The organism is Nonomuraea aurantiaca (assembly GCF_020215705.1).
Taxonomy (GTDB): domain Bacteria; phylum Actinomycetota; class Actinomycetes; order Streptosporangiales; family Streptosporangiaceae; genus Nonomuraea; species Nonomuraea aurantiaca.
The window spans coordinates 1-54920 of the sequence record NZ_JAIWNB010000032.1 but is presented as its reverse complement, the minus strand read 5'-3'; the positions used below and the strand labels follow the sequence as shown (position 1 = coordinate 54920).

Genomic DNA, 54920 nt, shown 5'->3' with positions numbered 1-54920 from the left:
AGCCGTTCGGCGTTGGCGCTCACGTAGGGACCGTATGACCCCATGCGAGAACTGGTCAACTCGCATTTGTCGATTGACTAACTTTCAAATTACGTCATAAAGTCAACTCGACACAGCGGCAACACCCGCGACTGGAGCGAGTCATGAACAGCACCACCGACCCCCGCGACAAGACCGTCCTGGTCACCGGCGCCACCGGCAACCAGGGCGGCGCCACCGCCCGCCACCTGCTCGCCGACGGCTGGCGGGTCCGCGCCCTCGTCCGGGACGAGAGCGCCCCCGCGGCTGCCGCGCTCGCCGCCGCCGGCGCCGAGCTTGTCCGGGGCGACCTGGACGACCGCGCCTCCATCGAGGCGGCGGCCCGCGGCGTGTACGGCATCTACAGCGTCCAGTCCGCCAACGACAACGAGATCGCCCAAGGCAAGAACGTCGCGGACGCCGCCAAGGCCGCGGACGTGCGGCACCTGGTGTACTCGTCGGTCGGCGGCGTCGAGAGCCAGAACAGCTTCTACGTGGAGCACGGCTGGGGCGCCATCGACAAGTGGCAGATCGAGCAGCGCATCCGCGAGCTGGGTGTGCCGGCGACGATCCTGCGCCCGGCCGGGTTCATGGAGGACTTCACCAGCCCCGCGCGGTTCTTCCAGAACGGCTCGCTCAACGTGCCCTGGCACGACGACCTGGTCATGCAGCTCATCGCCATCGACGACACCGGTGCCTTCGCCGCGCTGGCCTTCGCGGACCCGGACACCTACCTGGGGCAGGCGATGGAGATCATCGGCGACCGGCTGACCGCCCCGCAGATCGCCGACGCGCTCAGCACGGCGGCCGGTCGCCGGATTCCGCACACCCGGATTCCCCTGGACGTCCTCTGGGAGCACGACCCCGAGGTGGCGAAGGTCTTCACCTGGGCGAACGAGACCTACTACGACACCGACCTCGAGCCCCTGCGCAAGGCCAACGCCGCCCTCACGGACTTCAGCAGTTGGCTGGACCGCTCGGGCAAGGCACGGCTCCTGGCACAACTGGACTCCCTGCCGTCCTGAATTGCCCCACCCGTCGTCCCCGGCCCGTTGTCACCGGTCCTGGCAGGCCGCCTGCCGGACCCTTTCGCCAGGTGAGCGGCCAGCCTCGGGAAACCGCGCGCCGGGGTCCCTCGCCAGGTGAGGCGAGGGCCCTTCGGCGACGGCGGGCTGGTGAGCTCGGGCCTGAGCGTTCCGGCGAGTGTGCTGGAATTTGCGGGTGACTTCGGAGACGCGGCGCGGAAAGGCGCCAGGCCGGCTCGCCCAGTCGGCCACGGCGGCGATCGGCGCCTCGGTCCTGCTGACGATCGTCATCGGCCTCCTCGGCCCGTCCGTCATGGTCCCTGCCTTGAGCGGCCCCACCTGGCAGCCGCCCTACTCCCTGAACGCGCACCCCGCTCCCCACCTCGTGGTGGGGCTCGGCGCGGCGGCGATCGTGCTCGGCGCGCTCGGCTCGCTGGGTCTGCTGCTCGCCCTCTCCCGCGCGTCCACCCTGCCCACCACCCCGCTGGCCGCCACCTCCCCGCCCGCCACCGGCGGGTACACGTTGTTCGGCGGCAGTCAATGGTTGTTCGGCGGCGGTCAGTGGTTGCCGGACCCTCGGTTGCTGGTACGCCTCGGCTGCCTGGCCGCCGCGCTGCTGGCGTTCCTGCCTCCGTCCGGCTCCGGTGACCACCTCAACTACGCCGCTTACGGACGCATGGTGACGTTGGGCGTCAACCCGTACACCCACGGAGCCGTCGACCTGCCCACCGACCCCATCGCCCGCGCGGTGGAAGCTCCCTGGCGTGAGGAGCCGAGCGTCTACGGCCCGGTGGCGACGGCCGTGCAGGCCCTGGCGAGCTGGATCGGCGGCGACTCGCTCCGGCTGACCATCTTCGTCCTGGCCCTGGTCAACGCGGCCGCATTCATCGCGACGGGCCTGCTGATCGACCGTTTCACCCGGGACGATCCCGCCAGACGGCTGCGGGCGGCCCTGCTCTGGACCGCCAACCCGCTCCTGCTCTACCAGTTGGTCGCCGGCATGCACATCGACACCCTGGCCATCGCCTGCATGGTCGCCGCCCTCCTGGCGCGGAGCCGCCCGGTCGGCTCCGGGCTCCTGCTCGGCCTCGGCGTGGCGGTGAAGATCAACGCGGGCCTTGTGGCGCTCGGCCCGGCCTGGGAGCTGCGCCGGCGCCCCGCCCGCCTGGCCCTGATGGCGGGCACCGCTCTGGCCGTGGTGGTCGTCGGCTACGTGATCGTCGGTTCCGCGGCGATCGGCCCGATGACCCGCACCAGCAAGTCGATCTCGCTGGCCTCGTTCTGGAAACTCGTCCAGGGCTGGCTGCAGTCGATCGTCGGGGCGGGCAGCGCCTACCGAGGGGAGATCCAGATCGGCTCGCTGCTGGTGCTCGCGCTGGTGGCGTGGTCGCTGTTCCGCCTGAGGTCCAGGCTCGACGGCTACCCGGGCTCAGTGCCCGTCCAGGGGGCGGCAGGGTTGAGTGCTCCCGTCGTCGCCGCCGTGATCGTCATCGCCTATCTGTTCGCAACTCCGTACATCCTGCCCTGGTACGACGGCCTGGCCTTCGGGATGCTCGCCCTGATCGGCGCGTCGGCGCTCGACGGGCTGCTGCTCACGCACCTGCTCGTGCTGTCCCTGGCCTACCTGCCCGCCCGCGTCCTCGACAACGACGTCATGCCGCCGGACCTCGACTGGCTCCGTACGGTGGTCAGGTCGCGGATCGCTCCGTGGGCCCTGTTCGCGCTGACGGCGGCTCTGATGTGGTGGTCGTGGCGAGCTGCAGCGCGCGTACGGACGCCGCGAGCGTCAACGGCACCGCCACCGTGAGCGCCATGGCCGGGATGGCGATGCCCGAGTCGTTGATGAGAAACCCGATGAACGCGCACGTGAGCGCCCCGAACAGGCCCGCCCGGAGCGTCGGCGCGAGCGCGTACGCCTGACCGAGCGCCGGAGCACCCCAGCGGGACGGCCGGTTGAGCACCCAGAAGAGGAACGCGAGGGCGACCAGCGTGAGCAGCGTGAGAGACCAGTTCCCGACGGTGACGCCGATCATCGCGCTGAACTTGCGCCCGACCACCGTCCACGCCTGACCGTCGATGATCTGCTGCACGAAGTTGCCCAGATGGGTGCGCTGCGCCGCCGGCCGCAGCCAGTCGAAGAGCGAGATGGCCCCGATGAGCACCCCGCCGGCCACCCCGACCAGCAGCAGCTTCACGATCGAGACCCGCCGCCCGGCGAGCAGGATGAGGAAGACGGCCAGCCCGATCACGAACGCCGGGACCCCGCCGAAGTCCGCCCCCCAAGACGGCCACCCATCGGCGAACACCGCCAAAGCCCCATACGCCCCGCACACCAGCACCGTCACGAACCTCGACACCCCCCTCCTGAGCAGCCACTGAGCCACGCCGGCCAGGGCGAGCACGGTCCCCGTCGCGTACACGGCGAAGGCGATGTTGGAGAACCCGTAGAACCGGCCCCCGGTAACAGGCTCGTAGCCGGTCACCGCGTTGACCTGCAGCTTCGAGCCGGTCATCACGTCTATCAGCAGCGCGACGGAGGTGATGCCCGCGACCACGGTCAGGGGCCCGAGCACGTGCGCCCGCCACGGCCCGGCGAAGGCCAGCCCCGTGATCAGCGCGGCGAAGGCGAGGATGGTCACGATGACGCCGAGCATCGGCAGGGGGAGGGCCCACCACGGCACCAGCTGCGCGAGGAACGTCGAGACGGCGATGGACCCACTGACCACGGCCACCACCTGCACGACGGCCAGCAGCCGAGAAGCACTCGCCGCCTCGTACCCCGGCAGAGCCCCCGCCGGCTCCACCGACGGCCCTCCGGCGTCACCGTGAGTCCCCGCGGAGGTGGGTTCCGCGCCCCTGGCCTCAGCGGACGCGGTTACACCGGAACCGCTCTCAGCGGACCGGGCCACATCGGACTCGCTCTCAGCGGACCCGGCCTCAGCGGGCGACGCCTCACCGGACGCGACTCCCGCGGACGTGGCGTCGGTGGTCGTTTCCCCGGCGGAGACGGAGGCGGAGCGGCGACGGCGACGGCGGCGGAGGGCCAGGGCGGCGAAGGCGTAGAAGAGCAACTGCACCGTCACGAACACCGCGAAGAACGGCCCGCGGACCTCCCGAAGCACCTGGCTGGCCAGATCGCCGTCCGACAGCCCGTTCACCGTGTCGAGGGGTGTGGCCGCGGCCGTCGTACCGTCGGTCTGCCAGGCGCGCCCGACCACCTCGCGCGGCGCCTCCAGGTCCAGCAGCTGGATCGCGGTGGCGGTCAGGTCGGTGATCGTGACCAGGGCGTCCTGCCGGGTGGAGGTCGCCGTCAGATAGCCGTGCTGGAACGGCCGGCCGCTCGGGGAGGGGCCGGTGGCGATGGCGACGTGGAGGTGGGGGTTCGTGGTGATGTCGGAGATGCCCGCCACCAGGACGGTCGTGTCGCCGGGCAGCCTGCCGAGCAGGTCGCCGATGCGGCGGTCCGCCTGCGCGGCGGCGGCCTGCCGTGTCGCGGTGGGGAGAGGAGTCGGCACGCCGTACTCGTCGAGCGGCTGGCGGGCCCAGGCGTCGGCCAGGTCGGCGGCGTCCATGACGATCAGGTTGTAGGGAGTCGGGTCGCCGAGAGCCTCCGGCGTGTCGACATATGTGGCGACTTTTCCGGTCGCATCTGCGGCGGCCACGGCGGCGCCCGGCCCGATGGCGGCGACATGGCCGCCCGAGGACGTCACCAGCTGGCCCAGGGTGCCGAGCCGCGCGTCGTACCCGGTCTCGGACTGGTACGCGGCCAGCGCCGACCAGTCCGGGACCGTGGCACCCTCGGCGCTGACCTGGGGTTTCGGGACAGCGGCGCACCCGCGCCCGGCCGTCCCGGCCCGCTGGCCCGCCGACACGGTCAGCCATCCGGCCATCGGGCAGGTGATGCCGCGATCGGGCGGTGGGACGGCACGCGTGGACAGGGACGCGGAGCCGCCGTGGGCGACCAGCTTCCACAAGTTGGGGGTACGGGTTTCGTCGAGGTCGCTCCACTGGAGCCCAGGCACCCCGATGAGCGCCACACGACCACGCGCGGACGATGCCCAAGCGGGGTCCGAAACGGGAGCGGAGTCCGCGGCCGACGTTGCCGCGGTGGCTGGGCCCGCGCCGAAGAGGGGCGCCAGAACGGCGGCGAGAAGCATCGCGACGAAGACCAGGACGGCCGGGCGGTGGCCGCGCCGGGCGGCGGACTGTTCAGGCGGCCGTCCGGGGGATTCTTGCGGCGGCAGTCCGGGGGATTCTTGCGGCATGGGAGGGCGGTCCGAGGTGGGGGAGGCCGCGCTGAAGGTGGCGTGCGGCATGTGCGGGACCCCCAGTATCGACGCGCTCGATCAACAACAGCCACGGTAACGTGCCACACCGTGACAGGTGGCAGGGCGACGACGATCCGGCGGCAGTGGTGGGCGTGGGCGATTGCCGCCCTGGTCATCGCGGTGGCCGTCGCACCGCTGGTGCAGCAGTGGCTGACCAATCCCGACGATCAGCGGCTGGTCGATCTGGACGTGTACCGGACCGGCGGGCAGATGATCCTCGACGGTCGGGCCGTCTACGAGTTCGCGACGCCCGCGCCTCAGTTGCTGCCCTTCACCTACCCGCCGGTCGCGGCGATGCTGGCCGTCCTGCTGGCCAAGATGTCCTGGGATACCGCCCAGTGGGTGTGGACCGCCGGGGTCTTCGTGTCGCTGGCCGTCGTGGTGGCGTACTCCTTCAGAGGGGTGCTGGGGTGGGCGCGGCACGCCCCGTGGCTCTTCGCCTTCCTCATGGTGGCCTGCACGTATTTGATGCCGATCCGCGACCAGGTCCGGTTCGGACAGGTGGACATCCTGCTGGTCGCGCTGTGCCTGGCCGACTGTGTGGCCAGGAGGCCGTGGTGGCCGCGGGGGTTCCTGATCGGGCTGGCCACGGCCGTGAAGCTCACGCCGGGCGTCTTCCTGATCTATCTGCTGGTGACGCGGCAGTGGCGGACGTTCTTCATGGCGGCGTTCGCCGCGGCGCTGCTCACTTTGCTGCCGTTCGTGGTGATTCCGCAGGACGCTGCCGACTTCTGGTTCTCGGCGCTGTTCGATCCCAACCGGCTCGGCGCGAACGCCGCCACCACCAACCAGTCGATCCGCGGCATGCTGATCCGCCTGTACCTGCCCGACACGGTGACGTCCGTGATCTGGATCGCCCTGGTGGCGGTCGTGGGCTGGTACGGCTTCCGCGGGGCGCGGGCCGCCTACCAGGCCAAGGACTCGATCACCGCCGTCGCGCTGGTCGGGCTCATGGCCGTGCTGCTGTCCCCGGTCGCCTGGATCCACCATCTCGCCTGGGTGGTCGTGGTGCTCGGGGCGATTGTGGGTGACGGGCGCGATCCGGTCAGGGTGCGGGTGGCCGTGGGCGTGTGGCTGTACTACGTGCTGCCCATTCCCTGGTGGGGGGTGGCGTTGAAGGTGGCGGGGGTGCCGGTGCTCGACAAGATCGTGCAGGACGGCTACGGGCTGGGCGCGCTGGGCCTGGTCTGGTTGTTGGTCTCCTGGTTGCCGAAACGGCGCGACCTGGCTTGACGACCGATTACCCTCTGTTACGTGCTGATTACCGTATGGGTCCTGGTGGGCCTCGTTGCCGGGGCGAGTGGCGTGACCATTGGTTACAGAGCGCTCAAGCAGGCCAGGGCCGCCTTTGACGAGTGCCGGCAGACGCTGGTCATGCAGACGAGCGAGGGCAAGGGCGATCTCAAGGCCATCCGGGACGTGGCCGTGTGCCGTTACGACGCGCTGGAGGAGATGACCGGGCGGTTGTCGTTCTCGATCGCGATGATCAACGGACTGGGTGACGGCATCGTGCTGACCTCGATCAACGGACGGACCGAGACCCGCACCTACGTGCGACCGGTGGTGAGCGGCAAGGGAGAGGAGCCGCTGTCCCCGGAGGAGGAGCAGGCGGTGCGAGCGGCCAGGCTGGGTCACGGCCCGCTGATCGACGCGCAGGCGGGCAGATGGTAAAGAGAGAAAAGGTCCGTACTACCCGACTACCTGCGGATACTCTGTGAGCATGCCCAGACTCGCCTATCTCGGACCGGAAGGCACTTTCACCGAAGAGGCCCTGCGGCTCCTCGCGCCCGAAGCCGAGCGTCTGCCCCGCGCCAACGTCAGCGCCGCTTTGGCCGCCGCCCGCAACGGTGAGGCCGACGGCGCGGTCGTCCCGCTGGAGAACTCGATCGAGGGCGCGATCACCACGACGCTCGACGAGTTCGCCTGGGGCGAGCCGCTGCTGATCACGGCGGAGCTGCTGCTGCCGGTGCGCTTCTCGCTGCTGGCCCGGCCCGACACCGAGATCGTGCACATCAAGCGGGTCTACACGCATCCCGCGGCCATCACGCAGTGCCGCGCGTTCTGCGCCCGGGAGCTGCCCGACGCGGTCGTGGTGGCGGCGCCTTCGACGGCCGCCGCGGCTCAGGAGGTCGCGCTGCCCGGCTCGCCGTACGACGCGGCCATCGCCGCGCGCATCGCGGGCGAGCACTACGGGCTGGTGGAGCTCGCCGACGACATCGGCGACCGCAACGACACCGTGACGAGGTTCGTACGGGTGAGCCGTGGGGGAGCGTTGCCCGCGCCGACCGGCTACGACCGCACCACGCTCGTCGTCTTCCTGGCCGACGACCACCCGGGCGCGCTGCTGGAGATGCTGACGGAGTTCTCCGTACGCGGGGTCAACCTGACCCGCATCGAGTCGCGGCCCACCGGCGGCGGCATCGGCCGTTATTTCTTCCACTTCGACTTCGAGGGGCACGTCGCCGACGCGCGCGTGGGCGAGGCGATCTCGGGCCTGCACCGCATCTGCGGCGATGTGCGCTTCCTGGGCAGCTACCCGCGTGCCGACGGTGTCGCGCCGCAGATCAAGAAGGGCACGGCCGATCCCGAGTTCGCCGAGGCGGGAGAGTGGCTGGCGCGAATCCGCGCTGGGCGCGTCTAATCCTGAGGCGGGCGGTAGCCGGGCGCCGGTAGCCTTTATCCGTGATTGACCTGCGTACCCTTCGTGAGCATCCCGACCGGCTACGGGCCTCGCAGCGTGCCCGCGGCGAGGACGACTCGATCGTCGACACGCTGCTCGACCTCGATGAGCGCCGCCGCGCCGCGCTGACCTCGTTCGAGTCTCTGCGCGCCGAGCAGAAGAGTCTGGGCAAGTCGGTCTCCAAGGCGCAGGGCGAGGAGAAGGCCGCGCTGCTTCAGCGGGCCAAGGACCTGGCCGGCCAGGTCAAGGCCGCCGAGGCGGAGGCCGAGACGCTGGGCGCCGAGCTCGACGAGCTCGTGCAGTCGGTGCCCAACATCGTCGACGAGGACGCGCCCCACGGCGGCGAGGACGACTATGTCGTGCTCGAGACCTATGGCGAGCCCCGCGTGTTCGACTTCGAGCCGAAGGACCACCTGGAGCTGGGCGAGTTGCTCGGCGCCATCGACATGGAGCGCGGCGCCAAGGTGTCCGGCTCGCGGTTCTACTTCCTCAAGGGCGTCGGCGCGCGCCTGCAGCTCGGCCTGCTCAACATGGCCATGCAGCAGGCGATCGCCAACGGGTTCACCCCGATGATCACTCCGGTGCTGGTCAAGCCGGAGACCATGCAGGGCACCGGCTTCCACGTGGCCCACGACAAGGAGATCTACCGCCTGCCCGAGGACGACCTCTACCTGGTCGGCACCTCGGAGGTGGCGCTGGCGGGCTACCACGCCCAGGAGATCCTGGGCGTGGGCGAGCTGCCGCTCCGCTACGCGGGCTGGTCGTCGTGCTTCCGCCGGGAGGCCGGCTCCTACGGCAAGGACACTCGCGGGATCATCCGTGTCCACCAGTTCGACAAGGTGGAGATGTTCTCCTACGTACGCCCCGAGGAGGCGCGCGAGGAGCACCAGCGGCTGCTCGCCTGGGAGCGCGACATGCTCGCCAAGATCGAGGTGCCCTACCGCGTCATCGACACGGCGGCCGGAGACCTGGGGATGTCGGCGGCGCGCAAGTTCGACTGCGAGGCGTGGATCCCCACCCAGGGGCGCTACCGCGAGCTGACCTCCACGTCCAACTGCACCGAGTTCCAGGCCCGCCGGCTGGGCGTCCGTTACCGCGACAAGGACGGCAAGCCCCAGCACCTGGCCACGCTCAACGGCACGCTGGCGACCACCCGCTGGATGGTCGCGATCCTGGAGAACCACCAGCAGGCCGACGGCTCGGTCGTGGTGCCCGAGGCGCTGCGCCCGTATGTCGGCCTCGACGTCCTGGAACCGCCCAAGTAGACCCACTGCCGGCTCAGGCGATTGGGGCCTGAGCCGGCTCAGGCGGTCAGTAGGTGGCCGTCCGGCGACGGAGGTCGCGTCTGATGAGCGCGCCGCTCGCCGCCACCACTCCCGCCGTCATGACGACAGCGGCCCCCACCGCCACGGCGTACGAGCCCGGCATCCCGTGGGCCCAGCCGTAGAAGGGCATGTACACGGCCGCGTACACCAGCGGCGCCGCCCCCAACCCGACGGCCACCGCCACACCCCTGGCCTGCCCGGCGATGGCGACGAGGAAGCAGACCATGGCCCCGAGCACTGTCACGCCGGCCGCCGGATCGCGGTCCGCGCCGAGCATGGCGTACAGCCGCACGCACACCACCAACGCGGACACGGCGTAGACGCCGCCGAGCCGCCGCATCCCCGTGCCGACGGCGCCGAGCAGCGTCAGGGCGGCGAGGACCAGCGCCACGCGCTGTTCGGGATCCAGGTTCGCCGTCTCCTCCCCGCCGGACGCGAGCGGCTCCGGCCACCCCTCGCGCCGCCACGTTCCTTCCACGTCCCGTACGAGCACGCCGTCGAGTCCGTTGGCGACCACCACGACATGGCCTCCGGGCCGAGCCTGTACGGCCAGCGCCAGGGACCTGGGCCCGGCCGTGGAGTACCGCCTGGCCAACCGGTCGTACTGATCGTCCGACAGGCTCCAGGAGGGCCGCCACGTCTTGCCCCCGTCGTCGGACTCGGCGACCGCCGGCCGCCCGGGAAGCACCTGGTAGCACCGCTGCGGCTGTCCGGGCACGCAGGCGGCGGTCTGCGGCGGCCGCACCCGCACCTGCCTGCCGTAGTACTCGGACCAGGTGACCCCGCCGTCCACGGAGGAGATCCCTGTGGCGGCGCCCTGATCGCGGCCGGCGATCAGCACGATGATCTGATCTCCGTCCACCTGTACGGAGTCGACCACGGAAGGCGGCTCAGCGGCCGCCGCCATGGCGAACAGGGCCAACGGCACAATCGCCACCACCCGCCACCGCTCCGAGGGCCTCTTCAGCCGTGCGCGGAACCCCCTCAGACGCTCCGGAAGTCCAGCCAGACGCTCCAAGAGCCCCAGAAGCCACCAATGATCCGCCCGACGCTCCAGCGGCGCTGTCAGGCGCTCTGAGGGGCTTGCCAGGCTCCTCCGGTGCGCACGCCAGGCCAGCCGGGGCCAGACGTGCTCGAACAGACAGTCGTTGAGTAGCAGCACGAACGCGGCGACCAAGGTCGCTGGGTGACATAGCCACGCGTACCTCATATATGGGCCGATGGCGGTGGAGGATCAGTGGTTCGACGTCTGTGTGAGTTGAGTCACACCTGTGACCGGCCTGTCACCACGGGCCGGGAGAGAGCCCAGGAATGCGAAAGACCGAGGCCCGCTGGAAGCGAACCCCGGTCTGTCTCGCTGCTACAGGTCAGATGGCACGGACCTGCGAGGCCTGGGGCCCCTTCTGTCCCTGCGTGATCTCGAACTCGACCCGCTGGCCGTCTTCAAGGCTGCGGTAGCCGTTGCCGACGATCTCGGAGAAGTGCACGAACACGTCCGGCGCACCGCCGTCCGGGGCGATGAAGCCGAAGCCCTTCTCGGCGTTGAACCACTTGACGGTTCCCTGAGCCATAAAAGCTCTCCCTCAGGATGTGAATCTATGGGACCCGCACCTCGCGAGTCCCGGTGTGTCGTACAGCAAGCACCCGGGGTGGCTCAGACAAAGTCATGCTGGTTTTCACTACGGGATCAGCTAATACAACGCCATCACATCTAACACCATTCTGGCGCGTTGGTGTTCCCGTCCCTAGGAAGATTTCTGGCCGGCGGCATGACCGGGCAAACTGGAACCTGTTATGCGAAGCCTTGCAACGCCGCGTCTTGTGGCCACCGACCTCGACGGAACCGCTCTGCGGACCGACGGAACCGTCTCTCCCCGTACGGCAGCGGCGTTCGCGAGAGTCGAAGAAACTGGTGCCATGCTCGTGTTCGTCACGGGTCGCCCGCCGAGATGGATGAGCAGCGTGGCGGGTGCGGTGCGTCACCGAGGGTTGGCAATCTGTGCAAACGGCGCACTGATCTACGATCTGCATACCGAACAGATAGTGGAATCTCACCTCATCACGGTCGAGGTACTGGAGCAAGTCGTCGCTCAGCTAAGAGCGAACGTGCCCGAACTCGCATTTTCGGTCGAGTATGAAGGTGGTTTTGCGCATGAGTCCGATTTCCCACTCGGCGGCTGGGACAGCAAGGCCATCGGCGGCCTCCGCGTCGGCGCGGCGACGCTGACCTCACGGCCCTGCGCCAAGCTGCTGGCCCTGCACCCGGACATGGCTCCCGACCCGCTGCACGAGGCCGTGTGCGGGCTCGTGGGACATCTGGTGACCCCCACGCACTCCAGTGGCCGAGGGCTGATCGAGATGAGCGCCCACGGCGTGACGAAGGCCACAGCCCTGGCCGCGCTCGCCGCACGGCACGAGATCAAACCGTCACAGGTGGTGGCGTTCGGTGACATGCCAAATGACCTGCCCATGCTGGGCTGGGCAGGTACGTCCTACGCGGTCGCCAACGCGCACCCCGACGTGCTGGCCGCCGTGGATCATGTGACGGCGGCCAACAATGACGACGGTGTCGCGCTCGTACTCGAAGAGCTTTACAGGTAGGGGCCGGAGCCGCCGTGCGGCCGCTGCGAGTCGTCACCGTGGGGCACGCCGGGCAGCGCCCTGCGCATCTGCTCCAACTGGGCGCGCGCCGCCATCTGCTGCGCGAACAGCGTCGTCTGGATGCCGTGGAACAACCCTTCGAGCCATCCCACGAGCTGGGCGTGCGCGATGCGCAGCTCGGCCTCGCTGGGCGGCGTGCCGTTTTCGTCGGTGAAGGGCAGCGACAGCCGTTCCAGCTCATCGACCAGCTCGGGGGCCAGGCCGTCCTCGAGCTCCTTTATGGACGACTCGTGGATCTCCTTCAACCGCTTACGGCTGGCCTCGTCGAGAGGAGCCGCCCGGACCTCTTCGAGAAGCTGCCGGATCATGCTGCCGATGCGCATCACCTTGGCGGGCTGCTCGACGAGGTTCGTCACCGAGCGCTCATCCTCGCCGTTATCGCCCTGACCTTGGAAGTCCGGGCCCACCACCACGATGTGGGGGGTGTTGTTGTCCTCAGCATTCATAACACTCACCGTACTAGCAGGATTTTGCCGATGTGCTGTCCCGATTCCATCATTCGGTGAGCCTCCGCCGCCTCCGCCATGGGCACCTCCGCGTACACCACAGGGCGGACGGCACCCGCGCTGATCAGCGGCCACACGTTGTCGACGACGCCGCGCACGATGACGCCCTTCTCGTCGGCCGGGCGGGCGCGCAGTGTGGAGCCGTGGACGGACGCCCGCTTGCCCATCAGGGCGCCCAGGTCGATCTCGGCCTTGGCGCCACCCTGCAGCCCGATGATCACCAGCCGGCCGCCCGTACGGAGTGCCTGGATATTTCTGGACAGGTATTTGGCGCCGATGATGTCGAGGATCACGTCGGCCGCCACCCGCTCGGCGAAGTCCTCCTCGTGGTAGTCGACCGTCTCGTCGGCGCCCAGCTCCTTGAGGCGGTCCAGCTTCGCCGCCGACCCGGCCGTCGCGGCCACCCGCGACCCGAACGCCTTGGCCAGCTGGATGGCGAACGTCCCGATCCCGCTCGCCCCGCCGTGCACCAGCAGCGTCTCGCTGCGTCGCAGCCGGGCGGTCATGAACACGTTGGACCAGACCGTGCACGCCACCTCGGGCAGCCCGGCCACCTCGACCAGCCGCACGCCCTCGGGCGCGGGCATCACCTGCTGCCACGGCACGGCCACCCGCTCGGCGTAGCCACCTCCGGCCAGCAGCGCGCACACCTCGTCTCCCGGCGTGACATGCTCCACGTCCTCGCCGATCTCGGCCACCACGCCGGAGACCTCCAGTCCGGGGTACGGAGGCGCGCCGGGAGGCGGATCGTAAAATCCCTGGCGTTGAAGGAGGTCGGCCCGGTTGACCCCGGCGGCCACCACGTCGATGAGGACTTCCCCCCGGTCAGGGCGCGGATCCGGCACCTCGCGCCACTCCAGAACCTCTGGTGGTCCGGGCCTGATGATCTCGATGGCTCGCATGCAATCACCGTAGCCGGGCAAGGAAGTTATAGGTTGGCGACCACTGCCGCGAGTCATGGCGTTAACCTGCAATGTATTTGCTGCCCCTTTACACCCACCAGGGGGAGAAACACGGTGGCAAGACACGATCGAGAGGAATCTCTCGAGGAACAGCTGGCCTGGCTGGACGCGATCAAGGAGACGGAAGAGGCTCCGATCTCGGTCAGCGCCTCTGCCTCGGAGGACTCCGTCGCTTCGCCGTACCCCCAGGACCCTTGGCTCTCGGTGCCGAGCCAACACGAGACGCCGACGCCGCTGTTCAGGGCCGCGGTCGACTCCGTGTACGGCACGGCGCCCGGGGAGGAGTTCGCCGACGGGCGGAACCAGCCGGCCGGTACGACGGACCTCGGCAAGCAGGACTTCGGCAGGCAGGACCTCGGCAGGCAGGACCTCGGCACGAGAGATCTCGGCAGGCAGGATCTCGGCAAGAAGGACGAGGCTCAGCCCGTCTCGCCGCCGGTGAGCCTGGGCAAGGCCGACGACGGGTTCCTGGCGCCGCTCAAGCCGCTGCCCCGGCCCGACGACACCGACTCCTACTCGCTGCTGTCGTTCCCGGAGCCGGCGAAGAAGCCGGTGGCCGAGGAGGCGGAGGAGGAGACGAAGTCCGCCTGGCCCGTGCCGCCGGAGTGGTCGCGTCCGGCGGAGACGTTCGACGAGCCGCGCCCGGCCGAGAAGGCCGACAAGGGGGACAAGGCCGAGGAGCCCCCTCTGAACACCTTCGAGCAGCCGCCCGCGGAGGACGCCACGGAGCCACGGCTGGAGGTCCCGCTGACCTTCGACAAGCCGCTGAGCTTCGAGAAGCCGCCCGCGTTCGACACGCCGCCCGCGTTCGACCCGCCTGCCTTCGACCAGCCTGCCTTCGACCAGCCCGCGTCCGAGAAGCCGCTCTTCAACAAGCCCGGCTTCGACAAGCCGCTGAGCTTCGATCTGCCGCTGACCTTCGACAAGCCGCCGGCCGCCGACAAGCCCCCGGCCGTCGACCAGCCGTCCGCCTTCGACAAGCCGTCCGCCCTGGACAAGCCATCGGCCCTCGACCAGCCGTCGCAGCCGCGCGCCTTCGAGGAGCCGCGGACCCTCGATGAGCCGAAGCCGCCCTCCCGCGCCTTCGACGAGCCGAAGCCGCCGTCCCGTCCGTTCGACGAGCCGAAGCCGTATGAGCAGGACCGCTCCTACGAACCCGACCGTTCTTTCGAGCAGGACCGCACCTTCAAGCAGGACCGTTCCCACGAGCAGGCCCGCTCGTGGGACCAGCCACGCTCCTACGACCAGGACCGCGCCTACGAGCAGCCGCGCACCTTTGAAGAGCCGCGCGCCTTTGAAGAGCCAGAGCCCCCAGCTCCGCGCCGCCGCCCCGCCCCCGTGCCGGTCTTCAACGCCCCGCCCCGCCCCCCGATCACCGGCAGGCCCACGGCCGACAGCCTCGACCCCGAGTCGCTCCTGCGCGGCCGCCGCAACGCCCCCTCCAAGGGCTGGCGCCGCCTGATCTACAAGGCGTCGGGCGGCTGGATCAAGCCGGGCGAGCCGCCAGAGGTCCGCCGCCGCCGCGAGCTGCTGTCCAGGGCCCGCACCCCGGTCGCCACCGGCCACCACCGCGTGGCCGTACTGAGTCTCAAGGGCGGTGTCGGCAAGACCACGACCACGGTCGGCCTGGGCGCCACCCTCGCCGCGATGCGCGGCGATCGGGTGATCGCGGTCGACGCGAACCCCGACCGCGGGACGCTGTCCGACAAGCTCACCCTGGAGACCTCGGCGACCGTACGCGACCTGCTCAACGAGAGCAACCAGGTCAAGAGGTACGTGGACATCAGGGCGTTCACCTCGCAGGCGCCTTCGCGGCTGGAGGTGCTCGCGTCGGACCGTGACCCGTCGGTGTCCGAGGCGTTCAGCGGCGCCGACTACCAGGCCGTCTCACAGGTGCTGGAGAACTTCTACTCGATCTGCATCACCGACTGCGGCACCGGCCTGCTCCACTCGGCCATGGGCGGCGTGCTCGGCCTCGCCGACCAGATCGTGCTGGTCAGCTCGCCGTCCGTGGACGGCGCCAGGGCCGCGTCGGCGACGCTCGACTGGCTGGAGGCGCACCACTACGGCAACCTGGTCCGGGAGGCGACCGTGGTGCTCTGCAGCGTCCGGCCGCGCTCGAAGTCGGCGGTCGACATCTCCAAGCTGGAGGCCCACTTCGCGGCGCGGTGCCGCGCGGTGATCCGCGTGCCGTACGACCCGCATCTGGAGGAAGGCGCCGAGATCGACCTCGAACGGCTCCAGGAACCGACCAGGGAGGCCTACCTGCAGCTGGCCGCCTGCGTCGGCGACGGATTCGCCGCACAGGGGGAATGAGCGCAGGGCCGGCCGCCGTCCGTCACACGCGCAGAACGGTGACCTGGCGGCCGGACGGTGTGGTCGCCTGCTCGAATCCGCCTCGTTCCTTCCAGGGTGGGGCTTCGGGGCGCCGGTCGAAGATCACCAGCACGCCGGTGGAGAGGGTGAGGCGGTCCAGATACCGGTCGAGTTGCGCGAGGCCGTCGGGCATCGGGTCGTTCTCGCCTGCTCGCCAGACCTTCAGCTCCATGGCCTCCCGTTGCACCTGCCGTTCGCCTTCGGGGCCGGTGTAGGGCCAGCGGACCAGTACGTCCAGGCGCTTGGTGCCCGCGGCGTACTCCCGGTCGAGTTGACCTCCGCCGTTCACCAGCCGGTGCAGGAACGCCATGAGGATGATCTGGCAGGCGGCCTCGTGGTAGCCCTCTTGCCGGATGAGCACCTCGCCGTGCTCACGCCAGAACACGACGAACTCCTCCAGCAGGCGCGGCAGATCGAAACGGCCGTCCGGCAGCACGAAGCTGTGCGGATCGGCCTTCACGAACCGCTCCGTGCGAGCGCCCAGGACCCGTAGCAGGACTTCTCGGTAAATCGGGTTGGCGATCTCCAGTTCCCTGGCTCCTCGGATGAGACCCAGGTCATGGACGTAGGAGACGTCATCGTCGAAAGAAGTGTCCATGCCTGGCCACGTTCCCGCCACGATCGGTTCGATCACTCGTTCCACCCGGGGTTCGTGCAGCCGCGCCACGAGGGCGTCCAGGTGAGTGGCGCGCTTCCGGATCAGCCGCTCCTTGGCATCTTCGACCTGACCGGCAGTGATGGCACTGGTCACTTTCATCTGGATGGTGATCTCATTGGCGAGGGCGTTGACCAGCCACGGTTGTCCCTGGGTCAGCTCGAAGACCCGGTCCACCGCGTCCTTGGTGAACTCCTGGCCGGTCGCCCGTGTGTGCTGGTCGTACAGCTCGGCGATCTGGTCGGCGCTGAAGTCGCCCAGGCGCAGGGACTCGGTGACGATGTTGAACGGGCTGGCCGGGTTGGACCGGCCGGGTTCGCCGCCCGAGGCGACCTTGTAGTCACGCAGGTCACGCAACCCGCACAGCACCACGGAGACGGGGAACGGACGGCCTCCCGGCCGCGCGTTGTGACCGTCGCGGAGCTGGCTGAGGATGCTGACCAGGCTGTTGCCCTGCACGGCGTCGATCTCGTCGAGGAACAGCACCACCCGGCGCGGGCAGCGGTGGCACCACTCGGTCAGCGCCGAACCGAACCGGCTGCCCGGCGTGACTTGCGGCCAGGGATCCGGAGGCAGCAGCTCGTCTGGCCATCCCGACCACTCGGCAGCCTCACGGAGGGAATCCAGCAGAAGTGACTCCGCGGCGGCGTAGTCGTCACCGGCCGATTTGGCGCGCTCGCAGGAGAGCATCAGAGCGGCGATGTCACCTTCGGCGGTCAGCTCGGAGGCCAGGGTGCGCAGCGCGGTCGTCTTCCCGGTCTGCCGGGGCGCGTGCAGCACGAAATAGCGATCCATCTCGATGAGTACCCGTGCCCCGGGGAGCCGTGGCGTGGGGGGCAGCATGTAGTGGCGTCGCGGGTCGCAGGGGCCCGCGGTGTTGAAAGATCTCGCTCGGGGTGGCCGCATGGTCACATTCTGCCATCGCCCTGTCACTCGCGTCTGGGCTAGCCGGACCTGCCCTCAAGCGTGGCGGAGGGTGTGGGATTCGAACCCACGAGGCCATCGCTGACCTGGCCGCTTTCAAGGCGGCTGCACTCGTCCACTATGCGAACCCTCCAGTGCGCACACCACCATAGCGGCTGTGGTGACGGCGGTGTACGTTCGGGAGGTGGCGGATCTCAGCGTTGAGGTGGACCGAGCCGAGGGCACCGCGAGCGTGCGCCTCGACGGTGACCTCGACAAGCTCACCGCGCCCCGGCTCAAGAAGGTCCTCAGCGAGCTGATCGCCGCCGGCCATGTCTCGATCGTCATCGACACGGCCGGGCTGGCGTTCTGCGACTCCAGCGGCTTGTGGGTGCTGGTCGAGCACCAGCGCGAGGTCGGCGAGCGCGGCGGCTCGCTCGGGCTCACGGGCGTGCAGGGGGTGCTGCGCCGGGTGCTCGACGTGACCGGCCTGAAGGCCGTCTTCGACAGCGTCCTGGTCGCCCAGAAGTGACCGACCGGGCCCGACCGGGTCAGGCGTCCTGGGCGTCCAGTTGTGACAGCAGCCACTTCGGGCCCACGGTCCTGGCTCCCAGGTTGCCGACGCGCTCCTTGAGCCCCCTGTCCGCCGTCACCACGACCACCCGCTCCCACGGCCGCGCCCGTCGTACGACGTCCACGATCGCGTCGTCGCCGCTGTCCGTCGCCGCCACCACCTCGATGCCGGGCACGTCCGGCGCCTTCTTCGCGGCGCCCTCCACGACCGCCACGATCCGTGGGTACCACTGCGCGAGCACCGGATGCCGCAGCCGCAGCGTGGCCACCTCGGTCAGCAGCCGCGTCGCCGCGCCGAGCCGGTCCTTCCACCAGCCGTGCTCGGCTCGGGCGCCGACGATGTTCGCGACGTCGAGCACCAGCGTCTCGGGGGTGAGCTCCGGCTGGATCTTGTCCCACGACTCGGCGAAGCCGGGGTGCAGCTTCCTGCCCGGGATCTCGGGCAGCGGCACCCAGCGCAGCTCGGTGCTCTCGCTGTTGGCGGGTGCCGCCGCCAGCAGCTCGGCCGACTCGGCGATCACGGTCTCGAACGCCCACCCGCCGTGATCGTCCAGGTAGACGCCCTGCACACGCAGGCCGTCGCCGACTACGGACGCCTCTTCGTGCGCCTCGCGCAGCGCGGTCGCCACGGCGTCCTCGTGGCTGTCGCGCGCGCCGCCCGGCAGCCCCCACGTGCCGCCGTGGTGGCTCCACCATGAGCGCTTCTGCATGAGCACGTACGGAACGCCGTGCTCGTCATGGTGTACGGCCAGGAGCCCCGAAGCCCCGTGCAGCCCCCAGTGCCGGTGCCCCCGGGCGCACTGGGTCCAACCGTCGCCGTCCTTAGCCGCCATGACTTGATTCTGTCAGGCCGATGCCCTCATCGGCCGTTACGGCTGAAGTGCTGGTAGTCCCTGGTGCCCGACCACTCGCCGCCCCAGCCCCAGCCCACCGAGGCGAAGGCCCGGACGACCCGGTCGCCGGAGTTGATCACGCCTTTGCCCTTCGCGGGGCGCTTGGCGAACTTCTTGGCGTTCGGATGGGCGGTGCCGCCACTCGCGGTGACGTACGGGTTCTCGCGCGGGTTGAGGTCGATCGCCTCGCCGTAGGCGTGGTTGGACCAGTTGCTGGACCCAGTGGCCGCGCGGCAGTTGAAGGCCGAGGTGTTGTCGGCGTCGATGGAGTCGTAGTCGTCGCCCTTGTAGACGTCGACGAGCCGCATCTGCTTGATCGGGTAGCGCATGGTGTACAGCTTCCCGAAGACCTTGACGACGTCGCCGGTGACCGTCTTGCGCACGACCAGCTCGCCGGTGTGCGGCTTGTCGTCGAAGCCCCAGTAGGTCATCGTGATCAGGCGCAGGTCCTGGTAGGAGACCGGGCAGCCGGGCTTCCACGAGTAGGGCAGCCGGCTGCGGGAGACCTTGGTGACCTTGGCACCGAACTTGGGCGGCTCCGCGGGCTTGGGCGAGGCGGTCCTCGCCTTCGGGGTGGGCGTCGCGGGCACGGGCGGCTGGGTCTGAGCCCGGGCGGCCTGCGCGTCGGCCGGGGGCTGCTGGGGCTGCGCCTGCGAGGCGACCGGCGCCTGCCCGCCGCACGAAACTGACGCGAACACCACAAAGGCAGCGGCAGTACGTTTCATGCGGCCACCCTACGCGACGTCCTACGAGATCAGGGCATTATCGCAGGTCAGGGCACGATCAGCACGGTACGGCGAGCCCGCTTGGCCAGCCCCACGGCCACCGAGCCGCCGAAGGTGTGCCACGGGGAGCGGGACCGGCCCACCACGATGGCGTCGGCCATGCAGGAGGCGGCGAGCGTCTCCAACTCCCGCGCGGTGTCTCCGCGTACCGAGACGAACCGCCACGGAACCCCGACCCCGCTCAGCTCCGTCCGCAGGTCCTCCGCCAGGTCCCCGGCCGAGTCGGGGATGATCGGCGCGCCCGCGAAGAACCACAACGTGGCGCTGGTGAGCGTCTCCACGAATGCGACGAGCAAGGCGGCGTTGTCCCGCCGGGCGAGCCCGGCCGCGTACGCGAGCGCGTTGCGGCTCGGGCCCGATCCGTCGAAGCCGACCACCAGCAGCCCGGTGCCGTCCTTGCCGATCTCGAACTGCCCGCTGGGGAGCCTGCCTACAGGGGCTCCCACCGGTCGTCTGTGCTCTCGCCGAACACGGCATGCCTCGCACGTCAGCTGTCGGCGACGTGCTTGCCGCGGCCGGCGAGCTCGCGCAGCGCGTCGGCCGCGTAGATCACGAGGGCGACGAACGAGAGGCCGGCCAGCGCGCCGCCGACCCACAGGTCGTTGACCGTCGCGTCGGCGTAGACCGCGCCTCTGGGCTGGTAGCCCACCGCGAACGGCGCCGCGATCAGCCACACGCCGGCCAGGAACAGCAGAATGAGGGCGGACACGCCCAGTTTGGCCTTCATCGGTTGTCCTCCACTCCTACCAGGGCGGTCTTGCCGTTCTGGCGGTGCTCGCCGCCGCCGCGTCCGGCGGTGTTCAGGTCCTCACGCAGCGCCTCGACCAGCGGGGCGAGCAGGCTCGCCAGCTCCGCGGACGAAGCCTGAGGCGCGGCCGCCACCGGCTCGGGCTCCGGCTCCGCGGGCTTCTGCCGTACGGCCACCAGTCCGCGCACGACGAGCTCCTCGTGGATGGCCGCGGCGAAGGCGGCCACGCCGATGAGCCCGACGACGGCGACACCCAGGCCGGTGAAGAACTCGGATGTGGTCGGGTCGGTCCAGTCGGCGTTCTCCGGCTGGGTGCCGAGGGCGAACGGGGCGATCATCAGCCAGAGCCCGGCCATGAGGGCCAGGGCAGCCGCGACGGCGCCCACGAACTTGCGAATCATGATGACACTCCTCCTGTGACGAGGTCTTTCCGCGGCGGCGCGGCCTGCGCGATCAGCGCGCGCGAGGTGGGACGCAGCACGCTCTGCGCGACCGATCGGGCGCGCTCCCGTTCTGTACGGTCATCGGGCGGCGCCATCCTGGCGACCGCGGACAGCAGCGCGGACGGCTGGTCGGTGACCCGCTCGATCCGCTGGGCGATGAGCTCGAGCAGCAGCCCGGCCAGGACCAGGTCGTCCTTGCTGAGCGGCTTGGGCTCCGGCGGCGCGGGCGCGGCGCCGCCTCTGAGCGGCAGCTCCTTGAGGAAGAGCGTCGCCACGAAGCCGAGCAGCGCGATCGGCACGCCGACGATGAAGACGGTCTCCAGGCCGCGGGTGAAGGCCTCGAGCACGATGTGCTTGATCGGCCCGGGCAGCGCCTGGATGGAGCTGGGGCTGCCCAGCTTGGGGGAAGAGCCGCCGGGCAGCGCGATGTGCGCGGCCCGCAGCATGTCGGCCATCTCGTTCTTGAGGCGGTTGGTGAGGATCGCGCCGAACGCGGCCACGCCCACGGCGCCGCCGAGTGAGCGGAAGAAGGAGACGCCCGCCGTGGTGGAGGCCATGTCCCGCAGCTCGGAGCCGTTCTGCGCGGCCAGGATGAGCATCTGCATCGACAGGCCGAGCCCGACGCCCAGCACGCCCACGTCGAACCCGATGAGCCACTGGCTCGACTCCACGTGCAGCCGCGACAGCAGGAACAGTCCCACGGCCACGATCAGCAGGCCCGCCACCGGGAAGATCTTCCATCGGCCGGTCTGGGTGACGATCTTCCCGGAGATCACACCGGCCAGGAACAACGCCACCACCATGGGCAGCGTCATCAGCCCCGACTCGGTGGGGCTCAGCCCCTTGACGATCTGCAGATACTGCGGCAGGTAGATCATCGCGCCGAACATCGCCATGCCGACGAACAGCGAGGCGATGCTGGTCAGCACGAACGTCGGGTTCCTGAACAGCCTGGGCGGCAGGATCGGGTTCCGGGCCGTGCGCTCTGAGAGCACCGCCAGCGCCAGCATGAGCAGGCTGAACGCCCCAAGGGCATACGTCCAGAAGGAGTTCCACTCGAACTCCGTGCCGCCCAGCGTCAGCAGCAGCATCAACCCGCTCGCGCTGGCCGTGATGGTGGTGGCGCCCCAGATGTCGATGGAGGTGTTGCGCCGGACCTTGGGCAGCTTCAGCACCCGCTGGATCACCGCGAACGCGATCACCGCGAACGGGACGACCACGTAGAAGCACCACCGCCAGCCGAGCCAGTCGGTGTCCACGATGAACCCGCCGAGCAGCGGCCCCGCGACCGTGGAGATGCCGAAGACGGCCCCCATGTACCCCGAGTAGCGGCCGCGCTCCCGCGGCGACACGATGTCGCCGAGGATCACCTGGGCGAGGGCCGACAGACCGCCCACGCCCAGACCTTGGATGGCGCGCGCCGCGATGAGCTGCCCGATGTTCTGCGACAGACCGGCCACGAGCGACGCCGCGACGAACAGTCCCAAGGCGCTCTGGAACAGCAGCTTCCGGCCCCACAGGTCGGACAGCTTGCCCCACAACGGCGTCGAGACCGTCATCGTCAGCATGGTCGCCGACGCCACCCACGAATACTGGTCCTGGCCGCCGAGTTCTCCCACGATCGTCGGCAGTGCCGTGCCAACCACCGACGTCGAGATCATCGAGGTGAGCATGGCGAGCATGAGCCCGGACATGACCTCGAGGATTTCGCGGTGGGTGTAATGCCGCCTCGCGGGGGCCGCGGCCTGTGTCTGGGCTACCAAGACACCACATCCCCTTCTTACCGTTTTCTCCTCGGCGAGTATACGCTCGTTTACTAGCCGCGCGGCAAGTGGGGTCCCCTGAGTAGAGTTCGGGCATGGAAGCGCAGGTGACTGACGCCCGGCCGCGAGATCGCGCGGCCACCCGCCAGCGGCTGCTGGAGGCGGCGCGCATGCTGTTCGGCGAATACGGCTATGAGCAGGTGACGGTCCGCATGATCGCCTCGGCGGCGGACGCCAACATCGCCCTGGTGGGCCGCTACTTCGGCTCCAAGTCGGGCCTGTTCGGCGAGGTGCTGGCGGGCGAGCCGACGGTCCGCGCCGTGGTCGAGGGCGACCGGGCGGGCCTGCCCAGGCGGCTGGCCGAGTACGCCGCCGAACGCATGAGCCACGACCCGGAGACCCCCATCCTGCGCTCGCTCGAACGGTCGGCGGGCGACCCCGAGATCCAGGCCCTCGTACGCGAGCGCCTGCACACCGTCGTGCTGGAGCCCATCGCGGCACTCCTGGGCGGCCCGGACGCGCATGTGCGGGCCCGGATGGCGACGGCGGTCTTCCTGGGCATCGGTTCGGTCCGCCGCCTCATCGGCCCCGAGACGCCGTCACCCGCCGACGTCGACCGGCTCACGGCGGTGTTCGAACTCTGCCTGGGTCTGGAGACCCGTCCCTAGCCCGTATTGAAACAGGTTTCACTTCGCCCATAGGGTCATGGCATGATCCTGGACCGCTTCCGCGTCACCGGCCACGCCGCGATCGTCACCGGCGCCGGCCGGGGCATCGGCGCGGCGACCGCGATCGCCCTCGCCCAGGCGGGCGCTGATGTGGCGATCTCCGCCCGTACGGAGGAGCAGCTGCGCGCCGTCGCAGCTCAGATCGAGGAGGCGGGCAGACGGGCGCTGATCGTGCCCGCCGACCTGAGCGTGCCGGGCGCCATGGAGCGGCTCGCGGAGCAGGCCGCCGACGCCTTCGGCCGCCTGGACGCGATCGTCAACAACGTGGGCGGAGCGATGCCCCGTGCCTTCCTCGACACCACCCGGAAGCATCTTGAGAACGCGTTCCAGTTCAATGTCGGGATCGCGCACGAGCTGACGCGGGCGGCCGTACCGCACCTGCTGGAGACCGGCGGCTCGGTCGTGAACATCTCCTCCGCCGTTGGCCGGACGGCGGGCCGGGGTTATCTGGCGTACGGCAGCGCCAAGGCGGCACTCACGCACTACACGCGGCTGGCCGCGCGCGACCTGGCGCCCAAGGTGCGGGTCAACGCGATCGCCGTCGGCGCGGTCGCCACCTCGGCCCTCGACATCGTCCTGACCGACGAGAACCTGCGTACCCAGATGGAGCGGGCCACCCCGTTGAAGCGGATCGGCGAGCCGGAGGACGTGGCGGCCACGGTGCTCTACCTGGTGTCGCCGGCCGGGCGCTACCTGACCGGGAAGGTGCTGGAGGTCGACGGCGGCATCGACCAGCCCAACCTCGACCTCGGGCTGCCCGACCTCTGAACCTGGTCCGAAATCCCGTTGAAGGCGTAATCGGCGATTTGAGAGACTTGACCGTGGCACAACCCTTCGAAATCGCCTGTGACGAGTCCGGCTCAGAAGGGGAGAAGCTCATTGGCGGAAATACCGCCGTATTCGCCCACGCGAGCGTACGACTGGACGTCGAATCGGCGGCGGACTGCATCCAGCAAGTACGGAGCAGAGCCCCCTCTCCCACCACGGAGTACAAGTCCGGCGTCATCCGCCGAAAGAAACACCTGAACGCCCTCAAGTGGCTGCTCGGCCCATCGTCGCCGCTCCACGGCAATGCCCACGTCTATCTCATCGACAAGACCTTCTTCGCGATGACCAGGCTCACTGACCTGCTCGCCGTACAAAACCGCCAAGCCATGGCCGGCATCCTCTACCGAGAGGGCGGGCAGACGTTCGGCCCCGACAGATGGAACGCCTTCCTGGACTCCTTCAACGACCTGATGCGCGCCAAGAACGGCCGGGCCCCAAGAGTTTCCGTCGAATCGGTGTTCGCCATGGTCGACGCCTTTCGCCACGCGACCCCACGAAGCCGGGCCGGCGAAATCATGGACCTGCTCTGGGAGTCCAGATCCGAGGTGGAGGCTTTCCGAGAGCGGTCGCCCACGCTGAACCCGCTGTTCCCGGCCATCAGCCAGGCCATCGTCTACTGGGCCGAAACCGGAAGACCCGTCTCGGTCGTGCACGACCGGCAGACCCTCCTCACGCAGGCCCGCATCGACGAGCTGGAGGAGGCGCATTCCGCGCAGGGCCGACTCGCCGGCCTGCGGCTCGTCGACTCGCGCCTGGACCCGCGCGTCCAGGTGGCCGACCTTCTCGCCGGAACGGCGCGGAAGATAGCGGAGGACGAGCTCACCGGCCAAGGCGACGCGGAGCTCACAGCCCTGCTACGGCCGTACGTGGACGCGTTCTCCATCTGGGGAGACGACCGAAGCTGGTCCCTGCTCGGGCCGGGCGACCGCTCCTGAGACCATGCCGGCGGCGCGGAACCATTTCGCGGCAAGGATCACGTGATCCAGGGGCAAAGGCCGGGCCGCGCGGTTGTCCGGTCTGGCAGGGTCGACGCGGCCGTGCTGATCGGGCGACGGGTACGGGTCGGGGTCGGGGAGAGCATGAACCTAGTCGGGGATGGCGAGCAGTTCGATCGTCTGCTCATCGCTGCGAGGGCGTATGGGGGACATCGCCCTCCTCGGGATGACAGCAGGCCAGTGGTCGTGGCGGAGGCGTTCCATGAGGACATCAGGGTCATCGTGCGCAACCTGCTGGTGGCGAACGCGCTCTGTGACCTGTTGTCCGCCCGGCTGGTCGTGCTCACCGGCACGGACCCGGACTGGCGCGAGACGCTTTGGCAGGAGTTCGACATTCAGCGGGTCCGGCGGCTGGCCGAGGCGTTCGGTGCCACCGAGGTGCTCGACGTGCACGGCCTCGTGGATCGCCGGCTGGCCGACCGAGGTGACGGCCCGGCGGAGGAGACCGACTCCGCGACGCTGACCGCCGTGGAGAAGGCGACGCTGATCCGGCTGGGCCGGGTGCCGCGGCTGCCGGACAGCGAAGACGCCTGGCATCAGTCGCGGCGCGGCCGTGTCAGGGCCTTCTCCGCCGTCTATGACCAGCTGTTCGCGGAGCGGTCGCTCGCCGCGCTGGTCACCAGCCATGTCGACTACGACCAGTGGGGGCTGGCGGTCGACACGGCCATGCGCCGGGAGATCCCGGTCGTGCACGTACAGAGCACCGGGACCCTGAAGGCCTACGCGCTCTTCCCGGAGCGGCGCAGGGGGCTCGGCACCTTCCGGGAGGAGCTGACCTGCCAGATCGGCGAGTTCTTCGAGGAGTACGTCTGGCCGTACCGGGACCTCATCAAGCCGAACGCGGAGCTCGTGGCCTGGCGGGCGAAGGTCAACCTGGGCCGGCCGAGCTGGTGGCGGGCCGGAAACGTGAGCGACTTCGAGGTGCGCACCGAGACGGAACGCCGCCAGCTCCGCCAGCACGCCTGCGAACGCCTCAGGATCGACCCGGACCGGCCGGTCTTCACGGTCTTCCACCATGCCGTCTCCGACGCTGTCGGCGCCAACCGGGAGCTGTTCGACGATCTGGCGCGCTGGTTCGAGGAGACCGCGGATTTCGCCGCCACGAACGACCGCGTGAGCTGGCTCTTCCTGGATCATCCGAGCCAGTTCCGGTATGACACGACCGGCCATTTCGCGGCGGTGGCGGCCCGCCATTCAGCGCACGAGCACATGGCCTTCATGCGCAGCCTGGCGCTGTCGAAGAACGCGCTGTGGAGCATGACCGACGTGGGGGTGACCGTGCGCGGGAGCGTCTCCAACGAGCTGCCCGCCTTCGGCATCCCCGTCATCCAGGCCGGTTGGTCCGAGTGGAGCGAATGCGGCGTGTCCCACGTCGCCCGTACGCGGGACGACTATTGGCGGGTGCTCGGCGAGGCCGTCGCCAAGCACGCGAAGGGGGAGTCCATCTTGGGGACCGAGCAGCGGGAGCGGGCCCGGCTGTGGCTGTGGCTCTACCGCAGCGGGGCGGACGTGCCCTCGCCGGTGGTGCCGCACTGGGAGGTCGGGCAGGGCAACGAGTACCTGCGTACGCTCGTCGCCGGCCTGAGGCACGTGGAGCGCGACGGCGACCCGCTCCACTGCGCGGTACGCAGGATGTGGGAGCGGCGCGACCCGCTGCTGTGCCGGTTCGACTTCCGGGATCCCCACGGCCTCACCACGGCCCTGACGGCTTCGAGGAGCGCGTCATGAGTGACTTGCTGACCGAGGGCACCGGCACCGACTTCGACCGGCTCGCCGTCCCCGCAGAGGCGCCGATCGGGATCATCAGCGGCCACGACGCGGCGCTGCAGGTGGCCGACCAGATGCATCGCGGCGTACAGATCGTGGGCCGGTTCGAGCGCTCGGGACTGGCCGGCTTCAAGGTGGCCGCCGCGGGCCGCCGGCTGCGGGTGACGGTGTCGCTGTCGGTGGACGCCGGCTCGGTACGCGGCTGGCATGAGGGGGAGCCGGAGCAGCCGGCGGAGGCCGTCAAAGGCCTGCCGCGGCTCATCCAGATCCGCTCCCAGGGGCGGTTGCGCCAATGCGTGCTGCTGAAGGGCGGCGGCCACCTCAAGAAGAGCGTGGCCGTCTTCGACCTGCTGCCCGAGGAGATGCCGGACGACGGCCTGATCTGCGTCGAGGCGCTGGACATCATGGAGGGGCGCGGCATCTCCGGCGTACTCCGCGAAACCGTGGCGGGATCCGTCATGCCTGACGGCGTGGCCGGGCTGCGCATCGACAGCGTGGACTTCATCGTGAGTCCGGCTGGCGAGCAGACCACGGCCGCCGCCGAGCAGACGCGGGATGGCGTACGCAGCGAGACCTCGTCCCTGATCAGCTGCGGTGGCTTCGCCGGCCGCCAGGGCACCCGCTCACTCCGCTCCGGCCTGTTCATCGTCAACCCCGTACCACCGGGCGTCTTCGGCTCGGGAGGCGAGCTGACCATTCGCCTCAGCGGCCGGGCGGGCGGCACCGCCGGCCGGCGACTTCGCGCACTGATCCGGAAGGCCAGGCCCGGGGGTAACGGCTGGGCGCTCAAAGCGGCCGCGCCGACCGTACGGCAGATCGTGAGCTTTCAGGACGGCGAGTCGGCGGCGCCGACGCAGTCCACGAGCGGCGCCATCACCGAACTCCGGCTCCCGGCGCCCACGAACGCACCGACCCTCGTCGTCGTAAGCGCCCAGAACGGTGCCGTGCCCAGCCTGCTGTCCACGACGTGGCGGCCGGGTCAGCCCACGGGGTGAGCTGTGGCGCGGGCCTGCGTGGCCATCAGGTGCTCGACGAGCGCCAGCAGCACATCGCGGCCCGCCGCCCGGTCGCGGGCGTCACACAGCACCAGCGGCACCTGCGGATCGAGATCGAGGGCCTTGCGGATCTCCTCCTGCGTCCGGTCCTTGACACCGTGGAAGCAGTTGACGCCGACGATGAAGGGGATGCCGCGGCTCTCGAAGAAGTCGATCGAGGCGAAGCTCACCTCCAGCCGGCGGGTGTCGACCAGGACGACGGCGCCCATCGCGCCGTTGACGAGGTCGTTCCACATGAACCAGAAGCGTTCCTGCCCGGGCGTGCCGAACAGGTAGAGCACGATCTCGCGGTTGATGGTGATGCGCCCGAAATCCAGGGCGACGGTGGTGGTGGTCTTCCCGCCCACCCCTTCCAGATCGTCGACGCCGACGCTGGCATGGGTCAGGTACTCCTCGGTACGCAGGGGGGCGACCTCGCTCACCGCGCCGACCAGGGTGGTCTTGCCGACGCCGAAACCACCGGCGATAAGGATCTTCACTGCCAGAGGAGCGGCGTCCTTCTGGTCAGAGATTGCGTAGCCCATCCCGCACCGCCTCAAGGATTGTCATACCGGGCAGGCCGCCCGCCTGCGCGAAGGCCAGCGGCGGCCGGGCCCGCAGCTGACCGGCCTCGATCAGGTCGCCGATGAGAATCTTGGTCACTGACACCGGGAGGTTCAGCGCGGAGGCGACTTCGGCCACCGCCAGGGGCCGCGTGCACAGCGCGAGGATGGTGCGGTGCTCCGGCTGCATTCTCCGCATGCCGTGGCCGGTCTCCGAAGAGGCCGCCTCGGACAGCGCCGTCACCAGGGTGATCAGCGTAAGGTCGTCCCGCTCGGGGGTGGTACGTCCGCCGGTGATCGTATAGGGACGGACAAGGGGCTCGTCGGCGGCATCGTCGTCGAAGCTCTCCGTCCAGTGCCTCATCCGTGTCTCCCCGCGTCATCGGCTTCCGGGGCGCGCGTGTCGGTTCCCAGCTTCTGGCCGACCTGCTGGACCAGGGTGTGCATCGCGACGCTCATCAGCTCCGCGTCGACCTCCTGGGAGGCGACCACGGCCAGATGGGTGCCGCGGCCCGCCGCTGTGACGAACAGCCACAGGTCGGCCATCTCGATGATGACCTGGTGGACCGGGCCGCCGCTGAAGAGCTGTCCGACACCGCGAGCCAGGCTCTGCTGGCCGGTGGCGATCGCGGCGAGGCGTTCGGCGTCCGAGCGCTCGATGGTCCGCGAGCGGCTGACCACCAGGCCGTCGTCGGACAGCACGATGGCGTGCCGCGTACCCGCGACCTGATTGACCAGGCCGTCCAGGAGCCAGTCCAGGTCTGCGTCGGTGGCGGTGGTTCGCTGCGTCATCTTCGGTCTTCCGTCGTAGGAGAGCCGGGCTCGGGGGGTCCGTCCGGCCGGGGCTGGAAGGCGTCGTCACCGGTCCGGCGCCGGCGGGACTGCCTCTGGAACGCACCGATCGTGGCACTGGATCGGCTGGGCTGGTCGCGTACTGCCCAGGTTTCCTGGTCGGTATCTTCATCCCTGTCGGCCGGGGCCTTCAACTCGGTGACCAGGTTGGCCTGGCGCACCCGCTGGGGCAGCGGCGGACGCTCGGCGGACGGCGGCGTGTCGTCTCGATCCGGTGCTGTATCTGGTGCTGTCTCGGGTGCTGTGACGTAGGCCATCGCGCGTCCCCTGGAGCGGGTCGGCAGCGGCGCGTCGTCCTCGCGGGGCGGGACTTCCCGGGGGCGGGTGGGGACCTCCCTGGGAAGCGCGGTCGGTCCGGGCACCGCGCGGGGGCGGTCCACCACGAGCGGTTCCGGGAGCAGCACGATGACCCGGGTGCCGCCGAAGGCGGACGGCCGCAGCTCCACCTGGAGTCCGAGGCTCATGGCGAGCCGAGCGACCACGTACAGGCCGAGACGCACATCGTCGGCGTGGGTCATCACGTCGAGCTGCGGCGGCGACTTCAGCAGGGCGTTGGCGGCGGCGTACTGCGCGGGTTCCATGCCCAGCCCGCGGTCCTCGATCTCCACGGCGAGGCCCCGGCTGACCAGCGCGGCCCGTACTTCGACGGGGGTCATCGGCTTGGAGAAGGCGGTGGCGTTCTCCATCAGCTCCGCCAGGACGTGGACCAGCGGTCCCACCGCCCGCTCTGCCACCCAGGGATCGCCCTCGACCTCGATCGAGATCCGCCGGTAGTCCTGAACCTCGCCCTGGGCGGCGCGCAGGACGTCGAGCAGGCGTACCGGCTTGCGCCAGCGGCGCTGCGGCTGACCGCCGCCGAGGATCACCAGGTTCTCCTCGTAGCGGCGCAGCCGGGCGGTGAGGTGGTCGAGGTCGAACAGGCCCTCCAGCACCTCGGGGTCCTCGTGCTTGCGTTCCAGCTCGTCCAGCTTCTTCAGCTGAAGGCCGATGAGGATCTGGGTACGGCGGGCGATGCGCTGGAGCATGCGCTGGAAGCCACGGTGCTGTTCGGCCTGCCGTACGGCGGTGTAGACCGCGCTGCGGCGGGCCAGATTGAGGGCCTGCCCGAGCTCGCCGAGCTCGTCGGGGGTGGGCTCGACCATCTGCACTTCCGCGTCCACGTCGACCTCCTCGCCGCGCTCCAGCCGGGCGACCACGTCGGGCAGCCGCTCCTGGAGCTCCTGGGCGTCCTCGCGGAGATGGAGGATGCGCCGGCGAAGGATGCTGGTGAGGCGCCAGCTGGTGAAGACGACCAGGCCCAAGGCGAGCACGCCCACGGCGCTGACGCTGAGGAAGATGATGAACAGGGTGGCGGCGTGGGTGTAGCCGATCGTGGCGACGTTCGTGAGCCGGACGCGCAGGAGTTCCACCAGCTGCGGGGTGATCGCGTCCACCGAGGAGCGCCACGACGCGCCGACCTCGCGGAGCGCCACCTGGCTGCTCTCGCCGGTCCCGGCGGTGACCAGCCGCTCCTCCAGAGCGACCATGGTCTGCCACGCCTTGCCGGCCGTCAGCTTTTCGTACTGGCTCTCGTTGTCCAGGAGGCTGGGGGCCACCCGGGACTGCAGGAGGTGCTCCTTGGTGCCGATGGCGTCGGCGACCAGGTCGTGTTCCTCCGCCGTCAGGCGCCCCTTCTCCCAGCCACGGGCCAGAATGGCGTCTTCGCGGCCGAGCATGTCGAGGACCCAGAAGAGGTCGACCAGCGTCTGCGCCTTGGTGTTCACCTCGCCGTGCTCGGTATGGCTGAGGACGGTCAACAGCCTGAGGTCTGACTCAAGGACGCCGGTGTAGTAGTCGAACGCCTTCTGCTCGCTGGACCAACCCGCGTCCACCGCCCGGCGCTGCTGGTCGAGGAGGTCGAGGCCCCGTTCGATGCGGGCGACGGCCGCGGTGATCCCCTCCTGTCCGTGGCTGGTGTCCAGGGTCGCCAGCGGACGGAAGGCCTTCACCGTCTGGTCGGTCAGCACGCGTTGCTTGGCCAGCTTGTCGCGGGCGGCGCCCCGCGGATCGGCCTGCGCCTCCGCGGTGAGCAGCCGCTCCTGCCCAAGGCTGAAGAACAGGTTGGCCGCGGGCCTGCCGGCGGTCGTGGTGGCCAGATCCATCTGGGCCTTCTCCGACTGCCACTGCTTGAACAGCTGGTACATCCCCGAAGCCAGCACCGGGGCGAAGGTCATGCTCGGCACGAAGACCACAATGATCAGTACGGTACGCAGGGGCAGCCGGCGGGCACCGCGCAGTCGCCGCGGCCGGCCAGTGGTCGACTCCGGTGACCCGTCCCCATCGCCCACGGTTCCGGTCCGTCGCCGCCCGATCCTGCCCAAACCAGCCACGTGCGGGCACTCTCCTCGCCGATCGGTGCGTCTATCGCAAAAATCGCCAAAGTAGGCGATTAGTGGCCTGATAGTAGCCATAGGGCAGTTGGCGTCGAAAGCCCCCCACTTCCCCGGCCCTGCCGCAGTGGAGGGCGATCCTCAAGGCGACATGTCCGGGTGCATCGGTTCCTGTCCAAGCCGCACGCCTACAGTCGAAGGTAATCGCCTCACACCCGTCTACGTCTCAAGCGTCGACTGCCTCGCTGGTCAACCCCATAGGCCCACGATCCGGACGGAAGGGACCCGCCCACCATGAACCACGAACCGGCTACATCCGGCGGCCACTCCGGAGAGGACAGCGGTGCGCAGCACGCGTCCATGTCCCCGTTCCTCAGGGATCGGCTCGACGCCGCCACCACCGCGGCCCGCGCCGAGCTGATCAGCGCCAGTGAGAAGAGAGCCGGCCTCCTGCTGTCCTGGGCAGGTGTCGCCTACGGCGTGATGGTCACCCTCATCCTCACCGGCCCGGCCCGATTCCCGGGGATCGGGCGCTTCGGCGTCATCCTGGCGTTGGTCCTGCTGTCCGCGGCGGTCCTGCTGATCCTGGTCACCATCCGCCCGCCATCGCCCAAACAGGGCGGCCAGCGGATCCTCCTCTACGCCGAGGAGCCCACGCCCGAAGCCCTGATCGAGCGGATGAACATCGAGACAAGGGACTATGAGCTGTTCCTGGCTACCGACGCCCTGCGGATCGCGCGGATCGCGCGCACCAAACACCGCAATCTGCGCTGGGCCGTCAACCTGATCGTCACCGGCATCATGGTCATGACGATCATGGTCTTCCTGGAGCGCCTGCTCTGACACGGTTCAGGCTCGGTTGCTGTCAAAGACGGCCCGTCTTGGCGTTCAGGGCGGCGACCGCGCCTGCCGATCGCAGCAAAGCGTGGCCAACTGACAGCAAGCCATCAATTGACACAGGCTCCCTGGCAAAGAGGGCCCGGGCGCCTCACGGAGAAGCGTCGGCCGGAGCGGACGGGAGCGCCCTCGCAGTCCTGGGGTCTCACATACAGCAGCAATACGTTCGTCGGAACGGTCTTCGGCATTGCGCCGCATTGCCCGGACGCTCCGATCTAAGTGGCGAACACGTTGGCAAGGAACCCGATCGCCGCGAATATCACCGCCAGTACGATCGCCCAGATCAAGGTGACGCCCATCAGGGAGAGCACGAAGGTATGCACCCCTGCGATCGCCGCGTTGATGAGGACAACGATGAAGTCGGAGATTAGGAGCTCTTCCCAGGACTTGAAGACCAGAAAACTGGAGATCAGGCCGGTGATTATCGTCAGAGCCACCACTTCGGCCGCACCCCAGAAACCGGAAGAAGAAGAGTCGGCCTCGGCCGATTCATGGCCACCGATATTTGGCGAGTATTGCGTGACCGTGACCACCGGAGTGGCCCCTTGGCCGCCGTCGGCGACCTCCTTGTCGTGCTCGAACGCGAAAACGGCACCAGGCGGAGATGTCCCTGTTGGCAGGCGATGCAGGGGGTGGGCGGCGGTCGCGTACGACTGCTGAGGCGGCACCCTGCCGCCGCAGCGACGGCGGCTCGCCGAGATCGTCGAGCCCGCCCGCACCCGCTGGCGAGAGGTTGATCAGCGGTGAGATCAGCATCCGGGTTGAGCGTGTCCGTTGGAAGCGTGAACGCGTCCGGCTGGCGGAAGCCGGCCCGGCCGGGTCGGTGTGAGGATCGGGACATCCGCTCGCGGCAGTCGCCGCACCGATCCAGGAGGTCCTCTTGATCATTGCCATTGTCGACTTTGACATCGCCGCCGCTGACCGCGCGGCTGCCCTGGCCCAGCTCGACAGCGCACGCGACGAGGTGCGCGCTATGCCGGGTAATGTCGCCTATCGGGTGTACGCCTCCCAGGAGAACGAGACCGGGGTGACCATCATCCACGAGTGGGACGACGAGGAGTCGTTTGCCGGCTACCAGAAGTCGGACGCCTTCATCCGCTCTGGCAAGGCGGTTCGCCCGATGATGACCGGGTCGCCGGTGAGCCGGCGCTTCCGCGCGGAGTTGCTGGAGACCGTCGCCTGACCGGCGTCCTGGTGACTCCCTACGATGGGTTCATGCGAGGCTGTGGATGACCCGGAAGGCGTACAGCTTCGTCCGTACGTTCCCGCGTGAGCCCGCCCGCGCGCTCAAGACGGACCGCCACTACCTGCTCTGCGCCTCGACCGGTGCCCTCCGGCTCGAGGCGCAGGGCCAGGCGTGGCTCCTACCGCCGGCCCGGGCCGCCCTGATCGAGGCGGGCCAGGCGATACAGGTGAGCATCCCGCAGCCGGTCACGACCGCGTCGGTACTGTTCGACACCAGGTTCACCCCGGCCCCGCCGGCACCGTTGACCGTATTCGACCTCAGCCCTCTGGCACGCGCATTGGTGACAGAGTGCGGCACCTGGGGCGAGAGCGACGAACCTCTCACGGCGTACGCCGAGACACTTTTCACCGCACTCGCCGCAGTGACCTGGCGGCTCGCCGAGCGACCGAGCCCGGTAGTCGTACCGGTGGGGCGCTCACCGGAACTACGCCGAGCCCTGCGGCTGACCGAGCAGCGGCTCGGCGGCGAGATCCGCTTCGAGGACGTGGCAGACGAGGTGGGCCTGGCACCACGGTCGCTGGCCCGGCGCTTTGAGGACGAGACCGGCATGACGTGGCGGGCAGTCCTGCGCCGGATGCGGGTGCTGCGCGCGATCGAAGAACTGGCCGCGGGCGATACTCCGATCACCGAGATCGCCTTCACGGTCGGCTACACGTCGCTGTCGGCGTTCAACGCCGCGTTCCGGCAGCTGACGGCCCGCACGCCCACGGAGTACCGAGCCAGTTTCCGACCCTGACCGGGGCCCCCAGAACTCCGGTGGCTGCGGATGTACGTCGCCGAGTTCTTGGAGGAGGGCGAGGGCCATCTCCCACTCGTCGTGAGCCAGGTAATCCAGCACATCGGCCGCACCGACGCCATGTTCAGTCCGGATATCGGCCGGGCGGAGACGGGCGGCCTTCAGAAGATGAGAGTCCTGGAAGTCCACCACCTGATTGTCGCGAACATCGCCTACCGCGATGGGCAGGTCGGTCGCTGGAGCCCGACAGCGGCGATCAGCCGCGACCCCCGGATCGTTGATCGTCCCAAGCACGTGCGGCGGCCAACTGAGTTCATGAATATCTCTTTGGTGGCTCCCAGGAAGCAGTCATTCGCGGCGGTAGACCCAGAGGATGTCGCCGACCCATTCGGTTAGCTGCTCGCCGGTGGCCGTGCCCCAGAGCCGCACCGTCCCGTCGTCGCTCCCGCCGGCCAGCAGAGCGCGGACATTGAGGTCGCTACCTTAAATAGATTAGCCGCATATCCTATTTCTAGCGGAGTATCGCAGATTTCGGCGAAACGCGCAATATGTGTGACAAAAAAGGCCGCTCGCGCATTTAGGCAACAATGAGCATTTCTCAGAGGCAGCTGCCCAGTAATGATGAGTCGTGATGTTCCCCCCGACATCGATTCGACAGGAGCGCCGATGAGAAGACTACTGACCGCCATCGTCGTCGCGGCGGCCGCCGTCATGTGTCTTTCTCCCTCCCCGGCAGAAGGATCGACGCGGATGCTCGGCCCCAGCTCGAACGTCTGCGCCAACGCCCCCATCCCCACCGGCTCGATGCCGACGGCCTACTTCGACTGGTACCAGTGTGGCCAGCCCGGCACCATCTACTACAACGCGAAAACCATCAAGGTCATCAGCGACACCTCCGCCGGCGGCACGGTGACTACCTGCATCACGCCTCCGCCCCCGGCCGGGTTCTATGCCACGGCGCTGTCCTACTCCTACAACTGTGAAATCAGCAAGACCCCCAACGGCGTCCTCAATAACCAGCAGACCCTCACCAACATCAACGGTCTGCCCTCTGGCCGCACCCTCATCATCTGCGGCGTCCAGTCGGCGCCGCCCGGCTGGACCGTCGTCGCCGTCGTACAGACCTACCTGTGCGTGTACGCCCGAGGCGGCGGGGTCGGCGACAACGCCGTATCGATCCGCAAGCTCTGAGCCCGACGCGGTCACCGAGCCTGACACCCCAGCCGAGGAGGTGTCAGGCTCGGATACATAACGCCCAGGGGGCCGCATGGCCACTACGGGTCCGAGTGGCTCGCCGAACAGATCCACCAACTCGGCATCCCAGCCCTCCGCGCCCGCAGAGCCGCCCGCCACCAGTGCGTCCAAGCCAGCCCCGCCCCGATCATCGCCGACGCCCTCGACGAGATCGGCGATGGCGTGGCGGTGAATGCCTGGCGCCTGCCGCTCAACGGCGCAGTCGCGCGTTGAGCCGCGCGGCCTGCCGCGTGACGTGGTCGCGTTCGAGGAGGCTGGGCGCTGATCGAGCGGCTTGGCGGAGAGCGCCGGGCTGCGGTCACTGGGTCATCGTCACACTTGTGCAGGTACGCCTCGGCGGCGGTGTGGCGGGCAGGGCGGGTCGAGTTCCGCCAGAGCGGCCAGGCAAGCCGCGTGCCGTCGGCCTCGATGACCCGGTTGAGGCGGGCCACCGGGCTGTCAGTGAGGCGCACCAGTCTCGTCGTACCACTCGACGATCTGCACCCAGCCGGTCTCCTCAGCCGTGCTGGCGTCGGTGCGGCGACGGCGGCTTGGGCCAGGAACTCGCCCAGGCGGTCGCGGTCGCGCTTGGAGCACGTCGACGCCCTCGGCGATCAGGCGGGTGTCCCGCTTGGCCCTGCTGATCCGCTGGGCTATGGTCGCCTCCGGCATGAGGTAGGCCCGCGCGATCTGACGCGTAGTCAGGCCGCCGATCGCGCGCAGCGTGAGCGCGACAGCCGAGGCCGGTGTCAGGGCCGAGGGTACGGCGGCGTGCGCGACGCGGGGGAGCGCCTGGCCGCCGCTCTCTGGGGAAGTTTGTAGCCGTTGCAACCAGTGCTGTGTCAAGCAACCTTTGCCCTGCAATCGTCTGGGGCGTCAGCTCGTGCCACGGGGTGCATTTTCCTCGGCATCGAGCTGGTGGTCCGCCCAGACGTAGCTTTCGGGAAGCAGGTCCGTGATGGAGACGGTGCGGAGTCCGTTACTTGTGCCGACGATGACCTTGAGGGCTGGGAAGTAGTCGAGAAGGACCTGGCGGCAGCGGCCGCATGGGGGCACAACGCCTCGGTCGCGGTCGCCCACGGCAACGATGGTGTCCAGGTCGTAGGCGCCCTGCGCGGCAGCCGCGCCGATGAGTACCAGCTCCGCGCAGGGGCCGCCGGTGAAGTGGTAGGCGTTCACCGCCGTAACGATCCGGCCGTCGTGGTTGCGGGCCGCGGCCGCCATGGTGTGGTTGTCGCCCCGGCAGCGGGTGGCCGCGACATGCGCCGCAGCCTGGATCAGTTGACGGTCGACGTGGTCGATCTGTTTGGTCATCTTCTCTGCCTTTATGTGGTGTCAGGCGGCGTTGGCCCGGGCGACGATGGTGCGGAGCCGCCGTGTTCTGTCGCAGGAGGTCTTCCAGGTCTTCACGCGTTGAAACGACACGCCTTCCCGGTGGAGCAGGACTCTAAGGCCCTCGTGACTGATGGCGATCACATCTACGGGAGCCGACGCTATGGGTGTCGGCAGGCTGGCCGTCACAGCCGCGTCCACCAGCGGACTCCAGTTGATCGCCAACGAGCGTGAACACATCTCGAAGTCCATCGCGGCGGTTACCACCGATTCCGATATCGGTGCTGCGCTCACCGTTCGGCCGTCGGTCGCCGGCGCGACCGAGCCGTCCACCGCGCGCACCAGAGCCTGATAGAGCCGATGCTGGCCGGCGCCGCTGTAACCCCCGCCGAACACCGTGCCCGAGCAGAAGTGTCGCCGTTATCATTAACCGGTGATCGGCAACCTTGAGTCGTTCCAGGACGAGCTGGCCGCCAGCGGGTTTCCGCCGCTGATCAACAAGCTGGCCGGGGCCAGCTTCCGGGGCGGGATCGCCACCCGTGACCTCGGGCCGCTGCGGCTGGTCTCCCTCGACACGCCCGAGAGCGCCTGCATCGGGCGGGAGCGCGACGCCTCCGACGGCGAGAACCTGGCGGTCAAGGTGATGACCCGGGGCCGGACGCGGATCGAGCAAGGGCGCGGCGACGCCGAACTCGGGCCGACCGACCTGGTACTGCTCGATCCCACACGTACGCTCCGGTTCGAGAGCACCGCCGCGGCGCACGTCACCATCCTGGTTCCGCGCCGGGAGCTTCGGATCCGGCCCGCGCAGATCGACCGGCTCATCGGCGTACGCATCGACGGCAGCCACGGCCCGGGCGCTCTCGTCTCCGTGCTGGCCCGGGAGTCGGCGTGGTCGGCGACCGAGTTCCGCGAGGCGGAGGCGCTGCGGTCGGCGGCGGCCGTCGTCGAGCTGATCGCGGTCGCACTGGAGGCCCGGCTCGGCGACGAACAACCGGCCCCGGACGAGTGGCTGCGGAGCCGGATCGTCGGCTACATCGAGACCCGGCTGGCCGATCCCGATCTGTCCCCGCCTGGCATCGCCGCCACCCACAACATATCCGTACGCCGGCTGCACAAGCTGTTCGAGGACCAGCCGCTCACCGTCGCGGCCCTGATCCGCCGTCGCCGCCTGGAGCGCTGCCGGGCCGAGCTGACCGGAAGCGGACGTACGGTCACCGCCGTGGCCGCCCGGTGGGGATTCTCCGATCCCACCCATTTCAGCAAGCTCTTCAAGGCGACGTACGGCTACAACGCCCGTGCACTGGTAACCAGCAACCGTGCACAGACGACCAAGACGCGCACAGCCGGCCCGGACAAGGATGGTGGTGACCAAGGCAGGCAATAGCAATAGGAGAAGTCGTGGCGAAGGTAAACATCGTCCGCCCCGGTGAGGGCGAGATCCTCGGCAGCGGGGCGCAGCAGATCCGCATCCTGGAGAACGGCGAGCACACCGACCACCGGCTGGGGTTCGCCGAGGTCACCATTCCGCCGGGCACCCCGAGCCCGTTGCAGCATCGCCACGCCTAGCATGACGAGGGCTTCTACGTGCTGGCGGGAACTTTCCGGTTCACCATCGGCGAGGACCAATACGACGCCGGGCCGGGCACCTGGGTCATCGTGCCGACCGGGGCGCCGCACACGTTCGCCAACGTCGGCGACGAGAACGCGGTCATGCTGAACACCTTCACGCCGGACCTGTATGTGCAGTACTTCCGCGACTTCAAAGCCATGATCGATTCCGGGCAGCCGGTCAACGCCGAGACCATGCAACCGCTCTGGAAGAACTACGCCACCGAGATCTCGAACGAATACGCCTCGTGAAGCGCCTTCAATACGACCGCTACGGCGGCCCGGAGGTGATGCGGCTCGCTGAGTTCGAGCCACCACGCCCGGGTCCGGATGAGGTTCTCGTCCGCGTCCGAGCGGCGGCTTCCAACGCGCTGGACTGGAAGATGCGCAACGGCGAGATGAAGCTGATGACCGGCCGCTCCTTTTCCCGGGCGATGGGGCACGACTTCGCCGGAGTCGTCGAGGCGGTCGGCGCCGGCGTCTCCCGCCTGAAAGCCGGCGACGCGGTACTCGGCCGGGCTCGGTTCCGGCAGGCGGGGGCGTTCGCCGAGATGGTGACGGCCCCGGAGAAGGCGGTCGTGCTCAAACCGGTGGACCTTTCGTACGAGCAGGCCGCCGCCCTGCCGACCGTGGGCGTGACCGCCTACCAGGCCACGGCGGAAATCCGGCCCGGGCAGGCGGTCTTCGTCAACGGGTACCTGGGCGGGGTGGGCCGGGCCGCCGCCCAGTTCGCCCGGGCGCGGGGAGCCTCGGTCGCCGGCAGCTGCCGCAACCCTGCGGCCGACGAGGCCCACGAGCTCGGCGTCGAGCCGGTCGTGGGTTTCGGCTTCGACCCGGCCGCCCTCGCGGAACGGTTCGATCTCGTCCTCGACACGCCCGGCATGCTTCCCTTCGCCGCAGCCCGAACGCTGCTGAAGCCCGGCGGAACCATCGTCGACATCGTCCCAACCCCGGCCAAAATGATCAGAAGCGCACTGCCCGGCCCGTTCCGGGCGATGATGGGCCGGCCGGTGACCGCCGACCTGGAGGAGGTGGCCCGGACCCTGCGCCTGCCCATCGCCCGTACGGTCCCGTTGGCCGAGGCGATTCCCGCCCTGACGGAGCTGGAGCGTCCGTCGACGGCGAGGTCTTCGACCCACTCGGTGGTGCAGCTCCCTTTTTTCCGGGCTCCGGCAGCGTGCTGGTGGGCCCGGACAGAGCTGGAGTCGATGCTGAACGTCCATTCCACGTTCCCGACCGAGTCGTCTTTGACGATCACCTCGTCGAGGATGCGTTGCCAGGTGCCGTCCACGGTCCAGATCCGCAGCCGCTCGTGTGCGGTCTTCCACGGCCCGTAGCGTTCGGGCAGGTCTCGCCACGGAGCACCGGTTCGCAGCTTCCACAGGATCGCGTTGATCACCTGGCGGTGATCGCGCCATCGCCTGCCGCCACTGGCGACCGGCGGTAGCAGCGGCTCGATCCGTTCCCACGCTATCTCCGTCAGTTCACCACGCCCCACCACCCGTGCGTAATCACTGATACCAGGTCAAAACCCATACAGGACACGCCCTAGTTGTCCCCGGACTGTTCCTCTGCGGCCTCGTCTTGTGGGTGGTGGGCGTGATCCGTACCTTCAGGCAGCGGTGCGTACTCCGATACACCGACCGGTTCACAGCCGAGGAACTGACCGGGCGCGTTCGCCAGCTCAAGGCGCAAGGGTATGAGGAGCAAGCAGTCCAGCTTGTTCAAGTCGAACTCAGTAGGCCGGCGAAAGCGGCCCGCTTCTAGGTCAAGTCCATCTGAAGCGGCGGTTACGAGGAGTGCGCCGTGGGCTTCGAGCGGCGTTCGTCTGCGGCGCGGCAGGAGCGGTTGTCAACGAATGGCTATGACCCACCGCCCTCGTCCACGTTCCACACTTCGGGCAGTTCGCTTCCGCAGAAGACGCAGATGAAGTCTTCCTCGCGCACGAGGTTGCTCTCCCGGCAGTTGGGGCAGCGCCGGAAGACCACCTCATACGTGAAGCTGGACGGACGCCCCAGCCCGACCCGGTCCAGCGCCTGGGCCACCGTCGGCCATGACGTGGTATCCGGGCAGTACCCGGTCGAGTGGTTGCTGACCTCGCTCACCACCCAGCCGCCGGCCTCGCACCTGAAACCGATCTCTCCAGCACTCAGGACCCGTCCGCCTCCGGCACACGCCACGTGTTCGCTCCGGCGCGGCGCCAGGCGCAACACGCCGTCCGTGTCGACCACGAACGTGAACGGCTCGGCCAGCTCCGCAACCGACCGCTCCGCGACCCAGCTGTCGAAATCAGCTCCGGAATGGATCCGGCATCCTTCACTGCCAGGATGGACGGCGGCCTTCAGATCGGCCGGCCCCACGTACTCATAGCTCCGTCGCCGATCGTTCACACAAATCAACCTAGGGCACTTCCGCAACACCTCTAGAACGGTCCTCACTCCAGAGAGCGGCGCGGGTATCGTACGGCTCCTCAAGGCGTGACTGCTTCTGCTTCGACCTGATCAGTTGATGAAAGATCACCCGAGATGGTGCTCGCGGAGGGACATCGGCCGGCCCTCGCCGATTAGCCGACAGAGGGAATCCCCACCGTGGCCGCGAACTCGGCGGTGAAGACGACCATGACGTCGTCGGTGCCCAGGTGGTAGACGTCGGTTGGCGGCCATTCCGCTGGTCTCCCGACGGCTATCCACACGGCCTTCTCCCGCGAGCGCAATCTGATCGCGTCCGGCGTCCGGAGGCAGCTCCGAGGGGCCTGGGCCCAGGCGATATCGACGCAGGTGAGTTTCCTGTCGACCAGGCTCGACCAGCGTGGGTGATCGGTCACGTCCACCACCGCCGAGCCGCCTGGTTCCCCGATCATCCGCAGGTAAGTGGTAATCGGCTCAGGGAAGACTTCAAGCCCGTAGTGGTCGAAGCTGCTGCCCCACACAGCCGAGAAACAAGCGCCATCGTCGGTGGATAGTTCCACCCCCATGGTGGGCTGGTGCCACGTCCCGAAGTCCCACTCCTCGACGTCGCAACCGTCTTCTCCGCCCATCAAGGGGTAGTAGACGACCCTATGGACACGCCTGCCTCGCAACATGGCAGCCGTACGTTCGTCCTCCATCGCGGTCAGCAACGACGACACCGGTACAGCATCACCCAGTACTGACGCCTGGGCCATCCCATTTATGCGGTCCCACGACTCCGTGCGACCCGGCGCGCGTTCCGGCCACAGCCCTGAAGATCGGAAAAGGCCCTTCCCCCACTACGGGGAAGGGCCTTTCACCTGCGGAGGATCGGGGATTTGAACCCCGGATGGTGTTGCCACCAAACCGCATTAGCAGTGCGGCGCCATAGACCTGACTAGGCGAATCCTCCTGGTAGCCACGCGGCTCAGGACAGCGTACCGGCCTTCTGCCAAGGCAGCAAAGCGGTTCCCCCTCCCGGCCTGTCCAAAGGTTATCCACTGCCTGTGAATAACCTCCTGTGGACAACGGGCCGGACAGCAAGCCCGCCCCAAGGCGCGGCGGGGGCGGGCTCGGCGCACGGACCCGCCACGCGGGTCCGGCGTACAAAACGCGACGTCAAGCGGGTCAAGCCGCTGGGCGAAGCAAAGAGCGTCAAGCGGGTCAGGCGGCCGGGTTGGCCTCGCCCTCGATCTCGACCTTGATCTTCTTGCCCACCAGCACGCCGCCCGTCTCCAGGGCCTGGTTCCAGGTCAGCCCGAAGTCCTCGCGGTCGAACTCGCTGGTGAGCGAGAAGCCCCATACCGCCTGGCCCCAGGGGTTCGTGCCGGCGCCGCCGTACTCGACCGTGAGCTCGATCTCCTTGGTGACGTCGCGGATGGTCAGGTCGCCGACGACGGTGAACTCGTCACCCGAGTGGCTCACCACGCGGGTGCTGGTGAAGGTGATCGTCGGGAACTTCTCCACCGACAGGAAGTCGTCGCTGCGCAGGTGGCCGTCACGGTCGGCGACGCCGGTGGTGAGGCTCTCGGTCTTGATCGTGAGCTCGGCCGACGACTCGAGGGGGTTGTCGGCGATCGTCACGGAGCCGGTGAAGTCGCCGAAGCTGCCGCGCACCTTGCTGACCATCATGTGCTTGACCACGAAGCCGATCGTGGTGTGGGCGGCGTCGAGGTTGTAGGTGCCGGCGGCGGGGACGGTCAGGCCTTCCCAAGTGCGGGTGCTCATGGTGGGGTTCTCCTCGGAGGTGGTTGCTGTGCGGATGTCTGCGGCAACAAATGTCTACACGAGGAATATTCCTCACGTCAACAATCGTCGGCTAAGCTATGAACGTGGTCAACATTGATGACCCCCGGTTGACGGCCATGGGCCTGCTCTCGGAGGTGCAAGCAGGTCTCGCGGCCAGGATGCAGCCGGTGTTCGGTGCGGCCGGGCTGTCCGAGATCGATTTTGAGACGCTGCTCCGGCTGGGGCGCTCGCCGCGGCAGAGCTTGCGGATGAGTGATCTGGCCGGCCAGACGGGCCTGTCCACCAGCGGTGTGACCAGGGTCGTCGACCGGCTCGAACGCGACGGTCTGGTGGCCAGGGTGGCCTGCGCCGTCGACCGCCGGGCCTCTTACGCCACGCTCACCGACGCGGGGCGGGAGAAGCTCGACCTCGTACTGCCTCAGCACCTCGAGGACATCGACAAGTGCCTGACCAGCCTGCTCAGCGCGGCGGAGCTGGAAGCCTTCCTGGCCACGCTCCGCACGATCCGGGATGTCGTACGGCCCTGCGCTACGGCCGGAGCTGTTGAGGCGGAATGCCCAGCTCAACCCTGAGCTTGGCCATGGCACGTGACATCGTGCTCTTGACCGTGCCGAGGCTGATGCCGAGCGTTCTGGCGATCTCCGGCTCGGTCATGTCCTCGTAGTAACGCAGCACGATCGCGGCCCGCATCCGATCGGGCAGCCGCCGCAGCGCCTGCTCCAGGAGATCGTGCAGGTCGCCGCTGGCTTCCGCCTCCGGGGCGACCTCCGGCAGGTCTTCCGACGGGTACTCCTCCACCCGGCGCCGCCGCCACTGCGAGATGTTGATGTTGACCATCGCCCGCCGTACATATCCGTCGAGCGCGGCTCTGTCCTGGATGCGGTCCCACGCGAGGTACGTCTTGGTGAGCGCGTTCTGCAGGAGATCCTCCGCGTCCAGCGGATGTCCGGTGAGTTGGTGGGCGGTGCGCAGCAGGGCAGCTCCGCGCGCAACGACGTACTCGCGGAACTCCTCTTCCCACCTGGCAGTCTGCATCGTGGCCAGAATCGCAGCCAAAGGCCAAGATGGGGAGCAACCGGAATTCAGGATTCGGCCCGCCGACGATAAAGGTAGGTCAAGGTCGGTGGCGGTTTGTACGTCGCTGGGGGTCAACTTCTGCCCCGAGGGGTGCGTATTTTGCTCTCGAATGCACGAGTACGGTGAAGCAGCCCCGGAGTCGTGTGACCCTATTAGCGCGACAAGGGAGGGACTGATGGGGTATCCGAGCGTGGAACGCCGCCGGGTGCTCGCGGCCGCGGCGCTGGGCCGGGAGGCCGGGGTCCCGGGCTCCGGCGAGGGAGACCCTTTACGCGCGGTCATGGGGGACATCCTCGACATCAGCCCGCATCTCATCATCATCGAGACCCCCGAAGGCACCGAAGAGCGGCTCGTCATCGCGCCCTGGGCCACCGCCTGGCACGGTGGCGACAAGGCGCCGAGCGATCTGCCCGTGGGCTCGACGGTCATCATGCGTACCCTGCGCGACGGCCGGGTGGTCGAGCGCCTCTGGGCCGACATCACGCGGCTGACCGGCACCATCCTGTCCGTGGAGGGACGCAAGGACCTGTCGGTCCAGCTCGACTGCGGGCCGCACCGGGGGAGACGGACCATCGTCATCCCCTACCGCGCGACCGGTCGCATCATGGTGCGACATGCGCGGTTCGAGCCGGGGTTCCTGTTCGACGCGATCGGCATCAGAAAGGGGGAGGCGAGTCTGGCCCTGCTGCCCGCGACCTCGCAGCCCGCCTATCCGGCGCGGGCCGTGCCGGCGCCGCCGCCCGCCTACGGGGGCCTGCAGTCACGCGTCTCCGGGACCGCCACCTGGTCCGATGTCTTCGACGAGGAGGATCGGGGGGCTGCGTACCCGATGGTGGAGCGTTCCGACGTGGACTGCCCGGACGCCGAGGTGTCGTGCACGGGCCTGCCGTACCTCGCCATCGGGTCGATGCTGCAGGTGCGGAACTCCTGTACAGATCGATCCGCTAACGTGCCGATCGTGGCGTGTGGCTGCGTGGCCGGGCGCTTCTGCGACCGTTGCGTCGAATGCGACACCTCTCCTCGCGGGCGGATCGCCGAGCTGTCGCCTTTCTCGTACGTGGAGCTGGGCGGCGACCTGGTCAAAGGGTGCTTCAACGCGCAGATCGGATTGGGGTGACGCTCGTGCTGGCATCGCAACTGCCTGCGCTGATCGTGCTGCTCGTCTTAGGGACGGTGGCGAAGGTGGCAACCGTGCGTTCGGGCGGGGAGATGGGCACGCTTGCCCGGCTGGGGCCGGCGGCGCTGGTGCCCGCCCGCATCGAGGTTCCGGTGCTGCTCGTCTGCGCGGTCGGTGAGCTGGTGATCGCGACCGGGCTGCTGGTGAGCACGTCTCCGATCTTCAGGTGGATGGCGGTCGTGTTCTTCGCCATGTGCACCTATGTCCTGCTGGAGGTACGCCGGCGGCGGCCCGACGCGGGGTGCGGATGCTTCGGCGAGGTGAGCACGGCGCCCGTCGGGCTGCGTTCGATCGCCAGGACCATGGTGCTCACCGGGATGGCCGTGCTGTCGCTATGGGCGGAAGGCCCTGGTTGGCAGGTCTTCCTGCAGCCGTCGTGGTTCGTGGCCGCCGGGGTGGTGGTGCTCCTCGTACTGTCGCCCGAGCTTGAGGAGATGGTGGATCGGCTGCGTTATCGCGCGCCCTGCGAGCAGCGCCCCGGGCCGGCCGTGGAGGTCACACTGGCCAGGCTCCGGTCGAGCGGCCCCTGGCGGCAGCACCGGGAGCAGCTCGCCACGGTCGAGCCGTACGACAGCTGGCGTGAGCTGTGCTGGCGCTTCTTCGCCTTCGAGCGGCGGGATGGGGCCGATGTCGTGTTCGCGGTCTATCTCAGCGGGCGGCGTCCGGCTGTACGGGTGGCCGTGGTCGAGCACGAGGGCAACGGCGCTCTGCCGGTCTATACGCCTGTATCGGCCTGACACTAGACAGCGCTATAGAACCCTCGACAAAGAGATATGACTCTATTGGGCTATCTAGCTTCCCCACTAGACAGCCCAATAGAGGACTAGGGGTGTCGCCTAGATCGGTTGGGCACGCAGGAACCTCCCGAAATGCGGCACGGTGAACGCGATCAGGCCGCGCTCGGCGCTGTAGATGAGCCCCTTCTTGATGAGGCTGTCGCGGGCGGGTGACAGGCTGGACGGCTTACGCCCCAGCGCGTCGGCCACCTCCGCGGTGGCGACCGGCTCGTCGCCGATCTGCGCCATGGCGTGCATGTAGTCGCGCTCCGCCGGGGTGGCCCGCTCGTAACGGCTGCCGAAGAAGCCCACCGCGAGCTCCTCCTCGGCCTCGGGGGCGGACACCTTGACGTCGTCGAGGGTGATCGGGCTGCGCGGCGCCAGATCCCAGGCGACCTTGCCGTAGGCCTGGACGAAGTAGGGGTAACCGTCGGCCGCCTCGTAAAGGGCGTCGAGGGCGTCCTGCGTGAACTCGACCTCTTCCTCCCGTGCCGGCAGCATCAGCGCGAGGTCGGCCGCCTCGCGGTCGAGCTTGTCGATGCGGGCGTAGCGGAAGAGCCGCTCGGAGTAGCTCTTGCTGGCCGACAGGACGCTCGGCAGGTGCGGCAGGCCCGCGCCGACCACGATCAGCGGCCCACCGGACTGCGACAGCTCGTGGCAGGCGGCGCAGAGCGCCGAGACGTCGGCGGGCTGCACGTCCTGCATCTCGTCGATGAACAGCGCGATGCCGACGCCCAGGTCGGTGGCCACGCTCGCGGCGTCGACGAACAGCTCGGTGAGGTCGATCTCGAGGTCGCCGGAGTCGGCCCGGCCACGGCTGGCCGGCACCTCGATGCCGGGGGACCAGTGCGAGGTGCCCTTGGCGGCGGCCGGATCACGCATCGCGAACGCCTTGAGCACGCCCAGGAACTCCTCGATGCGCTCCGGCGCGCGATGCCGGGGAGCCAGCTCGCGGATCGCCATGTGCAGCGCGGCCGAGACGGGACGGCGGATCGACTGGTCGGGCCGGGCCTCGATCTTGCCCGTGCCCCACAGCCGCTGCATCGCCATGGACTTGAACGTGTTGAGGAGCACGGTCTTGCCGACGCCGCGCAGACCGGTGACGACCATGCTGCGCTCGGGACGGCCACGGGCCACCCGCTCCAGCACGACCTCGAACTGCTGCAGCTCGCGGTCGCGCCCGGCGAGCTCCGGCGGGCGCTGTCCGGCTCCGGGGGCGTAAGGATTGCGCACGGGGTCCACGCTCTCGGACTTTATTGCGGGATATAGCGGCCGTCTTAGATTTGGGAAGAAAGCGCTACGGCGTGTCCGAGCAGGGGCCGTCGCCAGTATGGTCATCGGACGCACCCCCTCCCACCAGGCCGAACCCTTGTTCGAGTCGGTCCTTAGAACTGTAGCGCGCACTCGAACACGTGCGCGATGGTTTCGAGTAAAGATCTTTGCAACAGAGCGAGCGGCTCGTGCGTCCCGGTGATGTGGAGTTCGAGGATTTCGTCCGAGCCAGGGGCGCGGCGCTGGTCAGGTACGGCTATGTGCTCACCGGCAACCCCGAGGACGCCGCGGATCTGGCCCAGGAGGCGCTGCTCAAGCTGAGCGACAACTGGAGCCGGGTCCGCAACAAGGACAGCCCCGAGGCGTACGTACGCACGACCATGGCCCGCCAGCACATCAGCTGGTGGCGCAGGCGGCGCAGGGAGCAGCCGACCGACGACGTCCCCGAAGGCATCCACCACGACACGCATTCCTTCGGCGAGCTCTGGAAGGAGCTCGCGACGCTGCCCAGGAAGCAGCGGACCGTGCTGGTCCTGCGCTACTACGAGGACCTGCCGGATGAGGAGATCGCCGCGATCCTCGGCATCTCACGAGGAACTGTACGCAGCCAGGCGTTCCGGGCGCTCGCCACGCTCCGGGTCCGGCCTGCTGTGCTGGAGAGGGGACGGGCATGAGGACAGAGGACGAATTGAGCGGTGCGCTGCGCGATGCGGCGGACCGGGCTCCCGAGCTCGACCTGCTCGTCGGGCTGGGCAAGCGCAGGCGGCGGCGGACCAGGCGGCGCGCGCAACTGCTCGCGGCGGCCGCGGTGGTCGGGGTGGTGGGCACGAGTACGGTCGTCGCCCAGGGGGCCTTCTCCAGCGGGGGCGGAGAAGAGGCAGCCGCCACGTCGACCACTACCAGGCCCAAGCCTGAGAAGACCATGACTGTGACTCCGAGACCGCAGACCCAGACCAAGGGAACGCCGGTCGGGAAGCTCTGGCCGCAGGCGCTCTTCCAGATGCCCGCGAAGAACGCCGATGGCTGGCGCTACCGCCCGATCACCGGTATCAACGCCACCGAGGTGCTGCTCGCTGCGGAGCCCTCGGCCGACAAGGCCGGCAAGATCGAGGTGTACGACGCCAAGACCGGTAAGTCCCGGGTGGTAACAGCGATCCCCCGGACTCGGGGACTGAAGCAATACTTCACACAAACCGTCTCGACCGATGGTACGAACGTCGTTTGGTGCTCCATCGCCTCGAAGGACGGGACCACGGTCGCCGAGCTCTGGTGGGCCCCGCTGTCCGGCGGCAAGGCCAAGCTGGCCGTCACGTTGACCGGCGGTGGCGCGGCCGTCGAAGCCATCGGCGTGGACGGTGAAAGCGTCGTCTGGTCGACGCGGAAGGGCGGCGTATACCGGAAGCCGTTCACCAACGGTGCTCCCAATCGCGTGCCCAAGTCTGATGGGCTGCACTTGATCAGCTGGCCATGGGCGGGCGATGCGAGCACTGACGACGAAGAGTTCGAGAAGTTCGGCTACAACCAGTCCAAGATCGTCAACTTGGCCGATGGGACCGTGACCAAGGTTGTGATCAAGGACGGGATGAAGGACATGCGATGCGGGCCGGTCTGGTGTCGTGGCCGCCAGGGCACCACTTCTGTTGTCCAGCGCGTCGACGGGACCGGTGACAAGAAGCTCCCGAAGGGCTTCGGGATGTATGCCATTCTCGATCGCTTCCTGCGATCGGCCGATACCGTGTACGACCTGAACACCGGCAGGCTGGCGCGCATCGAAACCCCCGGGGGCTGGAGCAGCAACGGCATCTCGTCGGAGCCCAGCAGGATCCTCTACGGGGGCACCACGAAGGGCAAGGTCGACAGATACTGGGTGCTCAACTTGGCAGCCGTCCCGCCCGCGCAATAGCGTTCGGAGCCATGCGGACCTTCGCGAACGTACAGGAACTCAAGGCGGCCGTCGGCGAGAAGTTCGGCCCGACCGAGTGGCGCACAGTCACTCAGGAGCAGGTCAATCTCTTCGCCGACGCGACCGACGACCACCAGTGGATCCACGTCGACGTGGAGAGGGCCAAGGAAGGACCGTTCGGCGGCACGATCGCGCACGGCTACCTGAGCCTGTCGCTGCTGCCGTCGTTCATGATGGAGCTGGTACGCGTCGAGAGCATCCAGATGGGCGTCAACTACGGCCTGAACAAGGTGCGTTTCCCCAGGCCGGTCCCGGTCGGCGCGCGGGTCAGGGCGCTGGGGGAGCTGAGCGACGTCAAGGGCACGCCGGCCGGCTACCTGGCCAACCTGAAGATGACGATCGAGGTCGAGGGCGAGAAGCGCCCGGCCTGCATCGCCGAGACGCTCAGCCTGTACATCCCCGTGGAGTAATCCCTCTCGCCTCGCGGGCCCCTCGGACGCCTGACGATCCTTGGGATCGTGGACCACGCGGCTGATTTCGAGGAGTTCGTCCGGGCCCGGGGCGATGCGCTGATCCGCTTCGTGCTGTCCGGTAACTGCGAGGACGCGGCCGACCTCGTGCAGGACGCGCTGGCGCGGCTGGGCGATGCCTGGCCGCGTGCGCAAGGCTGCGTGCGTACGACCATGGCCCGGCTGCACATCCGCTCGTGGGGACGACAGCGCAGGGAGGTCCTGGTCGCCGCCGTCCCTGAGCACGGCCGGCTCGACAGGTACGGCGACGCCGACCTCTAGGTCGGCAGCCGCCCGCAAGCAACAGGCCGTACTCGTGCTGCGCTACTACGAGGACATCGCCGAGGTCCTTGGCGTGTCGCGGGGGCATTCCGGACAGCCGTTGCGACAGGTTCAGCGTCTCCAGCCAGCCTGCCGTCTCCAGCCAGCCCGCCAGCCGCACCCGATCGCACCCCGATCGCGCGCGGTGGCCAGCGCCCGCCTCCAGCGCGATGCCGCCGACCGGAGGGCCGGTCGCGGCCACCAGCGACTGCTCGTTGGCCACGCGCCACGTTGGCAGGCCTCGTGCACGAAGGCCGCGGAGGCGACCAGCGCTCGCAGGCCGACGAAGATCTCGTGCAGCGGATCTGGTGCAGCGCATCTCGTACAGCGGATCTCGTGCAGCGGTATGTCAGGCGTACAGGTCCGGGCTGATGCCGGTGCAGATCCCGGCGGACAGGATCGACCACAACGCCCAGCCGACAAGGAACCCCACGCCCAGACCGGTGGCCCACGGCTTGCGCAGGAACTGCAGCCCCGCCCCGGCACCAAGGCCGAAGAGGGCGAGGAAGATCGTGCAGGAGATGATGACGGGGTAGTTAGGGCCGTTCTCGTCGAGGGTACTGACGAAGATCAGGATGCCCAGGATGGCGTTGACGATGCTGTAGGCGACCAGCCCGGCAAACCCCAGCCCGACGATCAGGCCGACGGACTTACCCCTGGACCTGGCGTTAGGCGACGGCTTTGGCCCGCCGGCAGGCGGCGGAACGCTGGATTGCCCGGAGGGTTGGGGTGTCGTTTGGCCGGGCGGTAGGGGAGTGGTTTGCGCGGGTAATGACCCGCTCGTTCGACCGGTGGGCGGCCCGTCGAAATGGCCGAGCGGATACCCATCAGGCAGTCGGTCGGTTTGTCCGGGCGGATACCTACCAGGCTGCCCAGCAGGCAACCGGTCGGTTTGCCCAGCTCGCGCTTCGCCGTTCCCATCCCCTGACGCCGAGGCGCTGGTCGTCGAGCGCAGCGGTGGCTGAGGCGGCGGTGGCACGGACACGACCATCACACTAGCGGGGGCCTTCTGAGTAATAAATCGCCGCTTGGACCCGGCTCTTGAAGCCCAGCTTGTTCAACACCCGGCTCACATGCGTCTTCGTGGTCGCCTCAGCCATGTCGAGCTCCCTGGCGATCTCGGCATTGGACAGCCCGCGACCGATCCCCGCCAACACCTCCTGCTCACGCGGCGTCAACCCCTCTACCGGCTGCTCCTTACGGACCGGCTGCTCAGCAAAGGCAGAGATCAACCGCCGCGTGACCGTAGGCGAGATCAGCCCATCCCCCCTGGCCACCAACCGTACGGCCGCGACCAGCGACTCCGCGTCGGTGTTCTTCAACAGGAACCCCGCCGCCCCCGCCCGCAACGCCCCGAACACATACTCATCCACATCGAACGTCGTCAAGATCAACACATCGGCCACCCCGGCGAGCTCCCTGGTCGCCGAGATGCCGTCGAGCTTCGGCATCCGCACATCCATCAACACCACGTCGGGCCGGGTCGCGCGGGCCAACTCCACCGCCTGCTCCCCATCGGCCGCCTCCCCGACGACCTCGATGTCCTGGGCCCCACCGAGAATCAGCACCAGCCCCGCCCTGACAGCCGCATGATCGTCGGCGACCAGTACTTTGATCGTCATCCCGCCTCCCACTGCCCCTTCCTGTCCGTCGGCATGGGCAGCACGGCCTTGACCCGCCACAAATCCCCGTCCACCCCGGCCTCGAACGACCCCCCGACCAACACCGCCCGCTCCCTCATCCCCACCAGCCCCGCCCCGGCGCCGGGAACCAGGCCAGTCCCAGCCCCAGGAGCCAGCCCAGCTCCAGCCCCCGGAAAAACCTCCGCGGAAAAAACCTCCGCCCTCGGAACCTCTCCCGCTCCGAGAAGCCGAGCGGAACGTCTATCCACAGAGTTACCCACAGACTTATCCACAGGGTTGTCCACAGCCACCGTCACTTGCCCCGACTCATAAACGACCTTGACCACAGCCGGCCGCCCGCCATGTTTGAGCGCATTGGTCAGCGCCTCCTGCAAGATCCGATAGCCGGCCAGATCCACCGCCGGAGACAGCTCCCGCGGCTCCCCCTCGACACGGAAATCAGCCGCCATCCCCGCCCGCCGCGACCGTTCGACCAGACTCTCCGCATCAGCCAGCCGCGGCCGGGTGGCCTCAGCCTCATCCCCCTCCTGCCGCAACAGCCCGATCATGGTCCGCATCTCGGCCAGCCCTTTCAGACTGTTCTCCCGAACGGACTCGATGATCTTCCGTACGGCCGCCGCATCCAGGTCCGTACGCGACAACGCCCCCGTCGACTGGATGGCGATCGCGCTGAAGTGATTGGCGATCATGTCATGCAGCTCCCGGGCCATCCGCGTACGCTCCGTCACGATGGCCGCCTGCCGGTCAAGCTCGGCAAGCCGCGCCACCTGCTCCGCCCTGTCACGCTCGGCCGCGGCCTGCTCACGCTGCTGGCGTAACACCATCGCCGTGGTCACGGGCGTGACCAGCACGAGCCCCGCCTGAATCCCGACCACTGCCAGCAGCCGCCAGTCACGCGCCACGACCCCGGTCACAGCCCCGGCCAACACGGCCAGCACAGTGGCGACCCCCAGCAGCCACCGCGAGAACCACGCCGGCCCGTACAACGCCGCCGCATACACGTTGTCCGTAAATATCAGGACAGTCGGCAACGACGGCCCCACGAACAGATCAACGCCGATCCCCACGGCCCCCAGAACCAGCCCCACCAACGGCGCTCGCTGCCGTACCACCACTCCCGCACACACGAACGCCAGCGGCACCGCGAGCCACCCCTCGGGCACCTCGCGATGAGTGTAGGCTCCGCCCACGATCAGGAGCAGGCCCACGACGAAGGCCAGCCCGGCCCACGACGCCTCGCGTTGCATGCCCCCATCCCACCACCGTCCAGACCCGACTCCCTCCTTCGTGGGTCTGCCTGTGGATAAACACTTCGATGTATCCACAGGCTCGTCTTCACTGACGATGCGCCAGCCAGAGGAGCCCTCAAGGATGGGATGCGTGATTGTCGCCATCCTGATCGGCTGCGAAGTCGGCTTCTGGCTCCTGCTCGGACTCGGCCTCGCGAGCCGCTACCTCTGGAACCGCCGCCGACTCAGCACCGCCCTCCTCATCTGCGTACCGCTCCTGGATGTGATCCTCCTGGCGGCAGCCGTCATGGACATGCGCGCCGGCGCCACGGCCGACCTGAGGCACGGCATAGCGGCCGCGTACCTGGCGTACTCCATCGTCTTCGGCCACAGCACGATCCGCTGGGCCGACGCCAAGTTCCGCCACCGCTTCGCCGACGGCACACCTCCCTGGAAGCCCCCGGCGGGCGGCATGGCCCGCGCCCGCTACGAGTGGATCTTCTGGCTCCGCATCGTCCTGGCGTACGCCATCGCCTGCGCCCTCCTGCTCGGCCTGATCTGGCTCGTCAACGAACCGTCCCGCACGGGCGCACTGATCGATTTCATGTACGGCATGCTGAAGGTGCCGCTGATCGCCCTGCTCTGGCCCCTGAGCTACACCCTTTGGCCGAAGAAGGTGGAATCTAGTGGGGCGTGAGGGCGGTATCTGGTTCGAGGCACGGCTCTAGACCCGCTATGCTGGTTCACGCAGCGAGCGGCCGTAGCTCAATGGATAGAGCATCTGACTACGGATCAGAAGGTTGGGGTTTCGAGTACCTCCGGCCGCACACAGCATCAAGGCCCGTTACCAGGGAAAACCTGGAACGGGCCTTCGTGTTTGTCAGGACAATCTCGGGATCTTGCTAACACTGCTGCTAACAAGGGGTGCTCACTCGTTGATCGCTTGGGCGAAGATGTCCGCCGCCGAGGCTTCGGCTGCGCGGATCACGTGGGCATAGACCCGCAGGGTAATCGAGGGGTCTGCGTGGCCAAGACGAGCCGCGACCACATGTACCGGGACGCCGGCCAGGAGCAGGGTCGTGGCGTGGATGTGGCGAAGGTCGTGCAGTCGGGCATGCGGTAGCGGGTCCTTCGGGTTGTGGGCGTTGTGCCGCTTGATCAGGATCGGGAAGAGCGAGCTGACAGTGTCTGGGTGGATCGGCTCGCCCCAGCCGGCCGTGAACACGTACGTGCCGGCGCCTCGCCACTCAGGGCCGACCTTCAGCTTGTCCTCTGCCTGCATCTTTCGCTGGTTGCGGAGGACCTGGGCCGTCTGCTCGTCGATGCTGACGATGCGCTTCCGGCCGCTCTTGGTGGTGCCCTCAATTCGCTCGCCGTCGATGAAGGCCGCGGAGCCGGTGATGGTGAGTTGCTTGCCATCGAGGTCGACGTCCGCCCAGCGGAGGTGGAGCAGTTCCCCGCGGCGGGCGCCTGTGTAGGCGGCTACGTGGAAGAAGGCCCATAGCCGGTGGTCCCGAGCTGCGGTGAGGAAGGACCTGAGCTGGGCGGTGGTCCACACTGCCCCGGGCTCGCTGGTCTCGCGGCGAGGGCGCTTCGCTTTCTCGACGGGGCTGGACGAGAGGATCTCGTCTACCTCGACGGCGTCCCGGAATGCCTTGCGCAGGACAGCGTGGACATACTCGATGGTGCGAGGAGACAGTGGGCGACCGTTCTTGCCGCCGTGGGCCATCAGGTCCCGGTAGAGCTTGGTCACGGACGAGGGGCGTACGGCCTGGACACGGGTGCTGCCCATGTGGGGCTTGATGTACCGCGTGATGATGTCTCGGTAGTCCTTGAGGGTTTTCGGCTTGATCTCGGTCGCGTCCTCGGAGCGGTGTAAAAGCTCGACGAGGTAGGTGCCGTGGGTTGATCTTAAGCGGCCACCGTTACGGACGTCGAGTCGCTCGCTGGGGTGGCCTCTGGGTGAAGCTGGGTGGGCGGCT

At 68.7% G+C, this 54920-nt stretch carries 59 protein-coding genes, 3 tRNA genes and 3 pseudogenes (1 of these 65 running past the window's edge); 32 read left to right on the top strand and 33 right to left on the bottom strand.

The window, feature by feature from the left end; genetic code table 11:
- Positions 1-23, bottom strand: partial view of a TetR/AcrR family transcriptional regulator gene (locus LDL49_RS46590; protein ID WP_225301372.1) — the 5' portion only. It extends 691 nt beyond the left edge of the window; only the first 23 of its 714 coding nucleotides appear in the window; it begins with the start codon at positions 21-23; its stop codon lies off the left edge, out of view.
- 120 nt (positions 24-143) lie between these two features.
- Between LDL49_RS46590 and LDL49_RS46585 the strand changes: the two genes are divergently transcribed.
- The gene (locus tag LDL49_RS46585; protein ID WP_225301371.1) at positions 144-1043 is read left to right on the top strand and encodes an NmrA/HSCARG family protein; all 900 of its coding nucleotides are present in this window, start codon (positions 144-146) and stop codon (positions 1041-1043) included.
- Between the two features lie 196 nt (positions 1044-1239).
- The gene (gene mptB / locus LDL49_RS46580) at positions 1240-2850 is read left to right on the top strand and encodes a polyprenol phosphomannose-dependent alpha 1,6 mannosyltransferase MptB (RefSeq protein WP_225301370.1); all 1611 of its coding nucleotides are present in this window, start codon (positions 1240-1242) and stop codon (positions 2848-2850) included.
- On the opposite strand, the gene LDL49_RS46575 is transcribed toward mptB, so the two are convergent.
- On the bottom strand, positions 2732-5080 hold the full coding sequence (locus LDL49_RS46575; RefSeq protein ID WP_225301369.1) for a hypothetical protein: 2349 nt from the start codon (positions 5078-5080) through the stop codon (positions 2732-2734). The two genes, mptB and LDL49_RS46575, sit on opposite strands and share 119 nt — an antisense overlap.
- Before the next feature lie 339 nt (positions 5081-5419).
- Here LDL49_RS46575 and LDL49_RS46570 point away from each other — a divergent pair, with 339 nt between their 5' ends.
- The 4 genes from LDL49_RS46570 to serS are packed head-to-tail and all read left to right on the top strand — an operon-like array spanning position 5420 to position 9316.
- Positions 5420-6604 carry a glycosyltransferase 87 family protein gene (locus LDL49_RS46570; RefSeq protein ID WP_225301368.1) on the top strand — a complete coding sequence of 395 codons (1185 nt, stop codon included), beginning with the start codon at positions 5420-5422 and terminating at the stop codon, positions 6602-6604.
- 21 nt (positions 6605-6625) lie between these two features.
- A complete protein-coding gene (locus LDL49_RS46565) occupies positions 6626-7042 on the top strand; it encodes a DUF4446 family protein (RefSeq protein ID WP_225301367.1) in 417 nt (138 codons plus the stop codon).
- A gap of 49 nt (positions 7043-7091) precedes the next feature.
- On the top strand, positions 7092-8012 hold the full coding sequence (gene pheA, locus LDL49_RS46560) for a prephenate dehydratase (protein WP_225301366.1): 921 nt from the start codon (positions 7092-7094) through the stop codon (positions 8010-8012).
- Between the two features lie 41 nt (positions 8013-8053).
- On the top strand, positions 8054-9316 hold the full coding sequence (serS, locus tag LDL49_RS46555) for a serine--tRNA ligase (protein ID WP_225301365.1): 1263 nt from the start codon (positions 8054-8056) through the stop codon (positions 9314-9316).
- Between the two features lie 46 nt (positions 9317-9362).
- On the opposite strand, the gene LDL49_RS46550 is transcribed toward serS, so the two are convergent.
- Complete coding sequence (locus tag LDL49_RS46550) at positions 9363-10313, bottom strand: sialidase family protein (RefSeq protein WP_225301364.1); 951 nt, start codon at positions 10311-10313, stop codon at positions 9363-9365.
- Positions 10314-10743: 430 nt separating this feature from the next.
- A complete protein-coding gene (locus LDL49_RS46545; RefSeq protein WP_043619750.1) occupies positions 10744-10947 on the bottom strand; it encodes a cold-shock protein in 204 nt (67 codons plus the stop codon).
- Between the two features lie 223 nt (positions 10948-11170).
- Here LDL49_RS46545 and LDL49_RS46540 point away from each other — a divergent pair, with 223 nt between their 5' ends.
- The gene (locus tag LDL49_RS46540; protein WP_225301363.1) at positions 11171-11977 is read left to right on the top strand and encodes an HAD family hydrolase; all 807 of its coding nucleotides are present in this window, start codon (positions 11171-11173) and stop codon (positions 11975-11977) included.
- Here LDL49_RS46540 and LDL49_RS46535 read toward each other — a convergent pair.
- Both LDL49_RS46535 and LDL49_RS46530 read right to left on the bottom strand, forming a co-directional pair.
- Positions 11968-12483: a bacterial proteasome activator family protein gene (locus tag LDL49_RS46535; RefSeq protein ID WP_225301362.1), complete on the bottom strand. Its 516-nt coding sequence runs from the start codon at positions 12481-12483 to the stop codon at positions 11968-11970. The genes LDL49_RS46540 and LDL49_RS46535 overlap by 10 nt on opposite strands.
- Positions 12484-12488: 5 nt before the next feature.
- Positions 12489-13445, bottom strand: a complete 957-nt coding sequence (locus LDL49_RS46530; protein ID WP_225301361.1) for an NAD(P)H-quinone oxidoreductase — start codon at positions 13443-13445, stop codon at positions 12489-12491.
- A gap of 114 nt (positions 13446-13559) precedes the next feature.
- Between LDL49_RS46530 and LDL49_RS46525 the strand changes: the two genes are divergently transcribed.
- Positions 13560-15821, top strand: coding sequence for a MinD/ParA family ATP-binding protein (locus tag LDL49_RS46525; protein ID WP_225301360.1), 2262 nt, complete (start codon positions 13560-13562; stop codon positions 15819-15821).
- 22 nt (positions 15822-15843) lie between these two features.
- Here the strand turns inward: LDL49_RS46525 and LDL49_RS46520 are convergent, their stop codons facing one another.
- Both LDL49_RS46520 and LDL49_RS46515 read right to left on the bottom strand, forming a co-directional pair.
- Entirely contained in the window at positions 15844-17331 is a 1488-nt protein-coding gene (locus LDL49_RS46520) for an AAA family ATPase (RefSeq protein WP_225301359.1), read from the bottom strand.
- Positions 17332-17503: 172 nt separating this feature from the next.
- A tRNA-Ser gene (locus tag LDL49_RS46515) sits at positions 17504-17593 on the bottom strand.
- Positions 17594-17617: 24 nt separating this feature from the next.
- Between LDL49_RS46515 and LDL49_RS46510 the strand changes: the two genes are divergently transcribed.
- Entirely contained in the window at positions 17618-17971 is a 354-nt protein-coding gene (locus LDL49_RS46510; RefSeq protein ID WP_225301358.1) for an STAS domain-containing protein, read from the top strand.
- Positions 17972-17990: 19 nt separating this feature from the next.
- Here the strand turns inward: LDL49_RS46510 and LDL49_RS46505 are convergent, their stop codons facing one another.
- The 6 genes from LDL49_RS46505 to LDL49_RS46480 are packed head-to-tail and all read right to left on the bottom strand — an operon-like array spanning position 17991 to position 22575.
- Positions 17991-18845, bottom strand: a complete 855-nt coding sequence (locus LDL49_RS46505) for an NUDIX hydrolase (RefSeq protein WP_225301357.1) — start codon at positions 18843-18845, stop codon at positions 17991-17993.
- A 26-nt stretch (positions 18846-18871) separates the two neighbouring features.
- Positions 18872-19630: a M15 family metallopeptidase gene (locus LDL49_RS46500; RefSeq protein ID WP_225301356.1), complete on the bottom strand. Its 759-nt coding sequence runs from the start codon at positions 19628-19630 to the stop codon at positions 18872-18874.
- Between the two features lie 47 nt (positions 19631-19677).
- Complete coding sequence (locus tag LDL49_RS46495; RefSeq protein WP_225301355.1) at positions 19678-20136, bottom strand: universal stress protein; 459 nt, start codon at positions 20134-20136, stop codon at positions 19678-19680.
- A 41-nt stretch (positions 20137-20177) separates the two neighbouring features.
- Positions 20178-20417, bottom strand: coding sequence for a hypothetical protein (locus LDL49_RS46490; protein ID WP_225301354.1), 240 nt, complete (start codon positions 20415-20417; stop codon positions 20178-20180).
- Entirely contained in the window at positions 20414-20839 is a 426-nt protein-coding gene (locus LDL49_RS46485; RefSeq protein ID WP_225301353.1) for a hypothetical protein, read from the bottom strand. Before LDL49_RS46485 ends, LDL49_RS46490 begins: the two co-directional genes overlap by 4 nt.
- Positions 20836-22575, bottom strand: a complete 1740-nt coding sequence (locus tag LDL49_RS46480) for an MDR family MFS transporter (RefSeq protein ID WP_372470670.1) — start codon at positions 22573-22575, stop codon at positions 20836-20838. The genes LDL49_RS46485 and LDL49_RS46480 overlap by 4 nt, the downstream gene beginning before the upstream one ends.
- A gap of 164 nt (positions 22576-22739) precedes the next feature.
- On the opposite strand from LDL49_RS46480, the gene LDL49_RS46475 reads away from it, so the two are divergent.
- From LDL49_RS46475 to LDL49_RS46455, 5 genes are all read left to right on the top strand, one after another.
- Complete coding sequence (locus LDL49_RS46475) at positions 22740-23312, top strand: TetR/AcrR family transcriptional regulator (protein ID WP_225301351.1); 573 nt, start codon at positions 22740-22742, stop codon at positions 23310-23312.
- A 42-nt stretch (positions 23313-23354) separates the two neighbouring features.
- Positions 23355-24140 carry an SDR family oxidoreductase gene (locus tag LDL49_RS46470; RefSeq protein ID WP_225301350.1) on the top strand — a complete coding sequence of 262 codons (786 nt, stop codon included), beginning with the start codon at positions 23355-23357 and terminating at the stop codon, positions 24138-24140.
- Between the two features lie 53 nt (positions 24141-24193).
- Positions 24194-25135: a DUF3800 domain-containing protein gene (locus LDL49_RS46465; protein ID WP_225301349.1), complete on the top strand. Its 942-nt coding sequence runs from the start codon at positions 24194-24196 to the stop codon at positions 25133-25135.
- Between the two features lie 246 nt (positions 25136-25381).
- Positions 25382-26923 (top strand): hypothetical protein, encoded by a 1542-nt coding sequence (locus LDL49_RS46460; protein ID WP_225301348.1) that lies wholly within the window; start codon positions 25382-25384, stop codon positions 26921-26923.
- Positions 26920-27957, top strand: coding sequence for a hypothetical protein (locus tag LDL49_RS46455; RefSeq protein WP_225301347.1), 1038 nt, complete (start codon positions 26920-26922; stop codon positions 27955-27957). Before LDL49_RS46460 ends, LDL49_RS46455 begins: the two co-directional genes overlap by 4 nt.
- Here the strand turns inward: LDL49_RS46455 and LDL49_RS46450 are convergent.
- From LDL49_RS46450 to LDL49_RS46435, 4 genes are read right to left on the bottom strand one after another with little or no spacing between them, the layout of a single operon-like run.
- On the bottom strand, positions 27942-28541 hold the full coding sequence (locus tag LDL49_RS46450) for a GTP-binding protein (RefSeq protein ID WP_225301346.1): 600 nt from the start codon (positions 28539-28541) through the stop codon (positions 27942-27944). The genes LDL49_RS46455 and LDL49_RS46450 overlap by 16 nt on opposite strands.
- Positions 28522-28923, bottom strand: a complete 402-nt coding sequence (locus LDL49_RS46445; RefSeq protein ID WP_225301345.1) for a DUF742 domain-containing protein — start codon at positions 28921-28923, stop codon at positions 28522-28524. Before LDL49_RS46445 ends, LDL49_RS46450 begins: the two co-directional genes overlap by 20 nt.
- Positions 28920-29351: a roadblock/LC7 domain-containing protein gene (locus tag LDL49_RS46440; RefSeq protein ID WP_225301344.1), complete on the bottom strand. Its 432-nt coding sequence runs from the start codon at positions 29349-29351 to the stop codon at positions 28920-28922. The genes LDL49_RS46445 and LDL49_RS46440 overlap by 4 nt, the downstream gene beginning before the upstream one ends.
- Positions 29348-31738: a sensor histidine kinase gene (locus LDL49_RS46435; protein ID WP_225301343.1), complete on the bottom strand. Its 2391-nt coding sequence runs from the start codon at positions 31736-31738 to the stop codon at positions 29348-29350. Before LDL49_RS46435 ends, LDL49_RS46440 begins: the two co-directional genes overlap by 4 nt.
- A 336-nt stretch (positions 31739-32074) precedes the next feature.
- Between LDL49_RS46435 and LDL49_RS46430 the strand changes: the two genes are divergently transcribed.
- The gene (locus tag LDL49_RS46430) at positions 32075-32623 is read left to right on the top strand and encodes a Pycsar system effector family protein (RefSeq protein WP_225301342.1); all 549 of its coding nucleotides are present in this window, start codon (positions 32075-32077) and stop codon (positions 32621-32623) included.
- A gap of 269 nt (positions 32624-32892) precedes the next feature.
- Here the strand turns inward: LDL49_RS46430 and LDL49_RS46425 are convergent, their stop codons facing one another.
- Positions 32893-33396 (bottom strand): hypothetical protein, encoded by a 504-nt coding sequence (locus LDL49_RS46425; protein WP_225301341.1) that lies wholly within the window; start codon positions 33394-33396, stop codon positions 32893-32895.
- Between the two features lie 161 nt (positions 33397-33557).
- Between LDL49_RS46425 and LDL49_RS46420 the strand changes: the two genes are divergently transcribed.
- The 4 genes from LDL49_RS46420 (at position 33558) to LDL49_RS46405 (ending at position 35850) form a co-directional block, all read left to right on the top strand.
- Positions 33558-33860 carry a putative quinol monooxygenase gene (locus LDL49_RS46420; RefSeq protein WP_225301340.1) on the top strand — a complete coding sequence of 101 codons (303 nt, stop codon included), beginning with the start codon at positions 33558-33560 and terminating at the stop codon, positions 33858-33860.
- A gap of 46 nt (positions 33861-33906) precedes the next feature.
- Complete coding sequence (locus LDL49_RS46415; RefSeq protein ID WP_225301339.1) at positions 33907-34659, top strand: AraC family transcriptional regulator; 753 nt, start codon at positions 33907-33909, stop codon at positions 34657-34659.
- Between the two features lie 30 nt (positions 34660-34689).
- Positions 34690-35055, top strand: a complete 366-nt coding sequence (locus tag LDL49_RS46410; protein WP_225301338.1) for a hypothetical protein — start codon at positions 34690-34692, stop codon at positions 35053-35055.
- A 270-nt stretch (positions 35056-35325) separates the two neighbouring features.
- The gene (locus LDL49_RS46405; RefSeq protein ID WP_225301337.1) at positions 35326-35850 is read left to right on the top strand and encodes a hypothetical protein; all 525 of its coding nucleotides are present in this window, start codon (positions 35326-35328) and stop codon (positions 35848-35850) included.
- Between the two features lie 501 nt (positions 35851-36351).
- Here the strand turns inward: LDL49_RS46405 and LDL49_RS58785 are convergent.
- Genes LDL49_RS58785 through LDL49_RS46390 form a run of 3 tightly spaced genes read right to left on the bottom strand, consistent with a single transcriptional unit; the run spans position 36352 to position 37620 of the window.
- On the bottom strand, positions 36352-36738 hold the full coding sequence (locus LDL49_RS58785) for a sigma factor-like helix-turn-helix DNA-binding protein (protein ID WP_308016277.1): 387 nt from the start codon (positions 36736-36738) through the stop codon (positions 36352-36354).
- A gap of 30 nt (positions 36739-36768) precedes the next feature.
- Positions 36769-37206 (bottom strand): cytidine/deoxycytidylate deaminase family protein, encoded by a 438-nt coding sequence (locus LDL49_RS46395; RefSeq protein WP_225301336.1) that lies wholly within the window; start codon positions 37204-37206, stop codon positions 36769-36771.
- A gap of 21 nt (positions 37207-37227) precedes the next feature.
- Positions 37228-37620 carry a hypothetical protein gene (locus LDL49_RS46390; protein WP_225301335.1) on the bottom strand — a complete coding sequence of 131 codons (393 nt, stop codon included), beginning with the start codon at positions 37618-37620 and terminating at the stop codon, positions 37228-37230.
- Positions 37621-37657: 37 nt separating this feature from the next.
- On the opposite strand from LDL49_RS46390, the gene LDL49_RS46385 reads away from it, so the two are divergent.
- The 4 genes and pseudogenes from LDL49_RS46385 to LDL49_RS46370 all read left to right on the top strand — a co-directional run.
- Entirely contained in the window at positions 37658-38611 is a 954-nt protein-coding gene (locus LDL49_RS46385; protein ID WP_225301334.1) for a helix-turn-helix domain-containing protein, read from the top strand.
- Between the two features lie 14 nt (positions 38612-38625).
- Positions 38626-38793 (top strand): cupin domain-containing protein, encoded by a 168-nt coding sequence (locus LDL49_RS46380; RefSeq protein ID WP_225301333.1) that lies wholly within the window; start codon positions 38626-38628, stop codon positions 38791-38793.
- 15 nt (positions 38794-38808) lie between these two features.
- A pseudogene (locus LDL49_RS46375) lies at positions 38809-39087 on the top strand (cupin domain-containing protein); the annotation flags it as partial.
- Between the two features lie 38 nt (positions 39088-39125).
- Positions 39126-39758: pseudogene (locus tag LDL49_RS46370) on the top strand (NAD(P)-dependent alcohol dehydrogenase); the annotation flags it as partial.
- Positions 39759-40036: 278 nt separating this feature from the next.
- Here the strand turns inward: LDL49_RS46370 and LDL49_RS46365 are convergent.
- The 5 genes and pseudogenes from LDL49_RS46365 to LDL49_RS46345 all read right to left on the bottom strand — a co-directional run.
- A pseudogene (locus LDL49_RS46365) lies at positions 40037-40333 on the bottom strand (transposase); the annotation flags it as partial.
- 364 nt (positions 40334-40697) lie between these two features.
- Positions 40698-41225 (bottom strand): hypothetical protein, encoded by a 528-nt coding sequence (locus LDL49_RS46360; protein WP_225301331.1) that lies wholly within the window; start codon positions 41223-41225, stop codon positions 40698-40700.
- A gap of 173 nt (positions 41226-41398) precedes the next feature.
- Complete coding sequence (locus tag LDL49_RS46355; protein ID WP_225301330.1) at positions 41399-41941, bottom strand: hypothetical protein; 543 nt, start codon at positions 41939-41941, stop codon at positions 41399-41401.
- Between the two features lie 165 nt (positions 41942-42106).
- Positions 42107-42195 (bottom strand) — tRNA-Ser (locus LDL49_RS46350).
- A 251-nt stretch (positions 42196-42446) separates the two neighbouring features.
- Positions 42447-43010: a YceI family protein gene (locus tag LDL49_RS46345; protein ID WP_225301329.1), complete on the bottom strand. Its 564-nt coding sequence runs from the start codon at positions 43008-43010 to the stop codon at positions 42447-42449.
- Between the two features lie 98 nt (positions 43011-43108).
- Between LDL49_RS46345 and LDL49_RS46340 the strand changes: the two genes are divergently transcribed.
- The gene (locus LDL49_RS46340; protein ID WP_225301328.1) at positions 43109-43603 is read left to right on the top strand and encodes a MarR family winged helix-turn-helix transcriptional regulator; all 495 of its coding nucleotides are present in this window, start codon (positions 43109-43111) and stop codon (positions 43601-43603) included.
- On the opposite strand, the gene LDL49_RS46335 is transcribed toward LDL49_RS46340, so the two are convergent.
- Entirely contained in the window at positions 43560-44066 is a 507-nt protein-coding gene (locus LDL49_RS46335) for a SigE family RNA polymerase sigma factor (protein WP_225301327.1), read from the bottom strand. The genes LDL49_RS46340 and LDL49_RS46335 overlap by 44 nt on opposite strands.
- 217 nt (positions 44067-44283) lie before the next feature.
- Here LDL49_RS46335 and LDL49_RS46330 point away from each other — a divergent pair, with 217 nt between their 5' ends.
- Both LDL49_RS46330 and LDL49_RS46325 read left to right on the top strand, forming a co-directional pair.
- The gene (locus tag LDL49_RS46330; RefSeq protein WP_225301326.1) at positions 44284-45225 is read left to right on the top strand and encodes a hypothetical protein; all 942 of its coding nucleotides are present in this window, start codon (positions 44284-44286) and stop codon (positions 45223-45225) included.
- Positions 45226-45230: 5 nt separating this feature from the next.
- A complete protein-coding gene (locus tag LDL49_RS46325) occupies positions 45231-46022 on the top strand; it encodes a MauE/DoxX family redox-associated membrane protein (protein ID WP_225301325.1) in 792 nt (263 codons plus the stop codon).
- 99 nt (positions 46023-46121) lie between these two features.
- Here the strand turns inward: LDL49_RS46325 and LDL49_RS46320 are convergent, their stop codons facing one another.
- Positions 46122-47294 carry a DUF8462 domain-containing protein gene (locus tag LDL49_RS46320; RefSeq protein WP_443689901.1) on the bottom strand — a complete coding sequence of 391 codons (1173 nt, stop codon included), beginning with the start codon at positions 47292-47294 and terminating at the stop codon, positions 46122-46124.
- A gap of 227 nt (positions 47295-47521) precedes the next feature.
- Between LDL49_RS46320 and LDL49_RS46315 the strand changes: the two genes are divergently transcribed.
- Genes LDL49_RS46315 through LDL49_RS46300 form a run of 4 tightly spaced genes read left to right on the top strand, consistent with a single transcriptional unit; the run spans position 47522 to position 50027 of the window.
- Positions 47522-48007, top strand: a complete 486-nt coding sequence (locus tag LDL49_RS46315; RefSeq protein WP_225301323.1) for a SigE family RNA polymerase sigma factor — start codon at positions 47522-47524, stop codon at positions 48005-48007.
- Positions 48004-49236, top strand: a complete 1233-nt coding sequence (locus LDL49_RS46310) for a TolB-like translocation protein (RefSeq protein WP_225301322.1) — start codon at positions 48004-48006, stop codon at positions 49234-49236. Before LDL49_RS46315 ends, LDL49_RS46310 begins: the two co-directional genes overlap by 4 nt.
- Before the next feature lie 11 nt (positions 49237-49247).
- On the top strand, positions 49248-49706 hold the full coding sequence (locus LDL49_RS46305; protein ID WP_225301321.1) for a MaoC family dehydratase: 459 nt from the start codon (positions 49248-49250) through the stop codon (positions 49704-49706).
- A gap of 48 nt (positions 49707-49754) precedes the next feature.
- Positions 49755-50027: a SigE family RNA polymerase sigma factor gene (locus LDL49_RS46300; RefSeq protein WP_225301320.1), complete on the top strand. Its 273-nt coding sequence runs from the start codon at positions 49755-49757 to the stop codon at positions 50025-50027.
- A 388-nt stretch (positions 50028-50415) separates the two neighbouring features.
- Here LDL49_RS46300 and LDL49_RS46295 read toward each other — a convergent pair whose 3' ends face one another.
- From LDL49_RS46295 to LDL49_RS46285, 3 genes are read right to left on the bottom strand one after another with little or no spacing between them, the layout of a single operon-like run.
- Positions 50416-51051 (bottom strand): hypothetical protein, encoded by a 636-nt coding sequence (locus LDL49_RS46295; protein ID WP_225301319.1) that lies wholly within the window; start codon positions 51049-51051, stop codon positions 50416-50418.
- A gap of 10 nt (positions 51052-51061) precedes the next feature.
- Complete coding sequence (locus LDL49_RS46290) at positions 51062-51688, bottom strand: response regulator (RefSeq protein ID WP_225301318.1); 627 nt, start codon at positions 51686-51688, stop codon at positions 51062-51064.
- On the bottom strand, positions 51685-52956 hold the full coding sequence (locus tag LDL49_RS46285) for a sensor histidine kinase (RefSeq protein WP_225301317.1): 1272 nt from the start codon (positions 52954-52956) through the stop codon (positions 51685-51687). The genes LDL49_RS46290 and LDL49_RS46285 overlap by 4 nt, the downstream gene beginning before the upstream one ends.
- A 124-nt stretch (positions 52957-53080) precedes the next feature.
- Between LDL49_RS46285 and LDL49_RS46280 the strand changes: the two genes are divergently transcribed.
- A complete protein-coding gene (locus tag LDL49_RS46280; protein ID WP_372470669.1) occupies positions 53081-53635 on the top strand; it encodes a hypothetical protein in 555 nt (184 codons plus the stop codon).
- A gap of 57 nt (positions 53636-53692) precedes the next feature.
- A tRNA-Arg gene (locus tag LDL49_RS46275) sits at positions 53693-53765 on the top strand.
- Between the two features lie 101 nt (positions 53766-53866).
- On the opposite strand, the gene LDL49_RS46270 is transcribed toward LDL49_RS46275, so the two are convergent.
- Positions 53867-54790 (bottom strand): tyrosine-type recombinase/integrase, encoded by a 924-nt coding sequence (locus LDL49_RS46270; RefSeq protein ID WP_225301427.1) that lies wholly within the window; start codon positions 54788-54790, stop codon positions 53867-53869.
- Positions 54791-54920: the final 130 nt, after the last annotated feature.

Coding starts and splice junctions, on each gene's coding strand:
- LDL49_RS46585 (WP_225301371.1), top strand. CDS start 144: ATGAACAGCACCACCGACCCCCGCGACAAGACCGTCCTGGTCACCGGC.
- pheA (WP_225301366.1), top strand. CDS start 7,092: ATGCCCAGACTCGCCTATCTCGGACCGGAAGGCACTTTCACCGAAGAG.
- LDL49_RS46545 (WP_043619750.1), bottom strand. CDS start 10,947: ATGGCTCAGGGAACCGTCAAGTGGTTCAACGCCGAGAAGGGCTTCGGC.
- LDL49_RS46540 (WP_225301363.1), top strand. CDS start 11,171: ATGCGAAGCCTTGCAACGCCGCGTCTTGTGGCCACCGACCTCGACGGA.
- LDL49_RS46535 (WP_225301362.1), bottom strand. CDS start 12,483: ATGAATGCTGAGGACAACAACACCCCCCACATCGTGGTGGTGGGCCCG.
- LDL49_RS46530 (WP_225301361.1), bottom strand. CDS start 13,445: ATGCGAGCCATCGAGATCATCAGGCCCGGACCACCAGAGGTTCTGGAG.
- LDL49_RS46520 (WP_225301359.1), bottom strand. CDS start 17,331: ATGGATCGCTATTTCGTGCTGCACGCGCCCCGGCAGACCGGGAAGACG.
- LDL49_RS46505 (WP_225301357.1), bottom strand. CDS start 18,845: ATGGCGGCTAAGGACGGCGACGGTTGGACCCAGTGCGCCCGGGGGCAC.
- LDL49_RS46500 (WP_225301356.1), bottom strand. CDS start 19,630: ATGAAACGTACTGCCGCTGCCTTTGTGGTGTTCGCGTCAGTTTCGTGC.
- LDL49_RS46490 (WP_225301354.1), bottom strand. CDS start 20,417: ATGAAGGCCAAACTGGGCGTGTCCGCCCTCATTCTGCTGTTCCTGGCC.
- LDL49_RS46485 (WP_225301353.1), bottom strand. CDS start 20,839: ATGATTCGCAAGTTCGTGGGCGCCGTCGCGGCTGCCCTGGCCCTCATG.
- LDL49_RS46480 (WP_372470670.1), bottom strand. CDS start 22,575: ATGTCCGGGCTCATGCTCGCCATGCTCACCTCGATGATCTCGACGTCG.
- LDL49_RS46475 (WP_225301351.1), top strand. CDS start 22,740: ATGGAAGCGCAGGTGACTGACGCCCGGCCGCGAGATCGCGCGGCCACC.
- LDL49_RS46470 (WP_225301350.1), top strand. CDS start 23,355: ATGATCCTGGACCGCTTCCGCGTCACCGGCCACGCCGCGATCGTCACC.
- LDL49_RS46455 (WP_225301347.1), top strand. CDS start 26,920: ATGAGTGACTTGCTGACCGAGGGCACCGGCACCGACTTCGACCGGCTC.
- LDL49_RS46450 (WP_225301346.1), bottom strand. CDS start 28,541: ATGGGCTACGCAATCTCTGACCAGAAGGACGCCGCTCCTCTGGCAGTG.
- LDL49_RS46445 (WP_225301345.1), bottom strand. CDS start 28,923: ATGAGGCACTGGACGGAGAGCTTCGACGACGATGCCGCCGACGAGCCC.
- LDL49_RS46440 (WP_225301344.1), bottom strand. CDS start 29,351: ATGACGCAGCGAACCACCGCCACCGACGCAGACCTGGACTGGCTCCTG.
- LDL49_RS46430 (WP_225301342.1), top strand. CDS start 32,075: ATGAACCACGAACCGGCTACATCCGGCGGCCACTCCGGAGAGGACAGC.
- LDL49_RS46415 (WP_225301339.1), top strand. CDS start 33,907: ATGACCCGGAAGGCGTACAGCTTCGTCCGTACGTTCCCGCGTGAGCCC.
- LDL49_RS46410 (WP_225301338.1), top strand. CDS start 34,690: ATGTACGTCGCCGAGTTCTTGGAGGAGGGCGAGGGCCATCTCCCACTC.
- LDL49_RS46405 (WP_225301337.1), top strand. CDS start 35,326: ATGAGAAGACTACTGACCGCCATCGTCGTCGCGGCGGCCGCCGTCATG.
- LDL49_RS46395 (WP_225301336.1), bottom strand. CDS start 37,206: ATGACCAAACAGATCGACCACGTCGACCGTCAACTGATCCAGGCTGCG.
- LDL49_RS46355 (WP_225301330.1), bottom strand. CDS start 41,941: ATGGAGGACGAACGTACGGCTGCCATGTTGCGAGGCAGGCGTGTCCAT.
- LDL49_RS46345 (WP_225301329.1), bottom strand. CDS start 43,010: ATGAGCACCCGCACTTGGGAAGGCCTGACCGTCCCCGCCGCCGGCACC.
- LDL49_RS46340 (WP_225301328.1), top strand. CDS start 43,109: ATGAACGTGGTCAACATTGATGACCCCCGGTTGACGGCCATGGGCCTG.
- LDL49_RS46335 (WP_225301327.1), bottom strand. CDS start 44,066: ATGCAGACTGCCAGGTGGGAAGAGGAGTTCCGCGAGTACGTCGTTGCG.
- LDL49_RS46330 (WP_225301326.1), top strand. CDS start 44,284: ATGGGGTATCCGAGCGTGGAACGCCGCCGGGTGCTCGCGGCCGCGGCG.
- LDL49_RS46310 (WP_225301322.1), top strand. CDS start 48,004: ATGAGGACAGAGGACGAATTGAGCGGTGCGCTGCGCGATGCGGCGGAC.
- LDL49_RS46305 (WP_225301321.1), top strand. CDS start 49,248: ATGCGGACCTTCGCGAACGTACAGGAACTCAAGGCGGCCGTCGGCGAG.
- LDL49_RS46290 (WP_225301318.1), bottom strand. CDS start 51,688: ATGACGATCAAAGTACTGGTCGCCGACGATCATGCGGCTGTCAGGGCG.
- LDL49_RS46285 (WP_225301317.1), bottom strand. CDS start 52,956: ATGCAACGCGAGGCGTCGTGGGCCGGGCTGGCCTTCGTCGTGGGCCTG.
- LDL49_RS46280 (WP_372470669.1), top strand. CDS start 53,081: ATGGGATGCGTGATTGTCGCCATCCTGATCGGCTGCGAAGTCGGCTTC.